Annotated in this window: 53 protein-coding genes (1 of these 53 running past the window's edge); 19 read left to right on the top strand and 34 right to left on the bottom strand. The window is 65.3% G+C overall.

The genetic code is table 11. The features are described 5' to 3' along the window. Together A8950_RS14390 and A8950_RS14385 are read left to right on the top strand one after the other, a co-directional pair. Positions 1-150 carry the 3' end of an ArsR/SmtB family transcription factor gene (locus A8950_RS14390; RefSeq protein WP_243735650.1) on the top strand. 237 nt of this gene lie to the left of the window's left edge, so the window shows 150 of its 387 coding nt (coding positions 238-387); the start codon falls outside the window, past its left edge; the stop codon is at positions 148-150. Continuing rightward, positions 110-604, top strand: coding sequence for an SRPBCC family protein (locus tag A8950_RS14385; protein ID WP_133614368.1), 495 nt, complete (start codon positions 110-112; stop codon positions 602-604). The genes A8950_RS14390 and A8950_RS14385 overlap by 41 nt, the downstream gene beginning before the upstream one ends. 11 nt (positions 605-615) lie before the next feature. Here A8950_RS14385 and A8950_RS14380 read toward each other — a convergent pair whose 3' ends face one another. After that, positions 616-1,029 carry a hypothetical protein gene (locus A8950_RS14380; RefSeq protein WP_133614367.1) on the bottom strand — a complete coding sequence of 138 codons (414 nt, stop codon included), beginning with the start codon at positions 1,027-1,029 and terminating at the stop codon, positions 616-618. A 98-nt stretch (positions 1,030-1,127) separates the two neighbouring features. Continuing rightward, positions 1,128-2,153, bottom strand: a complete 1,026-nt coding sequence (locus A8950_RS14375; RefSeq protein ID WP_133614366.1) for an aldo/keto reductase — start codon at positions 2,151-2,153, stop codon at positions 1,128-1,130. 405 nt (positions 2,154-2,558) lie between these two features. Between A8950_RS14375 and A8950_RS19570 the strand changes: the two genes are divergently transcribed. Beyond that, a complete protein-coding gene (locus tag A8950_RS19570; protein ID WP_166645188.1) occupies positions 2,559-3,002 on the top strand; it encodes a hypothetical protein in 444 nt (147 codons plus the stop codon). 109 nt (positions 3,003-3,111) lie between these two features. Here A8950_RS19570 and A8950_RS14370 read toward each other — a convergent pair whose 3' ends face one another. Next, a complete protein-coding gene (locus tag A8950_RS14370) occupies positions 3,112-4,368 on the bottom strand; it encodes an alpha/beta fold hydrolase (RefSeq protein WP_243735649.1) in 1,257 nt (418 codons plus the stop codon). A 76-nt stretch (positions 4,369-4,444) separates the two neighbouring features. On the opposite strand from A8950_RS14370, the gene A8950_RS14365 reads away from it, so the two are divergent. The 6 genes from A8950_RS14365 (at position 4,445) to A8950_RS14340 (ending at position 9,222) form a co-directional block, all read left to right on the top strand. Further along, a complete protein-coding gene (locus A8950_RS14365) occupies positions 4,445-4,762 on the top strand; it encodes a hypothetical protein (RefSeq protein WP_133614364.1) in 318 nt (105 codons plus the stop codon). Between the two features lie 203 nt (positions 4,763-4,965). Further along, positions 4,966-5,592 (top strand): polyhydroxyalkanoate synthesis repressor PhaR, encoded by a 627-nt coding sequence (phaR, locus tag A8950_RS14360; protein ID WP_133614363.1) that lies wholly within the window; start codon positions 4,966-4,968, stop codon positions 5,590-5,592. A gap of 1 nt (position 5,593) precedes the next feature. Then, positions 5,594-6,397, top strand: coding sequence for an alpha/beta fold hydrolase (locus A8950_RS14355; RefSeq protein WP_133614362.1), 804 nt, complete (start codon positions 5,594-5,596; stop codon positions 6,395-6,397). Beyond that, a complete protein-coding gene (locus A8950_RS14350; protein ID WP_133614361.1) occupies positions 6,390-7,301 on the top strand; it encodes a DMT family transporter in 912 nt (303 codons plus the stop codon). The genes A8950_RS14355 and A8950_RS14350 overlap by 8 nt, the downstream gene beginning before the upstream one ends. Beyond that, on the top strand, positions 7,298-7,870 hold the full coding sequence (locus A8950_RS14345; protein ID WP_133614360.1) for a gamma-glutamylcyclotransferase: 573 nt from the start codon (positions 7,298-7,300) through the stop codon (positions 7,868-7,870). The genes A8950_RS14350 and A8950_RS14345 overlap by 4 nt, the downstream gene beginning before the upstream one ends. A 71-nt stretch (positions 7,871-7,941) precedes the next feature. Further along, positions 7,942-9,222, top strand: coding sequence for an NAD(P)/FAD-dependent oxidoreductase (locus tag A8950_RS14340; protein WP_133614359.1), 1,281 nt, complete (start codon positions 7,942-7,944; stop codon positions 9,220-9,222). On the opposite strand, the gene A8950_RS14335 is transcribed toward A8950_RS14340, so the two are convergent. Next, the gene (locus A8950_RS14335; RefSeq protein ID WP_133614358.1) at positions 9,219-9,476 is read right to left on the bottom strand and encodes a TfoX/Sxy family protein; all 258 of its coding nucleotides are present in this window, start codon (positions 9,474-9,476) and stop codon (positions 9,219-9,221) included. The genes A8950_RS14340 and A8950_RS14335 overlap by 4 nt on opposite strands. A 33-nt stretch (positions 9,477-9,509) precedes the next feature. Between A8950_RS14335 and A8950_RS14330 the strand changes: the two genes are divergently transcribed. Beyond that, complete coding sequence (locus A8950_RS14330) at positions 9,510-10,454, top strand: ketopantoate reductase family protein (protein WP_133614357.1); 945 nt, start codon at positions 9,510-9,512, stop codon at positions 10,452-10,454. A gap of 155 nt (positions 10,455-10,609) precedes the next feature. Here the strand turns inward: A8950_RS14330 and topA are convergent, their stop codons facing one another. The 9 genes from topA to A8950_RS14285 all read right to left on the bottom strand — a co-directional run bounded on the left by topA (position 10,610) and on the right by A8950_RS14285 (position 21,664). Next, positions 10,610-13,348, bottom strand: coding sequence for a type I DNA topoisomerase (gene topA, locus A8950_RS14325; protein WP_133614356.1), 2,739 nt, complete (start codon positions 13,346-13,348; stop codon positions 10,610-10,612). Between the two features lie 64 nt (positions 13,349-13,412). Beyond that, on the bottom strand, positions 13,413-14,558 hold the full coding sequence (dprA, locus tag A8950_RS14320) for a DNA-processing protein DprA (RefSeq protein WP_133614355.1): 1,146 nt from the start codon (positions 14,556-14,558) through the stop codon (positions 13,413-13,415). A 97-nt stretch (positions 14,559-14,655) separates the two neighbouring features. Next, positions 14,656-15,273: a glycerol-3-phosphate 1-O-acyltransferase PlsY gene (gene plsY, locus A8950_RS14315; RefSeq protein ID WP_133614406.1), complete on the bottom strand. Its 618-nt coding sequence runs from the start codon at positions 15,271-15,273 to the stop codon at positions 14,656-14,658. A 5-nt stretch (positions 15,274-15,278) separates the two neighbouring features. Continuing rightward, positions 15,279-16,625 carry a dihydroorotase gene (pyrC, locus tag A8950_RS14310; protein WP_133614354.1) on the bottom strand — a complete coding sequence of 449 codons (1,347 nt, stop codon included), beginning with the start codon at positions 16,623-16,625 and terminating at the stop codon, positions 15,279-15,281. After that, positions 16,625-17,587, bottom strand: a complete 963-nt coding sequence (locus tag A8950_RS14305; RefSeq protein WP_133614353.1) for an aspartate carbamoyltransferase catalytic subunit — start codon at positions 17,585-17,587, stop codon at positions 16,625-16,627. The genes pyrC and A8950_RS14305 overlap by 1 nt, the downstream gene beginning before the upstream one ends. A 184-nt stretch (positions 17,588-17,771) precedes the next feature. Then, positions 17,772-18,989, bottom strand: a complete 1,218-nt coding sequence (locus A8950_RS14300; protein ID WP_133614352.1) for a CaiB/BaiF CoA transferase family protein — start codon at positions 18,987-18,989, stop codon at positions 17,772-17,774. 68 nt (positions 18,990-19,057) lie between these two features. Continuing rightward, complete coding sequence (gene ruvX / locus A8950_RS14295) at positions 19,058-19,465, bottom strand: Holliday junction resolvase RuvX (protein WP_243735656.1); 408 nt, start codon at positions 19,463-19,465, stop codon at positions 19,058-19,060. A gap of 79 nt (positions 19,466-19,544) precedes the next feature. Further along, positions 19,545-20,093 carry a flavin reductase family protein gene (locus A8950_RS14290; RefSeq protein WP_133614351.1) on the bottom strand — a complete coding sequence of 183 codons (549 nt, stop codon included), beginning with the start codon at positions 20,091-20,093 and terminating at the stop codon, positions 19,545-19,547. A 131-nt stretch (positions 20,094-20,224) separates the two neighbouring features. Next, a complete protein-coding gene (locus A8950_RS14285; protein ID WP_166645187.1) occupies positions 20,225-21,664 on the bottom strand; it encodes an MFS transporter in 1,440 nt (479 codons plus the stop codon). 123 nt (positions 21,665-21,787) lie between these two features. Here A8950_RS14285 and A8950_RS14280 point away from each other — a divergent pair, with 123 nt between their 5' ends. Continuing rightward, positions 21,788-22,426, top strand: a complete 639-nt coding sequence (locus A8950_RS14280) for a helix-turn-helix transcriptional regulator (RefSeq protein WP_133614349.1) — start codon at positions 21,788-21,790, stop codon at positions 22,424-22,426. Between the two features lie 46 nt (positions 22,427-22,472). Here the strand turns inward: A8950_RS14280 and A8950_RS14275 are convergent, their stop codons facing one another. From A8950_RS14275 to A8950_RS14260, 4 genes are all read right to left on the bottom strand, one after another. Then, positions 22,473-23,846, bottom strand: coding sequence for an aspartate aminotransferase family protein (locus A8950_RS14275; protein ID WP_133614348.1), 1,374 nt, complete (start codon positions 23,844-23,846; stop codon positions 22,473-22,475). A gap of 182 nt (positions 23,847-24,028) precedes the next feature. Further along, positions 24,029-25,378, bottom strand: a complete 1,350-nt coding sequence (locus A8950_RS14270; protein ID WP_133614347.1) for a glutamine synthetase family protein — start codon at positions 25,376-25,378, stop codon at positions 24,029-24,031. A 261-nt stretch (positions 25,379-25,639) separates the two neighbouring features. Beyond that, on the bottom strand, positions 25,640-26,758 hold the full coding sequence (gene ald / locus A8950_RS14265) for an alanine dehydrogenase (RefSeq protein ID WP_133614346.1): 1,119 nt from the start codon (positions 26,756-26,758) through the stop codon (positions 25,640-25,642). 72 nt (positions 26,759-26,830) lie between these two features. Next, positions 26,831-28,189: an aspartate aminotransferase family protein gene (locus A8950_RS14260; RefSeq protein ID WP_133614345.1), complete on the bottom strand. Its 1,359-nt coding sequence runs from the start codon at positions 28,187-28,189 to the stop codon at positions 26,831-26,833. Positions 28,190-28,366: 177 nt separating this feature from the next. Between A8950_RS14260 and A8950_RS14255 the strand changes: the two genes are divergently transcribed. From A8950_RS14255 to xsc, 7 genes are all read left to right on the top strand, one after another. Then, the gene (locus A8950_RS14255) at positions 28,367-28,930 is read left to right on the top strand and encodes a cupin domain-containing protein (RefSeq protein WP_133614344.1); all 564 of its coding nucleotides are present in this window, start codon (positions 28,367-28,369) and stop codon (positions 28,928-28,930) included. Between the two features lie 472 nt (positions 28,931-29,402). Further along, the gene (locus A8950_RS14250) at positions 29,403-30,569 is read left to right on the top strand and encodes an extracellular solute-binding protein (RefSeq protein WP_133614343.1); all 1,167 of its coding nucleotides are present in this window, start codon (positions 29,403-29,405) and stop codon (positions 30,567-30,569) included. 194 nt (positions 30,570-30,763) lie between these two features. Further along, a complete protein-coding gene (locus A8950_RS14245; RefSeq protein WP_133614342.1) occupies positions 30,764-31,849 on the top strand; it encodes an ABC transporter ATP-binding protein in 1,086 nt (361 codons plus the stop codon). Then, on the top strand, positions 31,842-32,846 hold the full coding sequence (locus A8950_RS14240; protein WP_243735648.1) for an ABC transporter permease: 1,005 nt from the start codon (positions 31,842-31,844) through the stop codon (positions 32,844-32,846). The genes A8950_RS14245 and A8950_RS14240 overlap by 8 nt, the downstream gene beginning before the upstream one ends. Continuing rightward, on the top strand, positions 32,843-33,721 hold the full coding sequence (locus tag A8950_RS14235; protein ID WP_133614341.1) for an ABC transporter permease: 879 nt from the start codon (positions 32,843-32,845) through the stop codon (positions 33,719-33,721). The genes A8950_RS14240 and A8950_RS14235 overlap by 4 nt, the downstream gene beginning before the upstream one ends. A 47-nt stretch (positions 33,722-33,768) precedes the next feature. Then, the gene (gene pdxR, locus A8950_RS14230; protein WP_208109864.1) at positions 33,769-35,313 is read left to right on the top strand and encodes a MocR-like pyridoxine biosynthesis transcription factor PdxR; all 1,545 of its coding nucleotides are present in this window, start codon (positions 33,769-33,771) and stop codon (positions 35,311-35,313) included. Between the two features lie 144 nt (positions 35,314-35,457). Further along, complete coding sequence (gene xsc, locus A8950_RS14225; protein ID WP_133614340.1) at positions 35,458-37,233, top strand: sulfoacetaldehyde acetyltransferase; 1,776 nt, start codon at positions 35,458-35,460, stop codon at positions 37,231-37,233. Between the two features lie 63 nt (positions 37,234-37,296). Here xsc and A8950_RS14220 read toward each other — a convergent pair whose 3' ends face one another. From A8950_RS14220 to A8950_RS14165, 13 genes are all read right to left on the bottom strand, one after another. Beyond that, positions 37,297-38,073 (bottom strand): sulfite exporter TauE/SafE family protein, encoded by a 777-nt coding sequence (locus tag A8950_RS14220; RefSeq protein ID WP_133614339.1) that lies wholly within the window; start codon positions 38,071-38,073, stop codon positions 37,297-37,299. A 73-nt stretch (positions 38,074-38,146) separates the two neighbouring features. After that, on the bottom strand, positions 38,147-39,472 hold the full coding sequence (locus tag A8950_RS14215; protein ID WP_133614338.1) for a S8 family peptidase: 1,326 nt from the start codon (positions 39,470-39,472) through the stop codon (positions 38,147-38,149). A 21-nt stretch (positions 39,473-39,493) separates the two neighbouring features. Continuing rightward, entirely contained in the window at positions 39,494-40,198 is a 705-nt protein-coding gene (locus A8950_RS14210) for a S8 family serine peptidase (RefSeq protein WP_133614337.1), read from the bottom strand. Next, positions 40,195-40,770 (bottom strand): sigma-70 family RNA polymerase sigma factor, encoded by a 576-nt coding sequence (locus tag A8950_RS14205; protein WP_133614336.1) that lies wholly within the window; start codon positions 40,768-40,770, stop codon positions 40,195-40,197. The genes A8950_RS14210 and A8950_RS14205 overlap by 4 nt, the downstream gene beginning before the upstream one ends. A gap of 341 nt (positions 40,771-41,111) precedes the next feature. Further along, positions 41,112-41,447 (bottom strand): DUF1491 family protein, encoded by a 336-nt coding sequence (locus tag A8950_RS14200; protein ID WP_133614335.1) that lies wholly within the window; start codon positions 41,445-41,447, stop codon positions 41,112-41,114. Further along, a complete protein-coding gene (locus tag A8950_RS14195) occupies positions 41,444-43,132 on the bottom strand; it encodes a thiamine pyrophosphate-binding protein (RefSeq protein ID WP_133614334.1) in 1,689 nt (562 codons plus the stop codon). Before A8950_RS14195 ends, A8950_RS14200 begins: the two co-directional genes overlap by 4 nt. Before the next feature lie 98 nt (positions 43,133-43,230). Continuing rightward, positions 43,231-44,643 carry an amidase gene (locus A8950_RS14190; RefSeq protein WP_133614333.1) on the bottom strand — a complete coding sequence of 471 codons (1,413 nt, stop codon included), beginning with the start codon at positions 44,641-44,643 and terminating at the stop codon, positions 43,231-43,233. Then, entirely contained in the window at positions 44,640-45,458 is an 819-nt protein-coding gene (locus tag A8950_RS19565) for an ABC transporter permease subunit (protein WP_166645186.1), read from the bottom strand. The genes A8950_RS14190 and A8950_RS19565 overlap by 4 nt, the downstream gene beginning before the upstream one ends. After that, complete coding sequence (locus A8950_RS19560) at positions 45,455-46,255, bottom strand: hypothetical protein (RefSeq protein WP_166645185.1); 801 nt, start codon at positions 46,253-46,255, stop codon at positions 45,455-45,457. The genes A8950_RS19565 and A8950_RS19560 overlap by 4 nt, the downstream gene beginning before the upstream one ends. After that, entirely contained in the window at positions 46,252-47,397 is a 1,146-nt protein-coding gene (locus A8950_RS14180; RefSeq protein WP_133614331.1) for an ATP-binding cassette domain-containing protein, read from the bottom strand. Before A8950_RS14180 ends, A8950_RS19560 begins: the two co-directional genes overlap by 4 nt. Before the next feature lie 39 nt (positions 47,398-47,436). Next, positions 47,437-47,781, bottom strand: coding sequence for a hypothetical protein (locus tag A8950_RS14175; RefSeq protein WP_133614330.1), 345 nt, complete (start codon positions 47,779-47,781; stop codon positions 47,437-47,439). A 111-nt stretch (positions 47,782-47,892) separates the two neighbouring features. Beyond that, a complete protein-coding gene (locus A8950_RS14170; protein WP_133614329.1) occupies positions 47,893-48,378 on the bottom strand; it encodes a YajQ family cyclic di-GMP-binding protein in 486 nt (161 codons plus the stop codon). A gap of 37 nt (positions 48,379-48,415) precedes the next feature. Continuing rightward, positions 48,416-49,747 carry an MATE family efflux transporter gene (locus tag A8950_RS14165; protein ID WP_166645184.1) on the bottom strand — a complete coding sequence of 444 codons (1,332 nt, stop codon included), beginning with the start codon at positions 49,745-49,747 and terminating at the stop codon, positions 48,416-48,418. A gap of 237 nt (positions 49,748-49,984) precedes the next feature. On the opposite strand from A8950_RS14165, the gene A8950_RS14160 reads away from it, so the two are divergent. Further along, the gene (locus A8950_RS14160; protein ID WP_133614327.1) at positions 49,985-52,051 is read left to right on the top strand and encodes a putative bifunctional diguanylate cyclase/phosphodiesterase; all 2,067 of its coding nucleotides are present in this window, start codon (positions 49,985-49,987) and stop codon (positions 52,049-52,051) included. A 20-nt stretch (positions 52,052-52,071) separates the two neighbouring features. Here the strand turns inward: A8950_RS14160 and A8950_RS14155 are convergent, their stop codons facing one another. The 4 genes from A8950_RS14155 to A8950_RS14140 form a co-directional block, all read right to left on the bottom strand. After that, positions 52,072-52,914 carry an ABC transporter permease subunit gene (locus tag A8950_RS14155; protein ID WP_133614326.1) on the bottom strand — a complete coding sequence of 281 codons (843 nt, stop codon included), beginning with the start codon at positions 52,912-52,914 and terminating at the stop codon, positions 52,072-52,074. Then, entirely contained in the window at positions 52,911-53,858 is a 948-nt protein-coding gene (locus A8950_RS14150) for an ABC transporter permease subunit (protein ID WP_133614325.1), read from the bottom strand. The genes A8950_RS14155 and A8950_RS14150 overlap by 4 nt, the downstream gene beginning before the upstream one ends. A gap of 7 nt (positions 53,859-53,865) precedes the next feature. After that, on the bottom strand, positions 53,866-55,011 hold the full coding sequence (locus A8950_RS14145; RefSeq protein ID WP_133614324.1) for an ABC transporter ATP-binding protein: 1,146 nt from the start codon (positions 55,009-55,011) through the stop codon (positions 53,866-53,868). 140 nt (positions 55,012-55,151) lie between these two features. Continuing rightward, entirely contained in the window at positions 55,152-56,276 is a 1,125-nt protein-coding gene (locus A8950_RS14140) for a polyamine ABC transporter substrate-binding protein (protein ID WP_133614323.1), read from the bottom strand. Positions 56,277-56,507: the final 231 nt, after the last annotated feature.

Raw genomic sequence — 56,507 nt, 5'->3', positions numbered from 1 at the left:
CGCGAGGTCGCCGATTGGCTCGACACCTATCGCCGCTTCTGGGAGGCGAGTTTCGATCGCCTCGACACCTATCTCGAAGATCTGCAAACCGCGACAAGGGAGGCAAAAAATGTCCGCACCAAAAATAAGCGCCGAACCGGAGGCGAGTGACCGCATCCTGACCATTACCCGTGATTTCGCCGCCCCGCGCGAACTGGTCTTCGCGGCGCTGACGGAACGCAGCCATGCCCTCAACTGGATGGGGCCGCGCGATTATCCGGTGACCTATTGGGAAAGCGACGGCCGCCCCGGCGGCAAATGGCGCGCCTGCCTCACCAGCCGTGAAACCGGCGCCGAAATCTGGCAGAACGGCATCAATCACGAGATCGAGCCGCCCGAACGCCTGTCCTTCACCTTCGGCTGGGAAGAGGATGGCACCCGCGACAGGCCCGGCACGCGTGGGCCGGAAACCCTTGTCACCATGGTGCTGGACGATCTCGGCGGCAACCGCACCCGCTTGCATTTCCGCCAGGAAGTCTTTGACACCGTGGCGAACCGCGACGGTCACGAGGCCGGCTGGATGAGCACCTTCGACCGGCTGCAGGATTACTTGAACGGGCTTTAGCGCCCGGCCGTTCACTTAATCAAATGCGCCAGCTGCGGGCAGATGGCGCGCGCCCGCGCCGCCACCTGGTCGTGCCGGGGCTTGTTGACGCTCTCCTCCAGCTCGAACCATTTGGCCAGCGCCGGGTCGCCCGGCGCCTTCCCCTCCACCATGTCGGCCAGCCGTCCGGCATCCGCGTCCGGCATGTCGGCCAGCACCGCCTTCATGCCGCATTCGAACACCGCCTGGCGCTGCCCCGGCTCGATGCGCGAGGTCTGGAACATCGCATCCGGGTCCGCGTTGAACTTCTCCTGCGCCAGCGCCATGAACCGCGCCTTGCCGGGATGCGCCGCCGGATCGATCACGGCCGGGTCCTGTGCGCTAACAATTCCAGTCGAGAAGGAAAGCAAAAGTCCGGCGAAGAAGACTGAACGGCAAATCTGCATGTGATCCTGTACTCCTAGGCCGGCGCGTCGAGCGCGGCTACTCGTGTGCATTCTTACCACGGCTATCTCAGGTTGTACAAAGGATGGCCAACATTAACTCATCCCACCGCCCTTGGATTCCGCTCCTGGAAGTCCCGCTGGTGCCAATAGGGATAGGCTGGGACTTGCTCGCTGGCCGCGTCGAGGCGTTTGATCTGCTCCTCTGTCAGTGACCAGCCCAGCGCGCCGAGGTTCTGCTTCAACTGCTCCTCATTGCGGGCGCCGATGACGATGTTGCAGACGGTGGGGCGGGTCAGCAGCCAGTTGAGGGCGATCTGGGGGATGGTCTTGCCGGTTTCCTCAGCCACCGCATCCAACGCATCCACCACCTGGAAGAGGTAATCGTCGGCGACGATGGGCCCGCCTTCGGCGCCGCCCTGTTTGATGCGGCCGGACTCGTTCCGGCCGCGGCGGATCTTGCCGGTGAGGCGGCCCCAGCCCAGCGGGCTCCAGACCATGGTGCCGACGCCCTGGTCGATGCAGAGCGGCATCAGCTCTTCCTCGTAATCGCGGCCGATGAGGGAATAGTAGCCCTGATAGACCACATAGCGGGCGAGGCCGTATTTCTCGGACGTGGCCAATGCCTTCATCACATGCCAGCCGCTGAAATTCGAGCAGCCGATATAGCCGATCTTGCCGGCGGTGATGAGGTCGTCGAGGGCGCGCAAGGTCTCCTCGACCGGGGTCAGCGCATCGAAGCCGTGCATGAAATAGAGATCGATGTAGTCGGTGCCGAGGCGCTTGAGGCTGGCCTCGCAGGCGCGGATCAGATGATGGCGCGAGGAGCCCTTGTCATTGGGGCCGGGGCCCATCTCGAAAGTCGCCTTGGTGGAGATGAGGGCCTGGTGGCGGCGCCCCTTGAGCGCCTCGCCCAGGATGCGCTCGGCCGCGCCATTGGAATAGACATCGGCCGTGTCGAAGAAGTTGAGGCCGTGATCGAGGCAGAGATCGACCTGCCGCACCGCCGCCTTGGCATCGACCGCGCCCCATTTGTCGAAGAACTCATCGCCGCCGCCAAAGGTGGCGGTGCCGAAGGAGAGAACCGGGACCTTGAGGCCCGAGCGGCCGAGTTGGCGGTGTTCCATGACGGGGGCCTCGCTGGCTGGTGAACTGGCTGGTGAATCGGAGCGTGGCGACGAGTCTTAACGGGCGGCGGCGGGCGCCGCTACCACGCGGGCGTCATGGGTTTGGACCCGGTGGTTTTCGGGCGCGCGGCGGGTACGACGCCGACAAAGATGCAGATCAAAGGCAGCATTGTGTGACGCGGCGCACAGCGCCGGAGCCCTCGAAAAACGGCTGGAATCCGCAATTATCCCTTTTCCTTCAATTGCCTGACTGGGCGGGCGGCAATCCGCCCCGGGCCCTGAACGCGGCGCGGGGGCCGCGGCGACAGAGGCAGTACCCGGGCAACGAGCCTGCAAACGGCGGCCCGCAAACGACCACAGAGTCAGTGACCACGGAGTCACTGGCCACAGATAGGAGGAATGACCATGAGCAAGTTGAGTGTGAAGACTGAGATCGTCCCGTCGGCCACGCCTGCCACTGCCTGGCGCCTGGCCCTGCTGGGTGGCCTCTTCGCCGGCGCCGCCGTCATTGCCCTGGGCTTCGGTCCCGCACCCGCCCAGGCCTATGACGACGATGTCGAGGTGGTGTGCTGGGATCTCGACAGCGGCGAGACCGAATGCATGGAGGTCGACGACCTCGCTGCCGAATGCGCGCTGAGCGATCCGGAATACACCACCGACCAGTGCGGCGGCCTGCTGGAGAACCGGCGTCCCGCCAGCGGCGGCCTGACCACGATCGACATGTTCGACGAGAATTATGACGACGACAAGGATCGCGGCCGCGGCGATCGCGGCAATCGCGGCGGCGGCGATAACGGCGGCGGCGGCGGTTCCGGTGCCGGCGGCGGGCGCGGCAGTCCGCGCAACTGATTGGGGAAGGGCTGTCTCTATCAGGGGATGAAGGGGATGGTTGGGTGAGGAACGGGGCCGCGAGGCCCCGTTTCCATTTTCAGCGCCGCCGCCTTGGTCCGCCCTTCGATCAACCGGCGACGCGGCGCATCCAGGCGGCCATGGGTTGCCAGATCTCGGCGGCGGCGTGGCGGCCGACCATCATGCCGATATGGCCGGCATGGGGCGCCATCTCCTCGACCCTGGCCAGGCGGCGGGTGAGGGCGCGGGAGGAGCCCGGCGGCACGATGCGGTCGGCCGACGGGATGACGTTGAGGACGGGGAGGTCGAGCCCGGCCGGGTCGACCACGCGCCCGCCCACCCGCCAGGCGAGATTGCCGGTGCTGTTGGCGCCGTACCATCCGGTCAGGCATTCGCGCGCCACGGGGGCGGCGAGGGCGATACCGTCATTGAGCCAGTCCTCCAGTGCCACGAAGCGCCGGGCCGAGGCACCTTCCGGGTCGAGCGTGGCGAAATGCTGGAACTTCTTCAGCACCTGGAAGGGGTCGAGGCCGGAAAAGAAGGATTGCAGCAGGTCGACCGGCATTTCGCCGAGGATCTGGAGAATGGGTTCCAGCTGATGGCCGATCTGGCCCACCATGCGGGCGTGGGATGCGTTCTCGGCATGGAAGTCCCAGGGGGTGGCGAGGCAGACCAGGGCGGCGAGATCCTTCTGCCGGCGCAGCGCCAGGGCGAGCGCCAGATCGCCGCCCATGCAATAGCCGATGGCGATGATCGGCCCGCCCTTTTCGCGCCGCACTGCCTGCAGGGCCGCCTGCAGCCGGCCGACGATATAGTCGGAAAGGGAGAAGCCGCGTTCGAGCGGGCCCGGCGCATCCCAATCGACGACGAAGGGATCGAAGCCGTTGGCGCCCAGCCAGCGCAGGAAGCTCGCCTCCGCCTCGAGGTCGAGCACGTGGTACCGATTGACCAGTGACGGGATGACGAGGAGGCGCGGGTTCGCGGGTGAGCGGGTGGTGCCGCGGTAATCGCGCAGCTTTGTCGTGCCTTCGTCCCACACCACCGGCGCTGCGGGCAGGCTGCGCCGGTAATCGTGCCGGCGATAGGCGGTCACACCGTCGAGGAAGCGCCCGAAGCGCCGCCGCCCCTCAGCCTGCAGCGCCGTCGTCAGCTGCGCGGGATCGGCCTTTGCGAGGGCGGGCGCCAGTTCCCGCAGCGCCGCCGCCAGCCGCCTTTGGCTTTCGCCTGGCTGGCTGCCGTTCGGGGGATTGCTGTTGGCCGAGTTCAGCAAGGCGCTGTTCAAGGCCGGCAAGGCGAGCGCGGAGTTGCTCCAGATCGCCGCCGCCAGGCTGAGATGCTGCGGCAGCGGCCGCGGGCCCAGGCGCATGGGGATCGGGCGCTTGGGAATTGGGTGTCGCGGTTGGGGGGCTGCCATCCTTTGGGCCTCCTTCGGGTTGCCCGCCATGCGGGCTGACGGCGGCCATCCAGGCCTGGGCCATCTCGGTCCAGTTGCGGGCGAGATCCGGGCCGAAGGGCGGCATGCCGGGGCCTGCCGCCGCCTGGCCCATTTGCCCCATCTGGCCCATCTGGCCCATCTGGCTGAGCCACATGCCGGGGAGCGGCAGGGCCGCCATCAGCTGCGCGGCCTGGCGGGCGAGGTCGGGGTCGGCAGCGGCGGCGGTGATCTGGTCCTGCCACAGATCGATGAGGCGCCGCGCCAGTTCGTCGAGGCCCGGGGCGGCATTTTCGGCGGCGGTGTCGCCGTGACCGTCTTTCGGTGAATCAGTCATTTATCGACTATAGCCTCGGCCGTTTCGCGGGGAAACCGGGCGCCGTTTGCAGCGCAGCGACCGCATTGCCACATGGCCCCCCGGTAATGCTATGCTCGGGTCCGGCGCCCGAATATGTTCCCGTTGCCAGCTCATTGTGCATCGCATCAGTCCCAAGGTTAATCACACCGGGCGCGAGATGGGGAGAGTGAAGAATGGCCGTGTCAGGTGACCAGACGAAATCCGGCGAAAAGCCGGCGCCGGTCCGCATCAAGAAATACGCCAATCGCCGGCTCTACAACACGGCGACCAGTTCCTATGTGACCCTCGATTACCTCGCCCAGATGGTGCGCGAGGGCCTCGATTTCACGGTCGAGGATGCGAAGACCGGCGAGGATATCACGCGGTCGGTCCTGACCCAGATCATCGTCGAGGAGGAATCGAAGGGGCAGAACATGCTGCCGATCAATTTCCTCCGCCAGCTGATCAGCCTTTATGGCGACAATTTGCAGTTCCTGGTGCCGGGTTACCTGGAAAAGAGCATGGAAAGCTTCGCCACCAACCAGGAGCAGATCCGGCAATACATGAAGGACAATTTCGGCGCCGTCTTCCCGCTCGACCGGCTGGAGGAGATGTCGAAGCAGAACATGGCCTTCTTCCAGCAGGCGATGAGCATGTGGAACCCGTTCAAGGCCACCGGTGGTACCGTTCCCACCCCGCCGGAAAAGGGCGAGGGGCCCCGCGCCGGGAGCGGCGACGAGCTCTCGGACCTGAAGGCGCAGATGCAGGCGCTGCAGAAGCAGCTGGAACTCTTGACCAAGGTCGGCGGCAAGCCGGATTGACATGCGTGTTACAGCCAACGGTTCCGATTTCGAGGTGATGCTGGCCGGCGCGGAAAGCCGGCCGGCGCTGTTCCTCACCCATTCGCTGGCCACCAGCCACGAGATGTGGGCGCTGCAGGTGCCGCTGCTGGCGCGGCACTTCCGTGTCGTCGCCCCGGACATGCGCGGCCATGGGGCGAGTGCGGCGCCGGGCGGCGACTACACGATGGACCAGCTGGCCGATGATGTCGTCGCCATCGCCGACCGGCTCGGCATCGGGCGCTTCCATTTCTGCGGCCTTTCCATCGGTGGCATGATCGGCCAGGCGCTGGGCCTCAACCATGCCGGCCGCCTGGGTGGCCTCATCCTCGCCTCGACCTTCACCGGGCCGATCGGGCCGGAGGCGCGCGCCGGCCTTGACGGGCGCATCGCCGCCGCCACGCGTGATGGCATGCAGAGCCAGATCGAGCCCAGCATGGGGCGCTGGCTGTCGGCGGATTTCCGGGAGGCGGCGCCGCGCCAGGCGCAATGGATCCGCGACCAGATCGCGGCCACCCCGGTCGCCGGCTTCAACGGTTGTGCCGCCGCCATCCGCGAGATGACGCTGGAACCGGCGCGGCTCACATCGATCAAGGCGCCGACGCTGGTGATCGCCGGCGAGAAGGACCCGGGGGCCAGCCCGGAAGCCGGCAGGCGCATCGCCGAAGCGATACCGGGTGCCGCGATGCAGGTCATCGCCGGCGGCTATCACCTCTCGAATGTCGAGTTCCCGCACATCTTCACCGAGATGGTGCTGGACTTCCTGCTGGCGGGAAAAAATGGCTGAAGGGGGTTCGTCCCCACCTGCCGGAAACGCCACCGCCCCGGACCAGACCCTCCTCATCCGCGGTGCGCCGGTGCTGTTCGTCCTCCTCTGGGCGACCGGCTTTCTGATGGCGAAATTCGCCATTCCCTATGCCGAACCCTTTACCATCCTGGTGATCCGCTTCGCGCTTGCCAGTGCGATGATGGCTTGTGTCGCCATTATCTTCGGTGCGCGCTGGCCGCGCTCGCTGGGCGAGGCCGGGCATATCGCCATGACCGGCGTGCTGCTGCAGGCGGTCTATCTCGGCGGCTGCTATGCTGCGATCTATGCGGGCCTCGCGGCGGGTGTCGTGGCGCTGATCGCCGGGCTGCAGCCGGTGGTGACGGCGGCCCTCTCCGGCCCGCTCTTGGGCGAGCATCTGAAACCGCTGCAATGGCTGGGGGCGGTGCTGGGCTTCGTCGGCCTCAGCATGGTGATCTGGCACAAGCTCAGCTTCGATCCAGACCATCTCTGGGCGCTTGCCTTCGCCTTCGTGCAATTGTTCGGCATCACCGCGGCGACCTTCTACCAGAAGCGCTTCTGCCCGCGCGCCGATCTGAAATCCGGTGCCGCCATCCAGTATGCGGCGGCGACCCTTGTGCTGCTGCCGGTGATGCTGTGGCTGGGGGTGGGCGAGATCGACTGGCAGGCGGAATTCATCTTCGCCATGGGCTGGATCGTGATCGTGCTCTCCGGCATTTCGATTGCGCTCCTCACCTGGATGCTGCAGCGGGGGGCGGCGGCCCGGGTCGCCAGCCTGTTCTACCTGACACCGCCGGTAGCGGCATTGGGCGGGTTCCTCCTTTTCGGCGAGACGCTCGATGCGCTCGCCATCGCCGGCATGGGCGTCGTGGCCCTCGGCGTCGCCCTGGTCAACCGCCGATGACGGAAGCGGATCTCATCGAACGGCGTCGCTATCGCCCGCCGGCCGGCGCGGAGCTTCGCATCTTCGCCTATGGCTCGCTGATGTGGCGGCCGGATTTTCCCTTCATCGACATCCGGCCGGCAACGCTTTACGGCTATCATCGCGCCTTCTGCATCACATCGACCCATTATCGCGGCTCGCCCGCACATCCGGGGCTGGTCCTTGGCCTCGATCGCGGCGGGCAATGCGTGGGCAGGCTCTACCGCGTGGCGCCGGAGGATGCCGAGACGGTGGCGGACTACCTGCACCGGCGCGAAATGGTGACCGGCGTCTATATCCCGCGCCTCCTCAGGCTGCGCCTGCCGGAAAGGGACGAGGTGACCGCGCTGTCATTCGTTGCCGACCGGGCGCATCCGCAATATGCCGGCAAGCTGACGCCGGAAGAGGTGGCGGCGCGCATCCGCGATGCGGTGGGCATCGCCGGGCGCAATGTCGACTATCTGCGCAATACCGTGGAACATCTCGACCAGCTCGGCATCGGCGATTGCGCGCTGCACCGCATCCTGCGTCTGCTCGAGGCGCAGGTCTGACCCGTTCCCGGACCGCTTGGCGCGACGGCGCCGAGTTCCTATAAGGGAAACCTGACAAGATCGGGGGGATCATGGGTCCGTTTGAACATCCACAGAATTCCTATTACGCGGCGACGGCCAACCCGTTCGGCGAGCGCCCGGCGCTGGCGGGCGCGGTCACGGCGGATGTCTGCGTGGTGGGTGGCGGATTCACCGGCCTTTCCGCCGCCCTCAACCTGGCCGAGCGCGGCTACAAGGTGGTGCTGCTGGAACAGGCGCGCATCGCCTGGGGTGCCTCGGGGCGCAATGGCGGCCAGGTCAATCTGGGCCTGCGCAAGGGGCCGGAGGATCTCATTGCCGCCTTCGGCCAGGAACGGGCGCGCGCCCTGTTCGGCATGGCCGAGGAATCGCGGCGCATTGTCACCGAGCGCATCGCCAGGCACGGCATCAAATGCGATTTCAAGCCGGGGACTTTGCATGCCGCCAGCAAGGCGCGGGATTGCGGCTGGATGCAGGACGAGATCGACTGCCTGGAGAGGCAGTTCGGCTATCGCGGCGCGCGCTATCTCGACCGCGCCGCGGTGCGGCAGGAACTGGGCTCGGACATCTTCCATGCCGGCGTGCTGGACAGCGGCGGCGGGCATCTGCACCCGCTGAACTATGCGCTGGGCCTGGCGGCGGCCGCCGAGGCCGCGGGCGTGCAGATCTGCGAGCAGTCGCGGGTGACCAGGATCGAGAAGGGTACGCTCAACCGTGTCGAGACTTCCGGCGGCGCCGTCAGCGCCAAATATGTGGTCCTCGCCTGCAATGCCTATCTCGGCGATCTCGAGCCCCGCATTGCCGGCAAAATCATGCCGATCGCCAATTTCATCATCGCCACCGAGCCGCTGTCGGAAGCGGAGGCGCGCGAGGTGATTGCCCGCGACGTCTGCGTCGCCGACACCAAATTCGTGGTCAGCTACTGGCGCCTCTCGGCCGACCGGCGCCTGCTGTTCGGCGGCGGCGAGCGCTACAGCACGCAGCCGCCGGCCGACATCAAGGAGTTCGTGAAGCCCTATATGCTGCGCGTCTATCCGCAGCTGGCGGGGAAGCGCATCGACTTTGGCTGGGGCGGCATGCTGGCAATTACCGTGTCGCGCCTGCCGCATGTCGGGCGCATGGACAATGTCTTCTATGCCCATGGCTATTCCGGCCAGGGTGTCGCCGTCACCGGCATCATCGGCCAGCTGATCGCGGAGGCCGTGGCCGGGACAGCGGAGCGTTTCGACCTGTTCGCGGCGATCCGCCACCAGACTTTCCCGGGCGGCACGCTGCTGCGGCATCCGCTGCTGGTGGCGGCGATGCTGTGGTATGCCATGCGCGACCGGCTCTAGGCGCCCCGGAGTGTCGACCGGATGTACTCGCGCCGCTCCGGCGGCAGCCGGTTCCAGTGACAATCCAGGAGGGCGCCTTCCAGGGCATAGGCCATCGTCAGCGTCACCTGATCGGGAAAGGCGTGTTTCAGCCGGCGGTAGGTGGCGACGGCGCCGAGCGAACGCAGGGCGTCGGCATCAGCAATGCCAACCTCCTGCAGTTGGCGGATTGTTGCCGGGCCGATATTCTTGAGCGAGCCAAGGGGTGTCGACATGATCGATCACTCTAATGGAAGAGGGTGGGGCATATGAAGATTCTGTTTCTGGGGGCGGGCGCCGTCGGGGGGTATTTCGGCGGGCGGCTGATCGAGGCGGGGGGCGATGTCACTTTCCAGGTGCGTGCCGGCAGGGCGCAGCAATTGGCCGCGCGCGGACTGGTCATCAAGAGCCCGCTGGGCGACGCCAATATCCGGGCAAAGACGATCGCGCAGGCCGGTGGCGAGGCGTTCGACCTGGTCGTGGTGGCGTGCAAGGCCTATGACCTAGGCCAGGCAATCGAAGCCGTGGCACCCCATGTCGCGAAGGGGGCCGTGCTGCTGCCGCTGCTCAACGGCATGCGGCACAATGACGATCTCAGGAACCGCTTCGGATCCGACGCGCTGATCGGCGGCATGTGCCAGATCGAGGCGACGCTCTCGCCGGAGGGCGACGTCCTGCACAAGAGCAAGTTCGCGCGCATGGTGTTCGGGCCGTTCGAGGATTTTCCGGCCGATGTGCGCCGCCAGCAGGTGCTGAGCACGCTGGCCGAGCTCGGCGCCAAGGCCAGCTTCACCTCGGTCCTGCAGGACCCGGTCGACCAGGCATTGTGGGACAAATGGGTGATGATTGGCACGCTGGCCGGCATCACCACGCTGATGCGCGGTGCGGTCGGCGACGTGCTGGCCGCGCGCGAGGGGCACGAACTGATCGAGGAAATGCTGCACGAGGCCATCGCCGTCGCCACCGAGAGCGGCTATCCGCCGCGCGCCGATTATCTGGCTTCGGTCCGCCAGCTGCTGCTGTCGCCCGGCTCCACCTTCATGGCCTCGATGCTGCGCGACATCGAGCGCGGCAATCCGGCCGAGGCCGACCACATCATCGGCGACATGTATCGCCGCGCCCATGATTTCGGCCACGATGCCAGCCTGCTGCGCATCGCCTATTGCGCGCTGCAGACCTATGAGGCGCGGCGGGTCAGGGGTGGGTTGAGCTAGGGTATTTCAAGTTCGACCGCGAACACGACCAGCCTTATCGCCAGCCATACTGATTGTCATGGCCCGCGAAGGCGGGCCATCCACGAGCTTGGCGGCAACTGAAAAGGCAACTCGTGGATCCCCCGCCTAAAGCGGGGGATGACGATGGAAACGGCTCAGGCCTTTTTCTTTGCCTTGGAGGCCGCTTTCTTCGCGGCCTTTTTGGCAGCCTTGGGGGCGGCGACCTTCGGCGCGGTTTCCTTGGGCGCGGTCTTCTTGGCGGCAACTTTCTTGGCGGCCGTTTTCTTGGCGGCAGATTTGGGTGCCGCCTTCCTGCCCTTGCCGCCGCCCTTGGCGATGCGTTCGGCGATCAGGGCGAGGGCCTCGGGAAGCGTGATCGCACCGGCTTCCACGGATTTGGGCAGGGTCGCATTGACCGCACCCATCTTCACGTAATGGCCATACTTGCCGTCGTGCAGCGTCACCGTCTCGCCGGTTTCCGGATGCTTGCCGATTTCCTTGCCGGGGGCGGCCTGGCCGCGGCCGCGGCCCTTGCTTTCCTGCGCCAGCAATTCCACGGCACGGTTCATGCCGATGGTCAGCACGTCATCGTCCTTCGGGATCGATTTGAACTTGCCGTCATGGTTGAGATAGGGACCGAAGCGGCCGATGCCGGCTAGGATCGGCTTGGTCGTCTCGGGATGCATGCCAATGGTGCGCGGCAGGCTCAACAGCTTCTGCGCGATCTCCAGCGTCACGTCGTTGGGCTGCATGCCGCGGGGCAGCGAGACGCGCTTCGGCTTGACGCCATTCTCGTCCTCGCCCAATTGCACGTAGAAGCCATAGGGTCCCTTGCGCAGCGTGATGGCGCGGCCCTGGTCATCCTGGCCGAGCTCGGCCGGGCCGGCCGAACCGGCGGCGATCTCTTCCTCGGTCTGCACAGCCAGGGGCTTGGTATAGCGGCATTCGGGATAGTTCGAGCAGCCGATGAAGGCGCCGTTCTTCGCCAGCTTGATGCCAAGCTCGCCGCCGGAGCAGGCGGGGCAGGCGCGGGGCGCCTTGCCGTTGCCGAGATCCGGGAAGAAATGCGGCGCCAGCGCCTCGTTGAGCGCGTCGATCACCACCGAACGCGTGCCGATGCCCTTGTCGAGGAAGGCCACCGCCTCCTGCATCGAGGGCAGCTTGCCGCCCGGCGTGTCTCCCGACTGGTGGAGATGGGCGAAGTCGTTCCAGAATTCGGCCAGCACATCCTTCCAGCGGGCACGGCCGCCGGAAATGTCGTCGAGCTTGGTCTCGAGATCGGCGGTGAAGCCGTACTGGACATAGCGGTCGAAGAAATTGGTTAGGAAGGCCGTCACCAGTCGGCCGCGATCCTCCGGAACCAGGCGCTTCTTGTCGATCCGCACATAGGCGCGGTCCTCCAGCGTCTGCAGGATCGAAGTATAGGTGGACGGCCGGCCGATGCCGAGTTCCTCGAGGCGCTTGATCAGCGACGCCTCGGAATAGCGGGGCGGCGGCTGGGTAAAATGCTGTTCGGGCTTGACGCCCTTGGCGGCGACGCCATCGCCCTGCTTCAGTTTCGGCAGGCGGCGGCCGGCATCGTCATCCTCAACCGGGTCGTCGCGGTCCTCCTGATAGAGTGTCAGGAAGCCGTCGAATGTGACGATGGAGCCGGTGGTGCGCAGCACCTGACGGCCGTCGGCCGAGGCGGTGTCGATGGCGACCTGGTCTAGTTCGGCGCTTTCCATCTGCGAGGCCAGGGTGCGCTTCCAGATGAGGTCGTAGAGGCGGAACTCGTCGTCGCGCAGATAGCGCCGGACATGTTCCGGCCGGCGGAAGAGGTCGGTCGGGCGGATGGCCTCGTGGGCCTCCTGGGCGTTCTTCGCGGCACTCCTATATATACGGGGTGCGGCCGGCAGGTATTTCTGGCCGTATTGCTCGGAAATCAGCTTGCGGCCGGCATTAATGGCATCCTGGCTGAGGGTGACACCATCGGTACGCATATAGGTGATGAGGCCGACCGTCTCGCCATCGAGATCGACGCCCTCATAGAGGCGCTGGGCGACCTTCATGGTCTGGGCGGCGCCGAAGCCCAGCTTGCGCGAGGCCTCCTGCTGCAGGGTCGAGGTGATGAAGGGCGGGAACGGGTTGCGCCGTACCGATTTGCGCTCGACCGAGCTGACCTTGAAGGGCGCGCCGGCGCTGACCCTGGCAACGGCGGCCTCGGCCGCGGCTTGGTCCTTAAGGTCGAACTTGTCGAGCTTCTTGCCGTCGAGATGCGTCAGGCGCGCAGTGAATTCCTGGCCGTCCGGCGCCGTGAAGACCGCCTCGATGGTCCAGTATTCCTGGGGCCGGAAGGCTTCGATCTCGGCCTCGCGCTCGCAAATGATGCGCAGGGCAACCGATTGCACGCGGCCGGCCGAGCGGCTGCCCGGCATCTTGCGCCAGAGGATCGGCGACAGGGTGAAGCCGACGAGGTAGTCGAGGGCGCGGCGGGCGAGATAGGCATCGACCAGTTCCTGGTCGATCTGGCGCGGATTGGCGATGGCTTCCAGCACCGCGCGCTTGGTGATCTCGTTGAAGGCAACCCGGGCCATGGGCAGCTTGGCCAGGTTCTTCTTGGCCTTCAATTCCTGTTCCAGATGCCAAGAGATTGCCTCGCCCTCGCGATCGGGGTCGGTCGCCAGCAGCAGCATGTCGGCCTTGGCGGCGGCGGCTGCGATTTCCCGGATCTGCTTGGCGCCGCGCCCCTCAGCGTCCCAGGTCATGGCGAAGTCTTCGTCCGGACGGACCGAGCCGTCCTTGGCGGGCAGATCGCGTACATGGCCGAAGGAGGCCAGCACGTGATAGTCGCTACCCAGATACTTGTTGATGGTCTTGGCCTTGGCGGGGGATTCGACGACAACGACCTTCATGGACCCGCTTTCGGGATAATTAATCAATCAACATGCGCGGGTACAGAGCCGGAACGATGACCCTTCAGGACGCCGGCGCCAACAGGGAAATCCGGTTGCCGGGGTGGCGTTCCAGGCGGCCCGCCAGATCCAATTCCAGCAGCACCATACCCATAACGGGAGCGGAGCAATGACACTGACGGAGCAATTCGTCAACCTCAACCGGGCTGGGGCCCAGCAGAGACAGGATCATGTCGCGCGTCTGCCCGGCCGATATTTCTATTTCTGAATCAGGATGTTGAGCGTCATTTTGAAGGTCGGGTGGCAAGGGTGTTTCTAAGAATTTGATCCCACTCAGGGCCTCCAGCACCTGTGCGGCATCTTCGACCAGCAGTGCCCCCTGGCGGATGAGATGGTTGGAACCGCGGCAGCGCGGATCGAGCGGCGAGCCGGGTACGGCCAGGATCTCGCGCCCCTGCTCGTTGGCGAAGCGGGCGGTGATGAGGGAGCCGGATTTCAGCGCCGCCTCAACCACCACCACGGCGCCGGAGAGGCCGGCGATGATCCGGTTGCGGCGTGGGAAATAGCGGGCCATGGGCTCGGTTCCCGGCGGCATCTCGGCGACGATCAGCCCCTCCTGGCCGAGGCGCTCGAACAGGGCGGCATTTTCCGGCGGGTAGAGCACGTCGATGCCGCCAGCAACCACGGCAATGGTGCCGCCGCCTTTCGCCTGGAAAGCGCCCTGATGCGCCGCCGTGTCGATGCCGCGCGCCATGCCGGAGACCACCACGGCGCCTGCCGTGGCGAGGTCGCGGGCCATGTCCTGCGCGATGCGGCGGCCATTGGCCGAGGCATTGCGGGCACCGACGATGGCAATTCTGACCGGTTCGGCGAGGAGGTCGCTCCGTCCCTTCACCGTGACGACGGGCGGGGCGCCATCGGTCGCGCGCAGGGCCGGTGGATAATCCGGCTCGCACCAGGCGAGTGCCCGGGCACCGAGCGAGGCCAGGCGCTCCAACTCGGCCAGCGCGGCCTCGGCCGGGTAGGGGCGGTAGATCAGCTTGCGCCCGCCGCGGCGGGCAAGATCCGGCAGGCGCTCCAATGCCTTGCCTGCCCTGCCGAAGCGCTCGAGCAGGCGGCGGAAGGTGCTGGGACCGACATTCTCACTGCGCGCAAGGCGCAGCCAGTCGAGGCGTTCCTGGTCGGTGAGCGGACGGGGCGGGGCGGACATGGCGGCCAGCCTAGGGGGCTGCCAAATCGGAATCAATCGTGAACGGGGATTGGCGTCGTTGCATTGCGACAATCAATGCCGGCAATACGACGCGTCGTCAGGCGCTCTTCTTCTTCTTGCCGATCCGGGGTTCCTCGCCCTTGAGCAGGCGACGGATATTCTCGTGGTGGCGCAGCCAGACGAGGGCGGTGGCGAGGAGGGTGAAGGCCATTTCCGCCGGCGTGCCGAGATACCAGGCGTAAAGGATCGAAAGCGCCACGGCGACCAGCGCCGAGAGCGAGGAGATGCGGAAGAGAAGGGCGACGACCAGCCAGGTGAGGCAGGCACCAACACCCACCATCCAGTTGACCGCGAGCAGCGTGCCCAGCGTCGTGGCCACACCCTTGCCGCCCTTGAAGCCGAGCCAGACAGGATAGAGGTGGCCGAGCAGCGCGGCGGCACCGGCGATGACGCCCAGGCTCGGCGACCATTGCGCGGCGATGAGGGCAGCGGCCGCCCCCTTGCCGCTGTCGAGCAGCAGTGTCGCCAGCGCAACCGGCTTGTTGCCGGTGCGCAGCACATTGGTGGCGCCGATATTGCCGGAGCCGATCTTGCGGATGTCGCCGAGGCCGAAGGCGCGGGTCAGCACCAAGCCGAAGGGAATCGAGCCGAGGAGATAACCGAAAAGCGCGGCAACGGCGATCTGCCACGCGGGAATGCCGGCGAGGCCGAACATCTCCATCAGTTGCGTCCCTGCTGGGCGAAGACCTGTTGACCGAACACCTGGCGGCCGTCGACGAAGGTGCGAAGCACCATGCCCTGCACCGGCCGGCCGTCATAGGGCGAGTTCTTCGACTTGCTCCTGAATCCCGCCACATCGACGCGGTGCGGGCGGTCGAGGTCGATCAGCACCAGGTCGGCGGGCGCGCCCTTGGCGATGCGGCCCTGGGGCAGGCCAAGGATCTCCGCCGGCCGGCTGGTCAGGCATTTCAGCAGATGCAGCAGCGAGACCGAACCCTTGTGATAGAGCTCGAGGCTGACGGGAAGCAGTGTCTCCAGCCCGACGATGCCGGCGGCGGCCTGGACGAAGGGCACGCGCTTGCTCTCGACATCGTGGGGCGCGTGGTCGCTGGCGATGCAGTCGATGACGCCTTCGGCGATGGCGGCGGCGATGGCCCGCCGGTCGCTCTCGCCACGCAGCGGCGGCGACAATCTGGCGAAGGTGCGGTAGTCGCCGATCTCGTTCTCGTTCAGCGAGAAATAGGGCGGGGCGGTGTCGCAGGTGACGCGCAGCCCCTCCTGCTTGGCGCGCCGGATCGCCTCCACCGCGGCGGCGGTGGAGACATGGGCGACGTGATAGCGCGCCCCCGACATGCGCACCAGATGCAGGTCGCGTTCGATCATCATCACCTCGGCGCAGGCGGGAATGCCGGGAAGGCCCAGCCTGGTTGCCAGTTCGCCATTATTCATGGCGCCGCCGGCGGCCAGGCGCGGCTCCTCCGGATGCTGCACGATGAGAAGATCGAAGTTGCGCGCATAGGTGAGGGCGCGACGCATGACCATTACGTCGGCGACGGCCTGGAGAGCATCGGTAAAGCCGAGCGCGCCGCACTCGGCCAGCAGGCCCATTTCGACCAGATCCTTGCCCTCGAGCCCCTGGGTGAGGGCGCCGTAGCAATAGATCTTGGCGCGCTTGGTCTCGCGCGCGCGCCTTGCGATGTATTCGACCCCGGCCACGTCGTCGATGATGGGATTGGTATTGGGCAGGCAGACCATGGAGGTGACGCCGCCGGCGGAGGCCGCCAGGCTGCCGGTATCGATGGTCTCCTGATGCTCGTCGCCGGGCTCGCGCAATTGTACGCGCATGTCGACGAGGCCGGGTGCGAGCACATTCCCGCCGCAATCGATCACCTCGGCCTCGGTGGGCGCATTGTCGCGCGTGACCTCGGGGCCGATGGCGGCAATCTTCTCGTCCAGCACCAGGATGCCGCCGCGTTCGTCGTGGTTGCCGGCCGGGTCGACGATCCGCGCGTTCAGCAGAACCAGCGGCCGGGCGGGCTTTTTCGGTGTTTTCGGCGCGGCGCTCATCAATTGCCTCCGCGCAAATTGCGGGTCAGCGCGTCGAGGCAGGCCATGCGCACGGCGACACCCATCTCGACCTGCTCGCGGATGACCGAGCGGTTGATGTCGTCGGCCACCTCGGAATCGATCTCGACGCCGCGATTCATCGGACCCGGATGCATGATGAGCGCATTGGGCTTGGCCAGCGAGAGCTTGTCGTAATCGAGGCCGAAGAAATGGAAGTATTCGCGGATCGACGGCACGTAGGCGCCCTGCATGCGCTCCAGTTGCAGGCGCAGCATCATGACGATGTCGACATCCTTGAGGCCCTTCCTCATATCGGTGAAGACCTCGACCCCCATGCGCTCGATGCCGGAGGAGAGCAGCGTGGTGGGGGCGATCACGCGCACGCGCACCCCCATCTTGGTGAGGAGGTGGATGTTGGAGCGCGCCACCCGGCTGTGCAGGATGTCGCCGCAGATGGCGACCAGCAGGCCCTGCAGGCGACCCAGGCGACGGCGGATGGTGAGGGCGTCGAGCAGCGCCTGGGTCGGATGCTCGTGGCGGCCGTCGCCGGCATTGATGACGGCGCCGTCCACCTTTTGCGACAGCAGATTGACGGCACCGGAATCGCCGTGCCGCACGACCATCACGTCGGGGCGCATGGCGTTGAGCGTCATGGCGGTATCGAGCAGCGTCTCGCCCTTCTTGATCGAGGAGGTGCTGACCGACATGTTGGTGACATCGGCGCCGAGGCGCTTGGCCGCCAGTTCGAAACTGGTCTGGGTGCGGGTCGAGGCCTCGAAGAAGACGTTCATCACCGTGCGGCCGCGCAACAGGGCGCGGGCGGTGGTGTCGTCCTTCGGCAGATCGGCGTAATGATTGGCGAGGTCCAGCAACCGTTCGATTTCCGCGGGGGAAAGCCCCTCGATTCCCAGCAAATGCTTGTGGGGGAAGAAGGCGGTCGGCGTGCGGGGTTCGGCGCTCATATCGAGCGCGCATCATAGGGCCCCGGCGGCGCCCGTCAATGATTCTGGGTGCGGAGCTACACCGGTCGACATCGTTTCCCTGCGTCATCCCCTGCGAAGGCGAGGGATCCACGCGTTCAGCCATGTTTCGGGAAACCTGTGGATGGCCCGCCTGAAGCGGGCCATGACAATGGCGTAGGGACGCCTAGATGATCTTCTTCTCCCGCAATGTCCGGATCTCGTCGTCGGGCATGGAGAGAAGCTCGCGCAGCACCTCGTCCGTGTGCTGGCCGCAGGTGGGCGGGGCGAGGCGGTAGTCGACCGGGGTTTCGGAGAGCTTGACCGGGCTGCCGATGAGGTCGACATGGCCGGAGCCGGCGGCCGGATGCGGCATCGAGATCTTCATCTCGCGGGCCAGCACCTGGGGATCATTGAACACCTGGTCGATATTGTTGACCGGCCCCACGGGGACGCCCAGCGCCCCCAGCCCGTCGATCCAGTATTTCTGCGGCTGCTTCTCGGTGAGTTCATTGATCATCTGGTAGATGAGGCGCCGGTTGCGCACGCGCGCCGGGTTGGTCGAAAAGCGCTCGTCCTTGGCCCATTGAGGGACGCCGGCGAAGTCGCAGAATTTCTCGAACTGGCTGTCATTGCCGACGGCGAGGATGAAGAAGCCATCGGCACAGCGCACCACGGAATAGGGGACGATGTTGGGATGCTCGTTGCCGAGGCGCTTCGGCACCTCGCCCGAAGTGAGGTAGTGAAGGCCGATATTGGCAAGATAGCCGACCTGGGAATCCAAGAGGCTCATGTCGCAGAACTGGCCGCGGCCCGAGACCTGGCGATGATGCAGGGCAGCAAGGATCGCCACCGTGGAATAGATGCCGCAGACGATATCGGTGATGGCGACGCCGACCTTGGTCGGCTGGCCGTCGGGATCGCCGGTGACGCTCATGATGCCGCCCATGCCCTGGGCGAGGAAGTCGTAGCCAGCCAGTTTGGCATAGGGGCCGGTCTGGCCGAATCCGGTGATCGAACAGTAGATCAGGCGCGGATAGTCGTATTTGATCTGGTCATAGGCGAGGCCGTAGCGCGCCATGTCGCCGACCTTGAAATTCTCGACGAAGATGTCGCAGCGGGCGATCAGGCGCTTGGCGATCTCCTGCCCCTCGGGCTTGCCGACGTCGAGCGTCACCGAGCGCTTGTTGCGGTTGATCGAAAGGTAATAGCCGCTTTCGCTGGTATCATGGCCGGCGGCGTCCTTGACGAAGGGCGGGCCCCATTTGCGGGTATCGTCGCCGGCCCCCGGCCGCTCGATCTTGATGATATCGGCGCCAAGGTCGCCCAGGATCTGCGTCGCGGTGGGGCCGGCAAGGATGCGGCTGAGATCGAAGACGCGGATGCCCGCGAGCGGTCCTGACATGATGTGCCTCGAGAATGCGAGTTTGAGGTCAATGTCGAGGCTGGGGCGGGCAAAAGCAAGTTGGATTTCTAGGCGCGCTGCAGCCGGTCGAGGGCGCCCTGGAGAATGAAGGCGGCGGCGGATTGGTCGACCACGCGCGCGCGCTTGGCGCGGCTGAGATCGGCCGCCAGCATGTCCCGGGTGACGGCGACGGTCGAGAGGCGCTCGTCCCAGAAGAGGACGGGCAGGTCGCGGATCTTGGCGATATTGTTGGCGAACTGCCGCACCGACTGGCAGCGCGGTCCCTCGCTGCCGTCCATGTTGAGCGGCAGGCCGATGACGAGCCCGCCCACCTGGCGGTCGTCGACCAGTTTCAGCAGGTCGCGCGCATCCTCGGCGAATTTCCGGCGCCGGATCGTGGTGACCGGCGTTGCGATGTGGTGGCCGGGATCGCCCACCGCGACGCCGATGGTCTTCTCGCCGAGATCGAGGCCCATCAGGCGCTGGCCCTGTTGCAGCCGCGCCCGCAGTTCGGTGGGGGTGGTGACGATCACGCGCCGGTCACTCACGCGCCGGTCATTCGCCGAGCGGGCCGGGGGCGCCGTAGCTGCGGTCGCAATAGATCAGCGGCTTCACGTTGCGATGCTGCGCCGCCAGCACGAGGCCGATGAAGATGGTGTGGGAGCCCGCCTCGACGATTTCGTGGATGGTGCAATCGAGATTGGCGACCGCATCGACCAGCACCGGCGCACCGGTTTCCAGGCTGGTCCAGCCCGCGGCCTCGAAATCGAAGGGAACGCCGTTGCTGGGGCGACCGGCAAAGGTGTCGGCGAGATGGCTCTGCTCCACCGACAAGGCGTTGATGCAGAAGACGCCGTTGCGCCGGATGGTGGCGACACAGGGGCTGCGGCGGTTGACGCAGGCGAGGATGAGCGGCGGCTCCGCCGAGACCGAGGACATGGCGCTCACCGTCACGCCGACGCGGCCGGCCGGCCCGTCCGAGGTCACCACATTGACGGCAGTTGCCTGGACCCGCATCGCGCTGACGAAGGCTTCGGGGCTGACGGGGAGGGCCTCGTTCAACCGCTGGCCCAGCCCGGTGTTTTCGGCTGCGGCATCAGTCATCAAGGCGGTCCCTTCCAAGGCGATTCCCTCGCAAAAACATCATGCGGGACAGTCTGTCGCAGCGGGAGCCATTTAGAAAGTCGAATTCTGCGGGCATCTGGTTCGTCAAACTCTATGCAATTCGCTGGCCCTCAAGCGAGGACGGCCGCCTCCGCCGGCTGCCGCGAGCGGAGAAAGCCGATCGCCATCAGCACCGCCAGGAGCGAGAACAGCGCACCACCCCCGAATACCAGCAGCGATCCCTCGGCCACAACCCCCGTATCGAGCGGCCCGGCGAGCCCGGCGGCATTGCCGGCGAGCCCGGCGAGGGCGGCGCCAATGGCGGCACCGAGGCATTCCAGGGTCGGAATGGCGGTCGCGGTGGCGTCGCCCTGGCCATCGGGTGCTGCCGCCATCAGGCGCTGGTTGATGAAGGAATGCGATATGCCGAAGCCGATACCAATGAGGGCGAGGCCGATCCCGACCAGGATCAGCGGCTGGCTCGCCATGGTCACCGCGACGATGGCAAGGCCAAGTGCCAGCAGGGCCGGGCCCGCCAGGATGAAGCGGCCATGCCAGGTATCGCGGGCCTGGGCGACGGCGACGGCCGCGAGCGACCAGGTGACCGCATGAATGGCGCCGAAATATCCGGCCCAGGTGGGGGTGAGGCCGCGTTCAAGCTGCAGGATATAGGGCGTGTAGACGAAGACGCCGGCTTCGGCGAGCGGCATCAGGGTGAGGATCCAGAGGCCCCAGGAGACGCGGTGGCGCAGACCCGGGAACACGGTGGTGATGAGGTGCGTCGCCGACCGGCGGTCGAGTTTGAGCGCAAACGCCACCGCCAGGATACCGGCAGCGACCGCCAGAACGCCCGCCACGGCACTGCCCAGCCGGTCGGCGGCGGCGATGGCGATGACGCCCGCCGCCAGCAGCCCGACCCTGAGCAAGGGCGGGCGGCCGTGGAAGCTGCGCTGCGGTCGCTCGCGCAGGATCGCCCAGGCCAGCGCCATCATCGGCAGCGGCAGCAGCGCCGAACCGACAAAGGCGATGCGCCAGGAGAACAACTCGGTCAGGACTCCGCCGATGAGGGGGCCGAGAAAGACTGCCCCGCCCCAGGTTGCCGCCAGCGTGCCGAAGACGCGCGGTACCAGCCGGTTGTCGAACAATTCCCGCGTCAGCACATAGGAAAGGGCGATGAGGACGCCCTCGCCGAGGCCCTGTATCGCGCGGCCCACCAGGATGAGGGCGATGCCCGGTGCCACGGCCTGCACCGCGCCGCCGATGACCACCACAATGCCGGCGCCGAGCATGGCGTCGCGGGCGCCATAGCGGCCCTTGAGGATCGCCGTCACGGCGCCGCCCAGGATGGTGGTCACGAGATAGAGGCTGCCGGTCCAGCTGAGATACTCGGCCCCGCCGACATCGCCGATCGCGGTCGGCATGGCGGTCGAGGCCAGATACCAGATGACGGCATGCAGTCCGACGCCGAGATTGACCAGGGCCAGGGGGGCAAAATTGGCGCGGGTGAGCAGGCGGGGCAACGGCCGGGTCGCTTCTGCGGTGGTCGTTTCCCCAGTTTTTTCGGTCGACATGCTGGCCCCTGATTCGCGCATTGGCTTGCGCAATTGTCTTGTGGCGACTGGCTTGACGGGAAGCTAGGGCCGATAATAAAAAAAGTAAATGCTTACTAAAATTCGATCCAGCATAGTGGGGCCATGAACGATTTCGGACCGACCCGGGTGTTGCACGTGCTGAAAGCCGAGGGGCCGCTGACCGCGGCCCGGGTCGGCCAGCGCCTCGAAATGACGGCGGTGGGGGCCCGGCAACATCTCAACCGCCTCTGCGCCGCGGGCCTCGTCACCTTCGAGGACCGGCGCCAGGGCATCGGCCGGCCGCAGCGCCTGTGGTCGCTGAGCGCGCAGGGCGAGGCGCATTTCGATGACCGCCATCGCGATCTGGCGTCGGAACTGCTCAACGCCATTGTCGTCGCCCATGGCGAAGCCGGCCTTGATGCCATCCTGGCGGCGCGGGAGGCGCAGCAAGTGCGGCGCTATCGCGAAAGTCTCAGCGGTGCACGAAATGTGGCCGAGCGGGTGCAGCGCCTGACCGATCTCCGGCGCATCGACGGCTATATGGCGGAGTGCCGCGCCGGTGATGATGGCGGCTGGCTGATGACCGAGCATCACTGCCCGATCGCCCAGGCGGCGAGGGCCTGTACCGGCCTGTGCGGCGCCGAGTTGCACCTTTTCCAGCAGGTGCTGGGCGAGGATGTCACGGTCACGCGCACCCAGCACATGCTGGGTGGCGACCGGTGCTGTGCCTATCTGGTCGAGGAGCGCGCGAACGCGAATTAGTCCCCCTCACCCTCTCCCGCGCGGGGAGAAGGTGAGGGGGCTTCCCTTACTTCACGCCGAGATCCTTGGCGGTCGAATCGAGTGCTGCGCGGAACAGCTTGATGCATTCGTCGACGTGATCCCTGGTCCAGGTCAGCGGCGGCGAGAGCAGCATGGTGTCGCGGGTGGCGCGCATGATGAGGTTGTTCTTGACGCAGTGGTCGCGGCAGATCGTGCCGGTCTTCCCCAGCGGCTCGAAGGTCTTGTGGGTCTTCTTGTCCTGGACCAGCTCGATCGCGGCCATCAGGCCCAGCGAGCGCACTTCGCCCACCAGCGGGTGGTCCTGCAACTCGGCGAGGCGCTGGGCGAGATAGGGGCCAGTCACGTCGCGCACGTTCTCGACCAGCTTCTCCTCGCGGATGATGCGGATGTTCTCGATCGCCACGGCGCAGGAGACCGGGTGGCCGGAATAGGTGAAGCCGTGGTTGAAATCGCCGAACGAGTTGAGCACCTCGGCGACGCGGTCGGCCACCATGATGGCGGACAAGGGCATGTAGCCGGAGGTAAGGCCCTTGGCCAGCGTCATGAAATCGGCCTCGATGTTGTAGTATTCCGAGGCGAACATGTAGCCGGTGCGGCCGAAGCCGCAGATCACCTCGTCGGCGATCAGCAGCAGGTCGTATTTCCGGCAGATCTTCTGGATCTCCGGCCAGTAGGTCGCGGGCGGGATGATGACGCCGCCGGCGCCCTGGATCGGCTCGCCGATGAAGGCGGCGACATTCTCGGCACCCAGTTCAAGGATGCGGTCCTCGAGCGCCTTGGCCGCGGCCTTGCCGAAATCTTCCGGGCTCATATCCTTGCCCTCGCCATACCAGTAGGGCTGGCGGATATGGCTGTGGCCCGGCAGCGGCAAATCGGCCAGTTCGTGCATATAGTTCATGCCGCCGAGGCTGGCTGCGACCATGGTCGAGCCGTGATAGCCGTTCCAGCGGCTGATGATGGTCTTCTTCTTCGGCTGCTTCTTCAGGTTCCAGTAGGTGCGCACCATGCGCACGATGGTGTCGTTCGCATCCGAGCCGGAGAGGCCGTAGAAGACGTGGTTGAACTGCTTCGGCGTCATCTCGACCAGCAGTTTGGAGAGTTCCGCCACCGGCGGATGCGTGGTCTTGAAGAACGTGTTGTAGTAGGGCAGCTCGAGGAGCTGCTCGCGCGCCACTTCGGCAATCGACTTGCGGCCATAGCCGATATTGACGCACCACAGGCCGGCGAAGGCGTCGAGTATCTTGTTGCCGTCGGAATCGTAGAGATAGGTGCCTTCCGCCCGGGTGATCACCTTGGCGCCGACGCGACCCAACTCGGCGTGGTCGGTGAAGGGATGCAGGTGCTGGCGGTCCTGGGCCTGCCATTCGGCGGTGCTGTTGCGTTTGGTCTGGGTGGTCATGGTGAATTCCTTCCGGTGAAAACGAGTGATCGATCGGCAATGATGCGGTCACCCCTTCACGGGTTGAAATTCACCCGTGCGGTCAGGATCAGAATTTCCCGGCGCCGCGAAAACCGGCTCATCGCCGCCTCGATCGAGGCGGCGATGCTCACCAGCTTTTTTCCGGTCCGGCTCGTCATCGCTCAGACATTGAGCAGCAGATGCTCGCGTTCCCACGAGCTGATGACGTTCTGATAGGCCTCAAGCTCGGCCATCTTCACGATCCACAGCGCCTTGATGAACTTCTCGCCAAGGAGCGGGCGGATCGGCTTGCAGCCCATGAATCGGTGCAGGGCCTCCTGCGCCGTCTTCGGCAGCGTATGCGCCATGCGATAGGCGCTGCCCTCGATCTGGTTGGTCGGCTTCAGCCGCTCGGTCATGCCGAGATAGCCGGCCACCAGCGAGGCGGCAATGGCGAGATACGGGTTGGCGTCGGCACCGGCCAGCCGGTTCTCGATGCGCCGGCCGCCGCCACTGGAGACCGGGACGCGCAGGCCGCAGGAACGATTGTCGACACCCCATTGCACGTTGATGGGGGCGTCGAACTGCGGCCGCAGGCGGCGATACGAATTGACGTTCGGCGCCAGCATCGGGATGAGGTAGGGCAGATAGCGCTGTAGGCCGGCCACATGGGCGCGGAACAGGGCGGTATCGCGACCCTTGGAATCGGCGAACAGGTTCTTGCCGGTCCGTTTCTCGACCACCGATTGGTGGATATGCATCGAGGAGCCGGGCTGGTTGGCCAGCGGCTTCGACATGAAGGTGGCATAGACGCCATGCTTCATCGCGGCATGCCGCACCGTGCGCTTAAACAGGAAGGCCTGGTCGGCCAGTTCCAGCGGGCTACCGTGGTTGAAGTTGATCTCCATCTGCGCCGAGCCTGATTCATGCACCAGCGTGTCGACATCGATCTCGGAGCGTTCGCAGTAGTCGTAGACGTCCTCGAAGATATGGTCGAACTCGTTGACCGCATCGATGCCGTAGGCCTGGCTGCCGGTCTCGGCGCGGCCCGACTTGCCGACCGGCGGCACCAGCGGCAGGTCGGGATCGGTGTTGACCTGGACCAGATAGAATTCCAGTTCAGGCGCGACGATCGGCTTCCAGCCCTTGTCGTCATATAGTTCCAGCACGCGCTTCAGGACATAGCGCGACGCGTGCTCGACCGGCCGGTCCTCGCTGTCAAAGCAGTCGTGGATCACCTGCGCCGTCGGGTCCTGGTACCAGGGCACGATGCGGATGGTGTCGGGGTCGGGGCGCAGATAGACGTCCGGGTCCTGGTAGGAGCCGATATCGTCCTCGTCGATGTCCGGATATTCGCCGGTGACGGTCTGCAGGAAGACCGAGGAAGGCAGGCGCAGGCCGTCGTCGCGCACACCCTTCATGAACTTGGTGGCGGGCAGGATCTTGCCGCGCGGGATGCCGTTCATGTCGGGGATGAGGCACTCGACCTCATCCACTTTTCGTTCCGTGATCCAATCGTCCAAATACTTCATGATGAAGAACCGTTTTTCTCAAATTTGATGGTCGCATATGACCTTGGTCGCCGGACCGGAAAAAGGGCCGGCAATGCCCGCAAAACCTAGCCGATGGCCGTGATTTTGTCCAAGGAGGCCCGCCATGCAGCCCACGCCGGGGCCGCCATGCGTGGCAAGCACGGCATCATATGAATTAACGAATCGACCAAGAAAAACGGCGGAGATCCAGGGATCTCCGCCGTTACATGCGCCAGTGGCGTTGTCGCCTCAGAGGCCGAGTCAGAGGCCGAGGGCTTCGGCCGCCGGGACGTATTTCTTCTTCAGGTCGTCCGCAACCGCCTTGTAGGTGATCTTGCCCTCGTGGACATTGAGGCCGTTCATCAGATGCGGGTCGTCGGCCAGCGCCTTCTTGGCGCCCTTGTCGGCCAATGCCAGCGCGAAGGGCAGGGTGGCGTTGTTGAGGGCGAAGGTCGAGGTGCGGCTCAAGCCCCCCGGCATGTTGGCGACGCAATAGTGGATGACCCCGTCAACCACATAGACCGGATCGGCATGGGTGGTTGCCTTCGAGGTTTCGAAGCAGCCACCCTGGTCGATGGCAATGTCGACCACGACCGAACCGGGGCGCATCTGCTTGATCATCTTGCGGGTGACCAGCTTGGGGGCCGCGGCACCCGGCACCAGCACGGCGCCGATGACGAGATCCGCGTTCACCACATGCTCCTCGATCGCGTCGAGGGTCGAGTAGCAGGTATAGACCTTGGAGCCGAACATCTCGTCCAGCTGGCGCAGGCGGTCGACCGAGCGGTCGATCACCGTCACATTGGCTTCCATGCCCATGGCCATGCGCACCGCATTGGTGCCCGAGACGCCGCCGCCGATGACGACAACCTTGGCGGGTGCCACGCCCGGCACGCCGCCCAGCAGGATGCCGGCGCCGCCCTGGGCCTTTTCGAGGTAATGCGCGCCGACCTGGACCGACATGCGCCCGGCCACTTCCGACATCGGCGCCAGCAGCGGCAGGCCGCCGCGCGGGGATGTGATGGTCTCGTAGGCGATGGCGGTGCAGCCCGACTTGATGAGGCCTTCGGTCTGCACGGGGTCCGGCGCCAGGTGCAGATAGGTGTAGAGGATCTGGCCCTTGCGCAGCATCTTGGTTTCGCGCGGCTGCGGCTCCTTCACCTTCACGATCATGTCGGCCTTGGCGAAAACGTCCTCGGCCGATTTGGCGATGCTGGCGCCGGCCGCCTTGTAGGCGCGGTCGTCGAGGCCGATGCCCTCGCCGGCACCGGTCTGCACCACGACCTTGTGGCCGTGATGGATGAGTTCGCGGACACTCGAAGGAATGAGGCCGACGCGATACTCGTGATTCTTGATTTCCTTAGGAACGCCGATAAGCATGGGTCTTCTCCAATAATCGACGGACCGGCCGGGCATTCTTGCGTCCCGGCCGGTCCGTACCTTGCAGCAAAATCAGTCGATCGACTTCAGCACGTCCGCCAGGATCGAGACGGCCTGGTCGACATGGCTCTTTTCCACGATGAAGGGCGGCGACATGGCGATGATGTCGCCGGTAACGCGGATCAGCATGCCCTTCTCGTAAGCCTTGAGGAACGCATCCATGGCGCGCGCACCCGGCTTGCCGGGACGCGATTCAAGCTCGATGGCGCCGATCAGGCCGATGTTCCTGAGATCGATGACATGCCGTGTGCCCTTGAGGCTGTGGATCGCGTTTTCCCAATAGGGGGTGATTTCCTTCACCCGGTCGAACAGGCCCTCATTCTTGTAGATGTCGAGGACGGCGAGGCCGGCGGCGCAGGCGACCGGATGCGCGGAATAGGTATAGCCGTGGAACAGCTCGATCGCGTTCTCGGCCGAGGTCTCCATGAAAGTATCGTAGATCTGCTTGGAGACGATGACGCCGCCCATCGGGATAGCGCCGTTGGTGAGGCCCTTGGCGCAGGTGATGAGGTCGGGCGTGACGCCGAAATAGTCGGCGCCGAAATTGGTGCCCAGACGGCCGAAGCCGCAGATGACCTCGTCGAAAATCAGCAGGATGCCGTGCTTGGTGCAGATCTCGCGCAGCTTCTCGAGATAGCCCTTGGGCGGAATGAGGACGCCGGTCGAACCAGCCACCGGCTCGACGATGACGGCGGCGATGGAGCTGGCGTCATGCAACGCCACCAAGCGCTCGAGGTCGTCGGCGAGATGCGCGCCCCAGGCGGGCTGACCCTTGGAATAGGCCATTTCCTTGGCGTTGTAGGTGTGCGGCAGGTGATCGATTCCGCCCAGCGCCGTGCCGAACCACTTGCGGTTGTTGACCATGCCGCCGACCGAAATGCCGCCGAAGCCGACGCCGTGATAGCCGCGCTCGCGGCCGATCAGGCGCGTCCGGGTGCCTTGGCCCTTGGCGCGCTGATAGGCGAGCGCGATCTTGAGGGCGGTGTCGACCGATTCGGAACCGGAATTAGTGAAGAAGACGTGGTCGAGGCCGGTCGGCGCCAGGGCCGCCACGCGCGAGGCGAGTTCGAAGGCGGCCGGGTGGCCCATCTGGAAGGGGGGCGAATAGTCGAGTTCCTGGATCTGGTGCGAGACCGCCTCAGAAATCTCGCGGCGACCGTGACCCGCATTCACGCACCAGAGGCCGGCGGTGGCGTCGAGCACCTGCTTGCCGTCGATATTGGTGAAATGCATGCCCTCCGCCTTCACGAAGAGCCGCGGATTGGCCTTGAAATGCCGGTTCGACGTGAACGGCATGAAGAAGGCCTCGAGATTGTTCGGGGTCGGCTTGAACTGGGTCGCCTCGAAGGATTTCGGGGAAATGCTGGACATGGGCTGAGCCTCGGGCTGGTTGGATGCGCGGACCTTATCACGCTTAACAAAATAAACAAGCGGCAGTCTTCGAGATTGGATTGGTGCAAGAATACCGGACAAAACCATTGAAACAGGAAATAATGTGATTAATATATTTATCGACACCCCTCAAGTGTTAAGCAAAGACATGCAGTCATGAACGATCTCTCCGATGGTTTCGATCTGGGCGCGCGCCTGAAGGCGCTGCGCGATTCCCATGGCATGTCTCAGCGGGAACTCGCCAAACGTGCCGGCGTCTCCAATGCCATCATCTCGATGATCGAGCAGAACCGCTCCTCGCCCTCGGTCGGCATGCTGAAGAAGCTGCTGGACGGGTTTCCCATGAGCCTCGCCGAATTCTTTGCCGACGATCTGAAGCCGCGGCCGCAGATTTTCTTCGCCGCCAGCGAGTTGGTGGAGCTGGCCGGCGGGGCGGTTTCCTATCGCCAGGTCGGCAAGGACATGACCGGCAAGGCGATCCAGTTGATGCATGAGCGCTACCAGCCCGGGGCCGATACCGGTGGCCAGATGCTGAGCCACGAGGCGGAGGAGGGCGGGGTCATCATCCGCGGCCGCCTGGAGGTCACCGTGGGTGACCAGGTCCGGGTGCTTGGGCCCGGCGATGCCTATTATTTCGACAGCCGCATTCCGCACCGCTTCCGCAATGTCGGGACCGAGGAATGCGAGGTGGTGACGGCCAATTCCCCGCCCAGTTTCTGAGCCGGCGGCCCACCTGGCTCCAACTTAACGGCGCGACTGGCCCGGCGCGGGCCCGGCGGGCGCGAGCCTCCTGTCCTGGTACAGTGTCCGGAAAGGGCGCGCCGCGGGCCGTCACAATTGCGTCATCGATTGCGCCTCATGATCGCCCGTCCGAATCCCGTCAGGATCGGGCTGAAACCGGGGCCGCCCGGCGCCTTTTCGGGGAAAAAGCTGCGGCCAGTGGCGTCCATCCGGCCGCAATCGGCACGGCCCGGTGATTCCGCCTAGGGTGGCATTTGGCGAGATTTTTGACCGCAATGGTGTAGTATGCCGGCGGCTGGGGGGGGACAGGCTCATAAACATTTGCTTTTACAATTTGAAATACGGAAATAGGATTCGGACCGTTTAACGGACCGAGTTGAGTTCCGGGCCAACCAAGATCAAAACCTCGCGGCCGGCATGGCGCCAGCCGCTTTCAGGGAGCACAACCAAGATGACCAAGAAGGTTATGACATCCGCGCAACAGACGATGCGGGCGGCACTCCTCAACCGCCGCACCGTTCTCAAATCGGCTGCCGCCATCGGCGCCGTGGGCCTTGCCGCCCCGATGTTCTCGAGGAACGCCTTCTCCTCCTCGGGCGAGCTCAACCTGCTCATGTGGTCGGACGAATTCCCCGATCCGGTGATCCCGAACTTCGAGGCGGCGACCGGCATCAAGGTGAACCAGACCCCGTTCTCGCAGAACGAGGAGCAGATCAACAAGCTGCAGGCGACCGGCGGCGAAGGCTTCGACCTCTGCCAGCCGACCCGCAACCGTGCGCCGCAGTACAAGGATCTCGGTGTCCTCGCGCCGTTCGACATGAACAAGATCACCAATACCGGCAACCTGATCCCGTCGTTCCTGAAGAGCGCCGAGGAGCTGTGGACCTGGGAAGACGGCATGTACTACGTCCCCCATGTCTGGGGCACGGAAGCGCTGTCCTATCGCACCGACCTCTATCCTGGCGACGTCAACAACCTCAGCTTCGGCTCGCTGTGGGACGAGGCGGTCAAGGGCCATACCCAGGGCCGCGGCCATTCCTTCCTGCTCGGCATCGGCCTGTGGTGGGACGGCTCGGGCAAGATGCCGACCAACCGCATGCTCGACGGCTACAAGGACGAGGACAGCTTCAAGAAGGTGTGGGATCCGATCCTCGCCTTTGCGATCGAGAACAAGTCCTTCGTCAAGCAGTTCTGGGATTCGGCCGATAACACCAAGTCGGGCCTGATGGAGAACGATGTCTGGATCGGCCAGACCTGGGACGGCCCGGTCCTCTCGCTCAAAAAGGAAGGCAAGCCGGTCAACTACACGGCCCCCAAGGAAGGCGCCATCGCCTGGCTCGACGGCCTCTCCCGGCTCTCGGCCTCCAAGAACGACGAGCAGATCTACGCCTTCATCAACTACCTGCTGACCCCGGAAGTCTCCGGCCAGCTGGCGGAAGGCTCCGGCTACAACCCGGTGATCACCGGCGCCGACGCCTTCACCTCGGATGTCTACAAGAAGAACTTCCAGGATGCCTTCCCGGGCGATGCCCTCGCGAAGGTCTGGCACTGGCCGGCGGAACCCAGCTGGTACGCGGAAATCCGCAGCCAGTACGTGCAGCAGTTCCAGGCGGCCTAAGCCGAATTGGCAAGCAGAAGGTCAGCCCCGGTTCGCCGGGGCTGACTTTTCTTTTTGTGGCCACAATCCGATTTTTCGTGGCGGCAGATTTGTGCAAAGCGTCAATCCCGCTTGATCTCGCCGGATCAAGAGGGGAAACTCGGCGCTCATTCCAAAACAAGAAGAAACAATCAAGAACAGGGTAGGGCAGATATATGAGTGCGGGCGTCGAGCTTGACCACATTACGGTCCGCTTCGGTGATTTCACGGCAGTCGACAACGCAACCCTCGACATCAAGGGCGGCGAGTTTTTCTCGTTCCTCGGCCCGTCCGGCTGCGGCAAGACGACGATCCTGCGCACGGTCTCGGGCTTCCTGGAGCCGTCCGAGGGACGCGTGCGGATCGGCGGCCAGGACATGGCCGGGATCGGTCCCAACAAGCGCCCGACGGCCCTCATCTTCCAGAACCTGGCGCTGTTTCCGTTGATGAGCGTTGCCGAGAACATCAGCTATGGACTGCGCGTGCGTGGTGCCGGCAAGGCCGAGCGGCGCAGGAAGGCCGACGAATTGCTGGACCTGATCGCCCTGCCGGGCCAGGGCGACAAGCTGGTGAGCGAGTTGTCCGGTGGCCAGAAGCAGCGCGTCGCCATCGCCCGCGCACTCGCAGTCGAGCCCAAGGTGCTGCTGCTGGACGAGCCCCTGTCGGCGCTCGACCTGAAATTGCGCCAGCACATGCGCGCCGAACTGCGCGCCATTCAGCAGAAGGTCGGCATCACCTTCATCTACATCACCCACGACCAGGGCGAGGCGCTGACCATGTCGGACCGCATCGCGGTCATGAGCGACGGCGTCATCCAGCAGGTCGGCGACGGCAAGGCGGTGTACGACCAGCCGCAGACGGCCTTCGTCGCGTCCTTCGTCGGCGAGAACAATCCCTTTCCCGGGACGATCACCCGCGCCGAGAACGGCTATGCCGTGATCGAAACCGCCTTCGGGCCGTTGCGCGGGCGCAACCCCCAGGGGCTAGCCGCCGGGTCGCGCGGCATCCTGTTCGTGCGGCCGGAATCGCTGCAGCTGGGGCAGGGAAGCGCCGACGCCACGCTGTCATCGACGGTGACCAATGTCGCCTTCGAGGGCCACATGACCCATGTCTATCTGAACGGCCAGGCGAAGAAGGAGATCATCGTCACGGTCGGCCGCCTGGGGGGCGCCGCCATCCCCGCACCGCACACCACCACGCCGATCAGTTACGATGCCGAACTGGGGCTGATCCTGCCGGAAGGGATGCTTGCCCGTGAGTAGCCGCGCAATCGTCTTCATCATCCCGGTCATCGTCATCGCCATCTTCTGGCTGATGGCGCGCCGCGAGGCGCGCCGCAACCCGGATCCCACCCGCAAGAGCTTCTTCGAGCGCAACGGCAAGGCGCTGGGCATCGTCTTCATCGCCCTGGTCGCGTTCTGGACCCTGTTCCTGGTGGCGCTGCCCTATCTCTACATGGTGGTGGAAAGCTTCCACCCGGCCCTGCCGCCGACCAAGCGCGGCGGTCCGGACGACGTGTTGACCGTCGCGCAATACTCGTCCTTCGTGATCAACCCGATCGGCGACCAGGTGAACTGGCTGCACATGAAGGCGCTGGTCTTTTCGATCCTCGTCTCGATGGCGGTCACCTTCCTCAATTTCTGCATCTGCTATCCGCTGGCCTTCTATATGGCGCAGGCCGGCACGGCGCAGAAGGTCCGCCTCCTAATGCTTGGCCTCATCGTGCCCTACTGGGTGAACGAGATTCTGCGCGCCTTCTCGCTGCGCCTCCTGCTGGCCTCGAAGGGCCTCATCAACCAGGCGCTGATGGGTATCGGCATCACCGACGCGCCGATCGACTTCCTCGGCAACAATACCGGCCTCTATGTGGGCCTCTCCTACGCCTATCTGCTGGTGATGATGTTCCCGCTCTACAACGCGATCGAGAGCCTGGACAAGAACCAGATCGAGGCGGCGCGCGACCTCGGCGCGCCCTGGTGGCGCATCCACTGGGACGTCGTCATTCCCTATGCCAAGCCCGGCATCGCTTCCGGCTGCACCATGGTCTTCATGCTTTCGGTGGGTTCGCTGGCGGCACCCCAGTTCCTGGGCGGGCCGCGCGTGCTGTGGTTCACCGCCATCATCTATGACTTCTTCTTCCAGAGCTTCAACTGGCCGCGCGGCGCCGCCTATGCCTTCATCATGCTGGTGGTGTGCATCGCGCTGGTGATGGGGATGCTGCGACTATTCAAGGTCTCTCTCGGGGAGGCCATAAAATGAGCTCGCGCATGATCATGCGGGGGATGATCGGCTTCTACATCCTCCTCTTCTTCGGCTATCTGTTCGGCCCGCTCGTGGTCATGAGCATCACGGCCTTCAACACCCCGAGCTATCCGGCCGCGTATCCGTTCGAGGCCTTCACCCTCGACTGGTTCGTCAAGCTGTGGAACCACCGCAACATGATGGACGGCCTCAAGAACTCGATCATCATCGGCATCGGCGTTGTCGCCATTTCGGTGCCGGTGGGCCTTGCTGCCTCGATCATCATGAGCCAGATCTACCACCGGGCGCGCAGCCTCTATTACCTCATCACCATCTCGCCGCTGCTGACCCCCGGCGTCATCATCGGCATCTCGACGGTGATCTTCTGGCGCGACGTGCTGAGCGTCACCGACGTCACCCGCTCCATGTTCTACAATGGCATGGTGCTGACCGTACTCGGCCAGGCCAGCTTCATCTCGGCCTATTGCCTGCTGATCTTCATGGCCCGGCTGACCCGCTTCGACCGCGCGCAGGAGGAGGCGGCGCTCGACCTCGGCGCCTCCTATCCGCAGGTGTTCTGGCACATCCTGCTGCCGTTCCTCAAACCCGCCGTGGTCTCGGCTATCGTCATCGCCTTCCTGACCTCGTTCGAGAACTACAACACCACCACCTTCGCGATCCTGGCCGACAAGACCCTGGTGACGGTCCTGGCCGGTGAAGTGCGGCAGGGGACGACGCCCGCCCTCTCGGCGCTCGCCGTCATCATCATCGCCATATCGGTAGTCGGCGCGGTACTCTACGAAGTGGTGAAGCGGCGCGAGCAGATGCAGGCCGAGCGCGCCCAGCGTCAGGCCATCCTGGCCGAGCGCGGCGAGGTGGCGGCCGTCGCCTGATGCGTACCTGAAGTCCCGAAAGGGGCTTGCGGCAGGGGGGCAGGAGGGTGGCGCCGCGGCAAATCCGGCAGCGAAAGGGGCCCGACGGGCCGCGACAGCAATTGGGTCACGACAGCAAATCGATACTGTTCCACCTGGAACCGGACCGCACGACGACGCTGCAGGCGCAGTTGCGGCGCATGCTGGTCTCGGCGATCCTCGATGGCCAGATTCCGCCCGGCAGCCCCTTGCCCTCCTGTCGGGCGCTGGCGCAATCGCTCAAGATCGCCCGCAATACGGTGGTGCTGGCCTATCAGGACCTCACCGAGGAAGGCTTTCTGATAGCGCGCGAGCGCAGCGGCTTCTTCGTCAACCCGGAGATCGTCAGCGTCCGGCCCAAGGAGGCTGCGGCCGGTGCGGCGGCAGCCGACGGCGCCGAGCCGGATTGGGTGACGCGCTTCAAGCGCCGCCCGACACAGCAGCGCAACATCGTCAAGCCGGCCAATTGGCAGGACTTTCCCTATCCCTTCATCTACGGCCAGGTGGACCAGAGCTTGTTTCCGCTGGCCGCCTGGCGCGAATGCAGCCGCCAGGCCTTGAGCGTCAATGCGGTCCGGGAATGGGTCAGGGACCGTTTCGCCGAGGATGACCCGCAGTTGATCGAGCAGATCCGCACCCGTGTCCTGCCGCGACGCGGTGTGCGCGTGGCGGCCGACGAAATCCTGGTGACGGTGGGGGCGCAGCAGGCGCTCTACCTGCTCTCCACCCTGCTGTTCGACCACAAGACCCGCTTCGGGATCGAGGATCCGGGCTATACCGACGCGCGCAACATCGCCGCCCTGCGCGCTGGGCATCTGGTACCGCTGCCGGTCGACGATCACGGCCTGGTGCATGGGCCGGAGCTCAACGCCTGCGACTATGTCTATGTGACGCCGAGCCATCAGTTCCCGACCACCGTCACCATGTCGCTGGAGCGCCGCAACGGCCTTCTCGACCTGGCGCAGCGGCGCGATTTCGTGGTCATCGAGGACGATTACGAGAGCGAACTCACCCATCAGGGCAGCCCGCAGCCGGCGCTGAAATCCCTCGACCGGCATGGCCGCGTGATCTTCGTTTCCAGCCTGTCGAAGACTCTGGCGCCGGGGCTGCGCATGGGCTTCGTGGTGGGGCCGCGACCGCTGATCGCGGAATTGCGCGCGCTGCGGCGCCTGATGATCCGCCACCCGGCCGCCAACAACCAGCGCACGGTGGCGCTGTTCCTGGCCGACGGCCATCACGACACGCTGCTGCGGAAGCTGTGCAATGTCTATCGCGAGCGCCTGGCGGCGGCGGTGACGGCGCTGGCGCGGCATCTGCCTGAATTCACGGTCAACCTGACGGCGGGCGGCACCGCCCTCTGGATCCGCGGTCCCGAGGGCCTCGACATGAGCCAGATCGCGACCGAGGCTGCATCGCGCGGTGTCGTGATCGAGCCAGGTGCCGTGCATTTCATGGAGCAGCCGGGACCGGCCAATTTCTGCCGCCTCGGCGTCTCCTCGATACCGACCGACCGCATCGAGCCCGGCATCCGCCTGCTGGCCGAGGCGGTCCGGGCGCATCGCAGCCGGGCCTAGGGCTGCGGCCCCGGAAAAGGGGGCGTCTGGCCCAAAGCGGCCCCGGCCGCTGGACCTATGACAGGGCCAGTTGCCCCCCTATCGTGCGGCAATGGATCAGGCCGGGCGGACCAGCCGGCAATCAGGAAAGATGGATCAAGACCCATGAAAATGACCACGGAAGAGGCCTTCGTGAAGGTCATGCAGTTGCATGGCATCGAGCATGTCTTCGGCATCATCGGCTCGGCCTTCATGCCGATCTCGGATTTGTTCCCGAAGGCCGGCATCACCTTCTGGGACGTGGCGCATGAATGCAATGGCGGCTACATCGCCGACGGCTATACCCGCGCCAGCGGCAAGATGGCGATGTGCATCGCCCAGAACGGGCCGGGCATCACCAATTTCGTCACCTGCATCAAGACCGCCTATTGGAACCACACGCCGATGCTGCTGGTGACGCCGCAGGCGGCCAACAAGACCATCGGCCAGGGCGGCTTCCAGGAAGTCGAGCAGATGGCCCTCTTCAAGGACATGGTCTGCTATCAGGAAGAGGTGCGCGACGCCAGCCGCATGGCGGAGGTGCTGAATCGCGTCATCACCAAGGCGAAGCGCAACTCGGCCCCGGCGCAGATCAACGTGCCGCGCGATCTCTTCTGCCAGATCGTCGATATCGAACTGCCGCAGATCGTCGAGTTCGAGCGCCCGGCCGGCGGCGCGGAGGCCATTGCCAGGGCGGCCAAGGTGCTGTCGGAGGCGAAGTTTCCGGTGATCCTGTCGGGCGCCGGTGTTGTCATCGGCGGCGCCATTCCGGAAGCCCAGGCGCTGGCCGAGCGCCTCGACGCGCCGGTCTGCTCGTCCTACCAGCACAATGACAGTTTCCCCGGCTCGCATCCGTTGCACGCCGGGCCGCTCGGCTATAACGGCTCGAAGGCGGCGATGGAGCTGATCGCCAAGGCTGACGTGGTGCTGGCGCTCGGCACCCGTCTCAACCCGTTCTCGACGCTGCCCGGCTATGGCATCGATTACTGGCCGAAGAACGCCACCATCATCCAGGTCGATATCAACCCGGACCGCATCGGCCTGACCAAGAAGGTGACGGTCGGCATCGTCGGTGACGCGAAGCAGGTGGCGAAATCGATCCTGGCCCAACTGACACCCGAGGCCGGCAATGTGGGCCGTGCCGAGCGCAAGGCACTCATCCATCAGACCAAGTCCGCCTGGCTGCAGACGCTCGCCAGCATGGATCACGAGGATGACGATCCCGGCACCAGCTGGAACAAGGATGCGCGCACCCGCGACGCCGACCGCATGTCGCCGCGCATGGCCTGGCGCGCGATCCAGGACGGCCTCCCGAAAAATGCCATCATCTCCAGCGACATCGGCAACAATTGCGCCATCGGCAATGCCTATCCGACCTTCGAGCAGGGCCGCAAATATCTGGCCCCGGGCCTGTTCGGTCCCTGCGGCTATGGCTTCCCGGCGATCATCGGCGCCAAGATCGGCTGCCCGGACGTGCCCGTCGTGGGCTTTGCCGGCGACGGCGCCTTCGGCATTTCCATGAACGAGATGACCTCGATCGGGCGCAAGGAATGGCCGGGCATCACCATGGTCGTGTTCCGCAACTACCAATGGGGTGCGGAGAAGCGCAACACGACTCTCTGGTACGACAACAATTTCGTCGGCACCGAGCTTGACCCCGAACTCTCCTATGCCCGCATCGCCGAGGCCTGCGGCCTCAAGGGGGTGCAGGTACGCACGCAGAAGGATTTGACCGCCGCCCTGCAGGAAGCCTGCAAGGCGCAGGAAAAGGGTGTGACCACCTTCATCGAGGTGATCCTCAACCAGGAACTCGGCGAACCCTTCCGCCGCGATGCGATGAAGAAGCCGGTGGTCGTCGCCGGCATCGACAAGAAGGATATGCGGCCGCAGCAGGGGGCTTGATCCGCGGCCGATCGGGAGAAGGGCGGGCTGGGGGAGAGCCCGCCCTTTTCCATGGCCGCCCTTTCAGGACTGGGCGAGGTCGAACAGTGCCTTGGCGAGGCTGATGACGGCCAGCAGCATCAGCAGCACGAGGACGGCACGCCGGAATGTCGCCTGGTCGATGCGCTTGAAGCCTCGGGCGCCGACCCAGACGCCCAGCAGCAGGGCCGGCAGCCAAGCGAGGAACTGGACGAAACTCTGCGTCGTGATGAGACCCTCATACCAGTGGCCGGCAAGGCCCAGCACATCGGTCGAGAGGAAGAAGGCGATGACCGAGGCGCGGCTGACGGCGGCCGCGGCCGGGGTCGAGAAATAGAACAGCACCACCGGCGGTCCGCCGATGCCGAAGGCGCCATTGAAAATCCCCGAAGCACCGCCAGTTACGGCGGTTGCGGTCGCCCCCGGCGTCCGCTCCAGCCGGAAACCGCGCAGCATCATGATCGCGGTCGCCAGCACGAACAACGCCATGGCCAGCTGCATCGGCGCCTCGGGAAAGCGGGCGAGCGCGAAAATGCCGAAGGGCAGCGCGATGACATAGCCGAGGAGCAGCCAGCCGATCGAGCGCCAGTCGATGTCGCGCCAGATCGACGGGATCATGTTGAGCGAGGCTGCGACCTCGAGCAGGAAGATCGTCGGCACGATCTCGCGCGCCGGCAGGATCAGCGAGAGGGCGGTTATGCTGAGCAGCGAGAAACCGAAACCGGAGAAGCCGCGCACGATCGCCGCCAGGAAGATCGCGCTGCTGGATAGAGCCAGGGTCTGCCAATTGTCGGTGGTGTAGGCGAGGAGGGCGTCAAACATGGGTTCGCCACTCTAGCCGAGGCGGCTGGCGCCAGACCAGCGGCGAAGTTGGGGGCAGTTGTCAGCGAATCTGTCAGGGCAGGCGTTCGAGGGCGGCGAGGGCGTCGATACGCCCGGCCCCGAATTCGGGATCGCGTTGCGGCGCGCCCAGATCGATGGCGGATTCTTCCATGGCGCGGCGCAGCTTGACGACACCCAGCGCCGGCTGGTGCGACAACAGGAGGGCGGCCAGGCCGCTGGCATAGCCGGTAGCCATCGAGGTGCCGCTGAAGAAATCGTAGCCGCCGCCGGGCCGCGCCCCCAGGATATCGACCCCTGGCGCCGCAACCGAGATATAGTCGCCGCGATTGGCGTCCTTGAACAGGCGGTCCTTCATGTCCGTGGCCGTCACGGCGATGACGCCGTCCTGGGCGGCAGGATAGGCGGGCGCCGCCTTGGGGCCGGCATTTCCGGCGGCGGCGACGACGCTGACCTTGTTGAGCAGCGCCTCGCCGACGAGTTGCGAGACGAGGCGATCCTGCGGCCCCGTGAGGCTGAGATTGGCGATGCGGGCCTGCTGCCGGATCGCCGTCTCGATCCCGAGCGACAGCAGGAAGGACGAACTCTCGGCCAGACCCTGTTTTGCCTCCACCTCACGGAAGGCACGAATGGCGATCAACTCCGCCCGGGGGGCGATGCCGTGCAGCGGCCCCTGGCCGACCATGATGCTGGCCAGCACGGTGCCGTGCACCTCCGCGGCGACGGAACCGTCATCGACCAGGTCGAACGCGCTGATGGTAGCGCCAGCCAACGATTCATGGGCCGTGTCCACGCCACTGTCGATCAGGGCGATGCGGATGCCCTCTCCCCCGCCGGCCTGCGGTGCGGCGATATCGGCGCGCATCTGGCGAAGGGCATATTGCTGGTCGCCGGTGGCGCCCGCGGGATCCTGCGTGGTGCGATAGATGAAATTGGGCTGCACCCAGACAGGTCGCTGGTCGGCCGCTGCCGCCTCGAACACCTGGTCGGGTTCGGCGCCGTCGCCAAGGCGCATCAGATAAACCCGCAGACCCAGACCCTGCATGGTGAAATCGCGCACGATCTCAAGATCGATGTCGTCGGCGAAAGTCTGGGCCGCTTCCGAGGCCGCGTTGGGGGGGAAGATGACGCAGAGCTCGTTGGGGACGGCCGGCGGGCGATTGCCCGGCGTGGCCTCGCCGTCGCTGCCTGCGCCATCGGCGGCGTCGAAGAGGTCGGGGATCGATGGTGTCGGGCCCATGTCGCCGCGGCTGCCGGGCAGGTCAGGCTGGGTCGGAATCCGCGGCGGTGTCGCCGGCAGCGTCGACTGCGCCAGGGCGGGCGGCGACATCGTCGCCACGACGAGGGCAAGCAGGCCGGCGAAGATCAGGAACGGGCGCATATCAGGAAAGGGCGCATGGTGTCAGCGCCGCTGCGCAGTCGCGATCAGGTCGGGGCGTGACTGCAGGCGGGCGATGGCCTCGTTGACATCGACCCCGGTGGCGAGGCGCAACACGAAGGTGAGGCCCGGCTTCGGCCCGTCGATCACGCTGGCATCCAGCTCGGTCAGGATCTGGGTGATCTGGGCGGCGGTCACTTCCGGACGGAAGGCGACCAGCAACTCGGCCCCCAGCGCCTCGGCCATCTCCGGCACCTCGCCGGTCGCCGCCGCCGTGGCATAAGTCGCCTGCCCGGCTGGTTCGCCCTCCGGCGTCGACACAAAGGGCAGGGCGCCAGACCGATAGAGCAAGGCCCCCTGCGCCACCACGAGAAGGCAAGCGCAGGCGAGGGCGAATTTCATCAATGGCCTGGGGCCGAACAGGCGGGCAAAGAAGCCCGGTTCCTCGACCGCGGCGAAGCGGCGCTGCCGGGTGGTCTCGATCTGCTGCAGCAATCTGGTGAGCGTGGCGTCGGAGGGCTCGCCGGTTGCGGCGCCGCCGTCGATGACGGCTTGGCGCTGTTGCTTGGCGGCGTCAAGCTGGTTCCGCAACTCGGCGGATTCCTTCAGCAGGCCCTCGATCGCCGCGGCTTCGGCGCGGCTGGCGCGGCCGGTGAGATACCAGGGCAGGATTTCCTGCGCCTCGTCCAGGCTGATCCGGTTCTGGTCCTGCCCCTGTTCAGCGTTCATACCGAGGCTCCCTTGACACCCGCCGCTTCGAGCATGCCCTTCAGCTTCTGCCGGGCATAGAACATGCGCGTCTTGACGGTATTCTCCGGCAAATCGAGCGTGTCCGCGATCTCCTGCACCGAAAACTCCTGGAAATAGGCCAGATGCAGGATTTCGCGATGATCCAGCGACAGCTTCTCCATCAAGCCCTGCAGCAGCCGGGACATGCCCTGGCCGGCGGCGATGCTGTCCGGTCCCGGTGCCTGGTCCTCGATTGCGGCGGCCACGTCGTCGTCAAGGGCCACTTCGCGCTTCTTCCTGAGGCGGCTCACCGCCTTGTGGTGTCCGATCGAGAACAGCCAGGTGGTGACCGAGGACTTGCCTTCGAAGCGGCCCGCTTGGCGCCAGACTTCCAACATGGTCTCGCTCAGCACCTCCTCGGCCAGCTCGCGCTCGCGCACCAGCTTTACCAGGAACGCGAACAGCGCGCGGTTGTGGCGCTGGTAGAACGCGGTAAAGGCGTCTCTGTCACCCTTTGCGATACCGTCCAGCAGCTTGCCATCCGGCGTACCTCCGCCTGAACCCAGTTTCATCCCGCTACTGCCATCGTCATTGTTCCGTCGTCCGATCCCACCACCCGGTTCAAGGCAAAGTGACGAACCAGTGCCGCCTTCGGTCTTATGACACATTTCCGGGTGGCCGGCCGCCAGCAATACAACCAGCGGCGGCAGGCATGCCTCTGGCCGGAGACCTTTCCCGTCCGGGCGTTTCCTTTCCGCGGCTGCCCCCGCCGCAGCAGGGGCTGGGTTGGGATAAGCGAGGCGCGGGCTTCTGTCCAGTCCCTACGGAATTCAGTCCTGCAGGCACAAGCCTGTTGGGGCCCGAATTCCCCGTTCTCGGCGAGACGAAAGAGAAGGGTCCCTTGCTGACGCGCCTAAAGCAACTTGCCCGGGAACGGATTCCGGCCGGCCTTGTCCTCGATCTCGACCACCCAAAGATCTGGATCGCGCGCGACCTGGCGGGCGATATAGGCATCGGCATCCGCCTCGCTCATCATGTCGCCCTTCTGCACCTGCAGCCAGGCGATTTCGCCCGCCTCGTCACGGGTCTGGCTGAGGAGCCGGCAGCCGGGGCCGAGCAGGTTGAGCTTGACCAGGACGGCGCCACCCCAGGCGTCGCCCTTGTGGGCGACAATGGCAGTGAGGCCGCGCGCAAAACATTGGCGGAGATGGCCCTGGACAAAGAGCTCGGTGGAGAGGCGCTCACTCACGCGCGCTGCGCCTTCAGGGCCGCCTCGCGCAGCTGGCTGAGCGAGGCCTTGGGCGTGATGGCCTCGGGATCGATGCGTAGTTCGAGCAGGGCCGGGCGGCCGGCGGCGAGCGCCCGCTCGAAGGCGGGGGCGAAATCCGCCGTCTTCTCGACCAGTTCGCCATGGGCGCCATAGGCCCTGGCGAGGGCCACGAAATCGGGGTTGCGGAGCTCGGTGCCCGAGACGCGGCCGGGATAGGTCTTTTCCTGGTGCATGCGGATGGTGCCGTACATGCCGTTATTGATCACCAGGAAGACGACATTGGCGCCGTATTGCACGGCCGTCGCCAGTTCCTGGCCGTTCATCATGAAGCAGCCGTCGCCGTTGAAGGAAACGACGATGCGTTCGGGTGCTGCCAGCTTGGCGGCCACGCCGGCGGGAACGCCGTAGCCCATCGAACCGTTGGTGGGGCCGAGCTGGGTGCGGAATTTGCGATATCGATAGAAGCGGTGGCTCCAGGTCGCATAATTGCCGGCGCCGTTGGTGAGGATCGCATCGGCCGGCAGGCGCTCGCGCAGCCAGGCCATGATCTCGCCCATCTGCAAGGCGCCGGGTATCGACGCCAGCTGGATGCTCTCGAGGTAATCGGCGCGCGCCGCCCGGGTCCAGGCATCCCAGGGGCGATTGGCGATGGCGGGCAGCTTGCCGAGCGCCTGCACGAAGGCGCCCATGCCGCTGTTGATCGGCAGGCTGGCCTGATAGACGCGGCCCAGTTCCTCGGCGCTGGCATGGACATGCACCAGCTTCTGCGCCGGCACGGGGATATCGATCAATGTATAGCCCGAGGTCGTCATCTCGCCGAGGCGGGCGCCGATGGCGATCAGCAGGTCGCTGTCCTTGATGCGCTGGGCGAGCTTCGGATTGATGCCGATGCCGACATCACCGGCATAGTTCTCGCTGGTGTTGTCGAACAGATCCTGGCAGCGGAAGGCACAGCCGACCGGCAGGTTGTTGGCTTCCGCGAAACGGCGGAAACCGGCGACGGCATCGGCATCCCAGCCGCCGCCGCCCAGGATGACGAGGGGGCGTTCAGCCTTGGCGAGAAGGTTGCGGAAGGCCGCCATCTCCTCCCCGCCGGGATGCGGGCGACTTACCTTATAGTGCATGGCGTCGCCCACCTTGACGATGTCGGTCAACATGTCCTCTGGCAGGGCCAGTACGACCGGGCCGGGGCGACCGTTCATGGCGCGGTGGAAGGCCTGGCTGACCAGTTCCGGGATGCGTGCGGCGTCGTCGATCTCGGCCACCCATTTCACCATCGGGCCGAACATGCGGCGGAAATCGATCTCCTGGAACGCTTCGCGCTCGACCTGGTCGCGGGCGACCTGGCCGATGAAGAGGATCATCGGCGTCGAATCCTGGAAGGCGGTGTGGACGCCGATCGAGGCATTGGTGGCGCCGGGGCCGCGCGTCACGAAGCAGATACCGGGTTTCCCGGTCAGTTTGCCATAGGCCTCCGCCATATAGGCGGCGCCACCTTCCTGGCGGCAGACCACCAGCCTGATGCGGTCCTGCGCATCATGCAGCGCGTCGAGGGCGGCGAGATAGCTTTCGCCCGGTACGCAGAAGGCGAGGTCGACGCCGTGCTGGATGAGGGCGTCGATCAGGATGCGGCCGCCATTGCGGGGGGTGATGTTCTGGCTCATTCGTCTGTCCGGAGGGTAATGGTGTCTGGCAAAGGGCCTAACGCCTTTCGGCGCGGTTTGGCAAGGGCGTCGCCCGCAGGGCTAGGCAGGTGCGGATATCAAAGGGGCGGTCGCAGATGCGCCCAGGGCTGCATTTTCTCGATCACGGCGCCGAGGCCGAGGACAGCCCGGTCGTCGTGGCGGCGGCCGATCAACTGCAATCCGATGGGCAGGCCGTCGCTGGTGAAACCGGCCGGCACCGAGAGTGCCGGGCAGGGGCTGACGAAGTTCCAGACCGCGGTGAAGTCGAGCGAGGCATAACGTCCGTCGGGCCGCAGATGCCAGTATTCGTGGTCGGCACGGCCGATCTCGGCCGCCGGCTGGCACATGGTGCCGGAGACGATCGCCTCGTTGCGGGCGAGGATGGGTTGCAACTGGCCCCACATCCGCGTCCGCTCGATCTCGATCCTCTTGAAGTCGACCGCATTCATGGCAAGGCCGGCATCGATCAGCGCGACGACGTTGGGGTCCATCTTGTCCCGATATTGCGGCAGGACATGGCCGAAGAAGGTGGCGAGATAGACGCCCCAATGCTTGACCCAAAGGTCATCCTCGAGCTTGCCCCAGCCCAGGGTGACTTCCTCGATCTCGGCGCCGGCTTCAGCCATCCGCCGGGCCATTTCGCGAATGGCGGCCTCGACCTCCGGGTGCCAGACCCGGGTGGCGCTATCGATCAGCAGCGCCAGGCGGCGACCCTTGAGGTTCGTGTCGAGCGGCGCCAGAAAATCCTGCGGCGTGGTCAGGGACTGGATGTCGCGCTCGTCCGGCCCCTGCGTCACCTGCATGAAGAGGCAGGCATCGGCGATGGTCCGGGCGAGCGGGCCGAAATGCGACAACTGGTCGAACTGGCTGGGCAGGATGGTGAAGGGGATGCGGCCGAAGCTGGGTTTCAGCCCGACGACGCCGGAAAAGCTGGCCGGGATGCGTACCGAGCCGCCCATGTCGGACCCCTCGGCAATCGGCACACAGCCGCTGGCAACGGCGGCACCCGATCCGCCGGAGGACCCGCCCGGTGTACGTCCCAAATTCCACGGGTTGCGCGTGACGCCCCAGAGCGGGCTTTCGGTGAAGGAGGAATAGGCGAATTCCGGCGTGGTCGTCTTGCCGACGAGGATGCCGCCGGCACCGGTCAGCGCCTCGGCGATCGGGGCGTCATGGTCCGGCACCCAATGCTCGTAGGCAAAGGAGCCGAGCGTCGTGCGCTTGCCCTTGGTCGGGGTGAGGTCCTTGAGCGCAAAGGGCACGCCGTGCAGCGGCCCGCGGAATTTACCAGCCCTGGCTTCGGATTCCAGCAACCTCGCCTGGGCCAGGGCCTCGTCCGGAAAGACGAAACAGAAACAGTTCAGCTTCGGATTTACCTCGGCGATGCGGGCGAGGCTGTTCTCGACCAGGGTGACGGGCGAAAGACTGCCGGCACGGATGCGGGCGGCGAGGTCGGTGGCCGGGGTGAAGCAGAGGTCGAGATCGATCACGAAACCAGATCCTTTTGCAAGGGAAGCAGCGGGCGCAGAAGGCGGGCAAGCAGCACGACCAGGACAATGTCGAGCAACAGGACAAGGGCGAGCAAGGCGAAATAGAGTGGCGAGGCGCTGCGTGCAATGCCGGAGAAAAGCGTCGCCGACAGCAGCGGCATCTCGCCCGACAGGGCATTGGCGAGATAAAAATCGTCGAACGACAGAAAAAAGGTCAGCAGCGCGCCAAGCGCCAGATAGGGACGCAGGATCGGCCAGGCAAGCCGGCGAAAGATGGTGGCCTCGTCAGCCCCGGCTTCCTGGGCGGCGCGGTACCAGCCCGGGTCGACGCGGCGCCAGCCCAGTGCCAGCAAACCGGCAACGACCGGCGCCGCCACCGCCGCCTGCGCGGTGATCACCAGGCCGCCGCCGAGAATATTGCCGCCCCATTGCGCAACCTGCAGTCCCGCCAGCAGGAACAGGGCGCCCAGCACGAAGCGAGGGAGGATCAGTGGCAGCGCCGTCAGCAGCAGCGGCGATAGGCGCCCGGCCGCCAGCCAGTCGCGCCAGAGCAGCGACAGGGCAAGCCCCCAGATGCCGGCCAGCAGGGTCACACAAAGGGCTATCAGCGGCGTCGCGAGGAGCGCCGGCGCGATGTCGGTTTCCTGCGCAACCGCCGCAAGCACCTGCGACAGGTCCGCGACCAGGGCGATGCCGAAGACATAATAGAGGCCGAGGCCAAGCAGGACAGCCGGCGGCAGCAGCAGGAAGATGGCGGTTCCGCCGCAGGCCAGCGCCATGGCGAGGGTACCCCAGAAGCGGCGGGCCGATATCATCGCCGCCATCCCGAGGCCAGCAACAACCCCAGCGGCAGCAGGGCAAGCACCAGCAGCAGCAGCAGCATGGCCGCCGCATAGGGCCAGCCGATTTCGCTCTCCATCGCCCGCTGCAGCCATTCGGTTGCCTGTTCGAAACTGCCGCTGCCAAGCAGGCGCGGCTCCAGGAAGCCGCCGCTGGCGCCGGCAAAAACGACCGCGCCGGCCAGCAGGATGCGGTGGCGGCAGGCCGGCCAGATCAGCTGCCGGAAGATGCGCAGGGCGCCGGCACCGCATTCCCGCGCTGCCATCAATTGCCGCGCCGGTGCCGCCCGCAGTGCAATCGCCTGCAGCACGATACCGAAGGGCAGCCAGGCATGCAGCCTGGCCAGGAATTCGGCGGCGGCGCTGCCGCGGATGGCGTCGGGCAGCAGGTCGAACAGGACGCCTCGCTTCAGCGCCTCGGTCCAGGCCAGTACGCGGATGCCGGGATCGAGCAGCCAGAGGAACAGGGCAAGGGCCAGGATCCATCGGCCAAGCCCGCCGCCGCGGACGGCAATGACATAGGCAAGGGGGAGGCCGACCGCACCGCCCAGCAGCGCCACGGCCCCTCCCATGAAGAGGGAAAGGGCAAGGGCGCGAAGCGCTTCGGTCGAGGTGGCAACAACCGGCCAGGCGGCGCCTGTCAACTCGGTACCGGCGGGGTCACGGAGACTGAGCCAGATGGTGAGGGCGAGCGGCAGAAGCATGACCAGGATGACCAGCAACAGCGCCGTCAGCCCGAAATCGTTCTTGGCGCCGGAATGTCGCTGACTCATGCCGGGTCCGCTGGTCGCTGGCCGTCGGTCATGCCGTCCGGCGGAAGGAGGTGGAAGTCGGCGCGGTTCCAGCCCAGGGTCGCGCGTCGGCCGATTTCGAGCGGCATCGGCGCCGGCAACGTCACGTCAGCCAGCATGCCGCGCGGAAAATGATCGAGGGCAACGCGGATCTGCGCGCCGGTGCCGTGCGGCATCACGTCGGCAATGACCCCTTCGGCCAGCACGTCGAAGCGGCGGATGCCGAGGAAAAGGCGCACCGCCTCGGGCCGCACCAGCATCAGGGCAGGGCCGGTGGCGATCGCCCGGGCATTACGGTCGCGTGGCAGGTTGACGCCGCCGCCCTGCAGCATTGTGCCCGCGATCCGCAGGGTGCCGTCGCTCTCGGCATTCGTCGGCGAAACTGTGACCGGCAGCAGGTTGCTGGCGCCGCCAAGCCGGGCGATGGTGGCATTTGCCGGGCGGCGGAAGACTTCATCCGGGCGATCACGCTGTACTTCCCGCCCGTCCATGACGACCGAGATCGCGTCGGCGCCGATCAAGGCCTCGCCGAGATCGTCGCTGACCAGCAGGGTGGTGACACGGAACTGTCGCAGTAACCGCCGCATTTCCGGCAGAAAGGCGGTGCGGGCCGGCGCCGGCAGCGATTGCAGCGGCCGCTCCAGCAGCAGCAGGGCGGGCTCGGCCGCGAGGGCGCGCGCCAGGGCGATGCAAATGCGCGTCTCCGGCAGCAGGTCGCCCGGCCGGGACGCCAAAGCCTCCGGCGTCAGGCCGATCTCGGCGGCCAGCATCTCGACACGGCGGCGGATCTCGCTGGCGCCATGGCGCTGCTGCTCCAGCGGAAAGGCGATGTTAGCGAAGCCGGTGAGTCCAGGAAACAGGGCTGGATCCGCCCGCACCGACATGATGCCGCGGCGGCCGGGGCCGCGCAGCGCGAGGTCGCGCCCGTCGATCTCGATCCGTCCCCGCGCCGGGCGCTGAAACCCGGCAATGGTGTCGGCGAGGTGGCGGCAGAGTTCGGGGTCGGGTGTCACGATGGCGTGGATGGTGCCCTTGAGGACGGTCGTGCCGTAACCCTCGAGCAGCCGGCGGCCCGGCGCGCCGATCGTCAGATCGTGAAGCGCAAGCTGCGGCTGCGTACTCATGGCGTCAAGGTCATCGGCAGGGGCCCGGCCGGAACGCGGTCAATGATGACCGGCCTGCAGCAGGCGGTCCTTGAGGCCGGTATCATAGGCGATCCCGGCCGGTGTCAGCACGCAGCCGCGCGGAAAGGCCGAGCGGATCAGCCCCTTGCGCTCCAGCGCCTTCCAGGCGGCCTCATTGGCGAGCCCACTGGCATCGCGCGCCGCAAGCACCCAGGGGCCGAGATGGAAATGGTCGCCATGGGCGTGCGGCAGGCGCTGGATCAGCATGTGTCCTTCTTCCTCGGCCGGACTGGCATAGCCCTCGAGCTCGCACAGGGCCTGGAACAACGTCAGGGTTTTCAACTGCAGCGCATTGAGATTGAGCGGGTTCTTCTTGCTTGCCATGATGTGGTCCGGTCTCCGGTTGCGGTCAGGTTGGGGTCTTTTCCATGAAGATGGAAAGTGGATCGGGCTGGTTCGCGCGTTCGGCGCGGATGGTGACGGGCATCGCGGGCGTCAGTCGCGGAAGTTCACGAATTGCAGCGGCTGCTCGATCTTGAGGCCCTTCACGAAGGCGATCGCCTCCTGCAATTCGTCGCGCTTCTTGCCGGTGACGCGCAGTTCATCACCCTGGATCGAGACCTGGACCTTCAGCTTGCTGTCCTTGATGTCCTTGACGATGCGCTTGGCCAGGGTCTGGTCGATACCCTGCTTGACCACCACCTCCTGGCGGCGCGAATTGCCGCTGGCTTTCTGCTCGTCCTTGAACTCGAGGCAACCGGCGTCGAGCTTGCGGCGCGTGATATAGACCTTCAGCAGATCCTGAACCTGGCGCAGCTTCTGGTCGTCATCGGCATTGATGGTGATGAGCGCCTCCTTGCGCTCGACCGTGCAATGCGAGCCCTTGAAGTCGAAGCGCGTGCCGATCTCGCGCGTGACGCCCTGGACCGCGTTCTCGACCTCGGCGAGATCGGTCTTGGAAACGATGTCGAATGACGGCATGGAAACCTCCTTTGCAGCGTTGACCGCGACGGCGCGGCTATTCGCGCATGGCACGCGGGATGCGCGGATACCAGGCATAGAGTGTGGCGCCGCGCAGGACGAAGAACAGCATCAGGGCGGCCCACAGGCCGTGATTACCGAAGGCCGGGATCAGGAAATACTGCGCGACAATGGCGCCGAGTGCCGCGACCAGCATGCCATTGCGCATTTCCCGGCTCCGCGTAGCGCCGATGAAGACCCCGTCCAGCACATAGCACCAGACGGCAACGAGCGGGCTGAATACCAGCCATGGCAGGAAATCCGCCGCCCGCGCGATCACGGCCGCATCGGCCGAGAACAGGGCCAGGATGTCGGTGCCGCCCCAGAGCAGGCCCAAGGCAAGGAGGGCCGCACCGCCGCCACCCCAGATCAGCGCATGGGCGACGGCCTGCCGCAGCGCCGCGCGATTGCGGGCACCGACGGCATGCCCCGCCAGCGTCTCGGCGGATTGCGCGAAGCCGTCCAGGATCTGGGCCATGGTGGCCAGCAGCGCGAACAGCAGGTGATTGGCGGCCAATGTCGTGTCGTTCATGCGCGCGCCGAGGCCGACGAAGTACGACATCACGAACATGACGCAGAGCGTGCGCAGGAAGATATCGAAATTGACGGTGATCAGTTCGAACAGGCGGTCGAGGTCGACCAGCGAGGTGCCGCCGGATTCGGCCCGGAACCGGCGCAGTTCCAGGCGCACCAGATAGAGCCCGACGAGCGCGGTGGCACTCTGGGCGACGGCCGTGCCGATGGCCGCGCCGTCAACGCCCAGCTGCATATGATAGATGAGCAGGTAGGAGAGCAGGGCATTGAGCCCGTTCAGGAAGAGTTGCAGGGCAAGGACGAGACCGATGCGCTGCAGGCCTAGTAGCCAGCCGAGGATGACATAATTGGTAAGTTCGAAGGGCGCGCCGAACATGCGGTAGTGGAAATAGCGCGCGGCCAGGTCGGCGACGATGTCGCTGGCACCGAACAGCGGGATCGTGACGATGGCCAGGGGCACCATGATCAGCAGCAGGATGAAGCCGAACAGCCAGGCCAGCACCAGGGCGCGGCCGACCGTGGCGCGGATCTCGCCGGCATCGCCGGCGCCCAGGGCCTGCGCAGTGAATCCAGCCGTCCCCAGGCGAAGAAAGGCAAAGACCCACAGCACGAAGCCGGCCAGGGTGGTGCCGATGGCGATGCCGCCCAGCGGCACGGCGTCGCCGGACTGGCCGATCAGCGCGGTATCGACGAGGCTGGGCAGGACGGTCGACAGGTTGGCGACAATCGCCGGCACGGCCAGGGCGGGAACACGATAGCGCTGGGCGAGGGCGGGATTTGCCGTAAGATCGGTCATGTTCATTGCTGCGGCTGGGAGGCCGCACTATAGGCAGCGGCTTCCCCCCGGTGCAAGGCATGGGGTGCGAGGCATAGGGTGCAAGGCACGGATTGATTCCCACCCGCTGGTTTGCTGAGATTTTTCTTGCTAAATCAACCTGATATGCATTCAGTAAGATGTCGTTAAGGTTTTGTCCTTAGTTGTTGGTCAAGTTTCTATCGGGTGGGGCCGGAAACGAGCGATGCGGATGGCCGGATGAGCGACAGCCATATCCTTTGCCTGCTCGATGACGATGCCGAAAGGGTGGCGATAGCGGCTGCCCTGGCCGGGGCAGGTTTTCGCCTGGATTACGCCGCCCTCGATGCGGCTGCACTTGTCCTGCCGCTGGATCCGCTGCCCTCCATACTCCTGTTGCGTGTACACGCCGAGGCCCCTGCGGTCGCGGCGGTCAGGCAATTGCGCCATCACCATGCCAGCGCCGAACTGCCGATCGTGCTTCTGGTCGATGCCGGGCAGGATGCCGTCAGCGAAGCCTGCCTCGCCGCCGGCGCGGATGACCTCGCGACCATGCCGGTGCGGGGGGTTGAACTGTCGGCGCGGCTACGCAGCCAACTGGCCCGCGTCACGGCGATCGCCGCCGGCCGGGCCGAACGCGACCGTTTCGTACTGGCGGTTGCCGGTTCCAGCGACGGCATCTGGGATTTGCAGGTCGAGGACGATGCCCTGTTCATGTCGCCGCGCTGCCAGGAACTGCTTGGCCGGGGCCCGGATGACGGCCTGAAGCGCCTCGACGACTGGCTCGCCGTGATCCATCCGGACGATGTCGACCAGTTCCACGTCGAGTTGCGCAACCATCTGGAGGGTGTCACCCTGTCGCTGCAGATGGAATGCCGCATGCTGCACAAGAACCAGACCTATCGCTGGTTCCTGATCCGCGGCACGGGCCAGAGGCGTCCCAACGGCAAGGCCTTCCGCGTGGCCGGGTCGCTGACCGATATCAGCGAGCGCAAGCTGACCGACGCGATGACCGGCCTGCCCAACCGCATCGTGCTCTATGACCGCCTCAACCAGACGATCGTCAAGAACCGGCGCAAGAGTTCGGCAAATTTCGGCATCATCCTGCTGCAGATCGACCGGTTCGAGACCATGCGCGAGGCCTATGGGCAGGTGTTCTGCGACGCTGTGCAGAAGGTCGTGGCGCAGCGCCTGGTCGGTACGCTGCGCACCACCGATACGCTCACCATCATGGGCGAGAACACGATGTGCATCCTCCTCGACGTGATGCGCGACGACACCGACCTGGTGCGCGTCTCGAACCGCGTCCGCGCGGCGGCGGAGGAGCCGATAACGCTGGGTGACGAAAGCGTCATGCTGAGCCTTTCCATCGGCATGGCACAGGCGCAGGCGCACCACCAGAGCGCCGAGGACCTGATCCGCGACGCGACGGCGGCGCTCAACAAGGCGCGCGCCGAAGGTGGCGGGCAGGAGGTCGTGTTCGACCCCGACATGCAGCGGCGCGCGCGCGACCGCCTGCGCATCGAGGCGGAACTGCACCTCGCCCTGAAGCGCCGGGAGTTGCTGCTGCTCTACCAGCCGATTGTCGATCTGAGGACCGGCCGGACCGCCGGCTTCGAGGGCCTGGTTCGCTGGCAGCATCCGCAGCGCGGCATGGTCCCGCCGATGGATTTCATCCCGATCGCCGAGGAAACCGGCCTCATCATCCCGATGGGGACCTGGGTGATCGAGGAGGCCGCGCGGCAGATGCGGGAATGGCTGGATGCCGGCATCAATCCGAACCTGTTCGTCAGCGTCAATGTTTCCTCGCGCCAGCTGGACGGACCAGCCCTGCCCGAGATCGTGCGCCAGGCCCTGCGCGAGAGCCGCCTCGATCCCGTGCAGATGAAGCTGGAGATCACCGAAAGCGCCGTGATGCGCGATTTCGACGTGGTCATGAAGCTGCTGAAGCGGATGCGGGAAATCGGCGTCGGCCTGTCGCTGGACGATTTCGGCACCGGCTATTCCAGCTTGAGCCTGCTCCGGCGCCTGCCAGTCGACACGCTGAAGGTCGACCAGTCCTTCGTATCCGCCATGCGCGGCGATGTCAGCGGCGTCAGGATGGTCGAGGCCATCATCCAGCTGGCGCGCCTGTTCGACCTCAAGGTCGTGGCCGAGGGCATCGAACATGCCGAGGAGCAGGATCTGCTGAAGGAGCGCGCCTGCGATTTCGGCCAGGGCTGGTTCTATGGCAAGCCGCTGCCGGCGGCGACCTGCCTGGAGCGGCTCCTCGGCGAACAGGCCGGGAAGGCGCGGGCGGCCCGCTAGGCGCCGCCCGCGGCAATTGACTATTTGTTGGACTGCAGGGCGAGCTGGATGTCCCGCTGCCGCCGTCTCTCCGCGCGCGTCATCAGGATATGCGATGTGATGACACCGGTCGACACCACGGCGATGATGATGGTGGCAAGTGCGTTGATGGTCGGATCGACGCCGCGCCGCACCTTGGAGAAGATCAGCTGCGGCAGTGTGCCGGAACCGGGTCCGTTGGTGAAGAGCGTGATCACCAGATCGTCCAGAGAGATGGTGAAGGCCAGCAGCCAGCCGGAAATGACCGCCGGCGCCACGATCGGCAGCGTGATCACCAGGAAGGTCTTCAGCGGCCGGGCGCCCAGGTCCTGTGCCGCCTCCTCGAGCGAGATGTCGAAGGTCGAGAAGCGCGACTGCATCACCACCGTCACGTAGGCCATGCAGAAGGTGATATGCGCCAGGATCACCGTGGTGAAGCCCATGCTGCGCGGCCAGCCGAACCAGGTGTCGAGCTGCTTGAAGAGCAGCAGCAGGGAAAGACCGGTGATCACCTCCGGCATGACCAGGGGTGCCGTCACCATGCCGCTGAACGGCAGGCGGCCGCGGAATTTGCGATAGCGCGCCAGGACATAGCCGGCCATGGTGCCGAGCACGGTGGCAAAGGTCGCGCTGACGGATGCCACGACGAAGCTGTTCTTGGCGGCGTTGAGGACCTGCGAATCCGTCAGCAATTCCGGATACCAGCGCACCGAAAAGCCGCCCCAAAGGGTCATCAGCTTGTTGGCGTTGAAGGAGTAGGTGATGAGGACCAGCATCGGTCCATAGAGGAAGGCAAAGCCGAGGACCAGGATCAGCAGGATGAACCAGGAAAGGCGCGAGCTCATTTCGGCGCCTCCTGGGCCTTGTTCTGGAAGTACTGGAACAGCATGATCGGAATGACCAGCAGCAGCAGAATGGCGACCGCGACTGCGGCCGACATCGGCCAGTCGCGATTCTGGGCGAACTCGTTATAGACGACGCGGCCGATCATCAGCGCGTTGGGGCCGCCCAGCAGTTCCGGGATCACGTATTCGCCGACCGCGGGAATGAACACCAGCAGCGAGCCGGCGATGATGCCCGGAAAGGAAAGCGGGATGGTGATGACGCAGAACGCCTTCCAGGGCCGGCAGCCGAGGTCCTGCGCCGCTTCCAGCAGGGAGAGGTCCATCTTTTCCAGATTGGCATAGAGCGGCAGGATCATGAAGGGCAGGTAGGTGTAGACGATGCCGATATACATCGCCACCGGTGTATAGAGGATGTTGAGCGGCGCATCGATGATGCCAAGGGCCTGCAGCGTGTTGTTGAGCACGCCTTCCTTGCCGAGAATTCCCATCCAGGCATAGACGCGGATCAGGAACGAGGTCCAGAACGGCAGGATGATGGCGAGCAACAGGAGGGCGCGCGTGGTCGGCGCGCAGCGCGCGATGCCATAGGCCATGGGATAGCCGATCAGCAGGCAGATCACGGTCGAGGTGAAGGCCAGCTGCAGCGAGCTCCAATAGGCGTTGATATAGAGCAGGTCGTCGAACAGGCGGTTGTAATTGAGCAGCAGATCCTCATGCGGCACCGAACCCGGGCCGAACATCGGCGTATAGGGCGGCTGCGCGATGATGGTCTGCGCGAACGAGATCTTGAGGACGATCAGGAAGGGGGCGACGAAGAACAGCATGAGCCACAGATAAGGCACCAGGATGACCGCGGTACGCGGCCTGAGGCCAAGTTTCATGGCGATGTGGTGCAACTGCCGGCCAAGCGGCAGGGAGCCCTGATAGGTCGTGTCGGTGGCCATGATGCCCTCAGCTCAGCAGGGCGACGGGAGAGTTGGCGTGCCAGGTGACAAAGACCCGATCGTCCCAGTCGATGGCATGCTCGGCAGCACGCCGCTGGTTGGACATCGTCACCTTCACTTCCTTGCCGCTGTCGAGGCGGATGAGATAGATGGAGAGGTTCCCCATATAGGCGACGCCCTTGACGATTCCCGGGCTGCAATTCGACTTGGAGCCGGGATCGGTCTTGAGGAGTTCCATTTTTTCCGGCCGGATCGCGACCCAGCAATAGGCGCCGGGCGCGGTCGAGATGCCGTGGTCGATATAGATCGGCCGGCCGGTCTCCTCGCAGGCGATCACGACATGGCCGGGCTCGTCCTCGACGATCTGGCCTTCGAACAGGTTGACCGAGCCGATGAAGTCGGCGACGAACTTGGTGTTCGGGTATTCGTAGATTTCCTTGGGTGTGCCGACCTGGGCGATCTGGCCGTGGTTCATGACGCCTATGCGGGAAGCCAGGGTCATCGCCTCTTCCTGGTCGTGGGTCACCACGATGAAGGTGATGCCGAGGCGATCCTGGATGTTCATGATCTCGAACTGGGTCGCCTCGCGCAGCTTCTTGTCGAGCGCACCCAGGGGCTCGTCAAGGAGCAGCAGCTTCGGTTCCTTGACCAGCGAGCGGGCGAGGGCGACGCGCTGGCGCTGGCCGCCGGAAAGCTGGTGCGGCTTCCTGTGGGCGAACTGGCGCATCTGCACCATGTCGAGGATGTTGCCGACGCGCTCCTTGATCTCGGCCGCCGGCACCTTGTCCTGCTTGAGGCCGAAGGCGATGTTCTGCTCGACGCTCATATGCGGGAACAGCGCATAGGACTGGAACATCATGTTGGTCGGGCGCTCATAGGGCGGGATGTCGGCCATGTCGACGCCGTCGATATAGATCCTGCCGCTGGTCGGCTGCTCGAAGCCGGCCAGCATGCGCAGCAAGGTGGTCTTGCCGCAGCCGGAGCCGCCAAGGAGCGCGAACAACTCGCCGCGATAGATGTCGAGCGACACGTCGTTGACGGCGACGAAATCGCCGAATTTCTTGGTCACATTCTCGATGCGGATGTAGGGCACTGCATCGGGGTCGTTCCAGGGTTGCCCGCTAGCTTCTGCCTTCGCGCGTTCTGCCGCCATGATATTCCCTGTCTGCTCGCGGGCTGGCCGGAGAGAACCGGTCGGCCCCGCTTATGATTTTGACAGATTATTACTTGTTCCCGGGCGGGAATGGTACAGGAAAACGGGCGGCACGGTGATCGACCGTGCCGCCCGAAGGACTATTGCCCCGTCTTGATCCGGGTCCATTCGCGGGTGATGACCCGGCTCAATGCCTGGTCCCGCACCACCGAGGGGAAACCCCGCTTCAGCGTCTCCTCGTCCGGGTAGATCGCGGGATCTTCCAGGATCTCCGGCAGGACATATTGTTTCGCCGGCACATTGGCATTGGCGTAGTAGGTATAGTTCGTCGCCGCGGCGATGACCTCCGGCCGCATCATATAGTCGAGGAACAGATGCGCATTGCCGGGATGCGGCGCGTCGGCCGGGATCAGCATGCCGTCGAACCAGATATTGGTGCCCTCCTTGGGGATGGTATAAGCCAGTTCGATGTCGATCCCCGCTTCGGCGGCGCGGCCGGCTGCCGTCGCATAGTCGCCGGACCAGCTCATCGAGATGCAGTTTTCCCCGTTGGGCAGCGCATTCAGGTATTGCTGCGAATCGAACTGGCGGATGAAGGGACGCACCTTCATCACCATGTCGGCGGCAGCGATGATATCCTCTTCCTTCTGCGAGGTCGGGTCCTTGCCCATATAGGCCAGCGCCAGCGGAATCACGTCCTCGGGCGAATCCAGGAAGGTGATGCCGCAATCGGCGAATTTCGATGCGATTTCCGGATCGAAGATCATGGCCAGGCTGTCGACCGGCGCATCGGGCATGCGCTCCTCGATCATCTTCACATTGTAGGTGAAGCCGTTGGTGCCCCACATATAGGGAATGGCATGCTCATTCCCTGGATCGGCTTCCTTGCTCAGAATCGCCATGATCCCCGGGTCGAGATTTTTCAGGTTCGGCAGCTTCGATTTGTCGAGCTTCTGGTAGAGGCCGATCTGAATCTGGCGCGCAAAAAAGGAGGAAGAGGGGAAGACGACGTCGTAGCCGGTGCCACCAATGACCAGCTTGGCTTCGAGATCCTCGTTGCCGGTATACATGTCATAGGTGACCTTGATCCCGGTTTCCTTCTCGAAATCCTCGATGGTGGTCTCGCCGATATAGTCCGACCAGTTATAGACGTTGAGTTCCTTGGGTTCCTCGGCTGCGGCGCTGCCGGCGAGAGCCCAGGCACCTGCCAGCAAACAGGTGCCGAGCAGGAGCGTGGATCGACGGTTGATAGGTGTCTTGGACATCATGCCTCCCTGGTTTTGAAGCCTCGACCCGCCCCGGAGCGAAGAACCGGCGCGAGCAGTTTTTGAATCCCTGTTCAGTATCTTTCTTAATATTTTGAAGTATTTGATCCCTTCTGGCGCCGCCATGTCAACCCTTGGCATGCCAGTTTTCGAGACTGCCGGTTAAGTTGCGGCGAAAAAAAAGAAAAAGCCCCGCGGCAACAATCCGCGGGGCTGATTCGCTCGACCCAT

This window comes from Dongia mobilis (assembly GCF_004363235.1).
In the GTDB taxonomy this organism is placed as follows: Bacteria; Pseudomonadota; Alphaproteobacteria; order Dongiales; family Dongiaceae; genus Dongia; species Dongia mobilis.
The sequence above is the reverse complement of the archived record's forward strand: the minus strand, read 5'-3'. Positions and strand labels throughout refer to the sequence as shown.

Bases quoted from the DNA above. Each gene is read 5' to 3' on its own strand.
- A8950_RS14385 (WP_133614368.1), top strand. From the start codon at position 110: ATGTCCGCACCAAAAATAAGCGCCGAACCGGAGGCGAGTGACCGCATC.
- A8950_RS14380 (WP_133614367.1), bottom strand. From the start codon at position 1,029: ATGCAGATTTGCCGTTCAGTCTTCTTCGCCGGACTTTTGCTTTCCTTC.
- A8950_RS14375 (WP_133614366.1), bottom strand. From the start codon at position 2,153: ATGGAACACCGCCAACTCGGCCGCTCGGGCCTCAAGGTCCCGGTTCTC.
- A8950_RS19570 (WP_166645188.1), top strand. From the start codon at position 2,559: ATGAGCAAGTTGAGTGTGAAGACTGAGATCGTCCCGTCGGCCACGCCT.
- A8950_RS14370 (WP_243735649.1), bottom strand. From the start codon at position 4,368: ATGCGCCTGGGCCCGCGGCCGCTGCCGCAGCATCTCAGCCTGGCGGCG.
- A8950_RS14365 (WP_133614364.1), top strand. From the start codon at position 4,445: ATGCGGGCTGACGGCGGCCATCCAGGCCTGGGCCATCTCGGTCCAGTT.
- phaR (WP_133614363.1), top strand. From the start codon at position 4,966: ATGGCCGTGTCAGGTGACCAGACGAAATCCGGCGAAAAGCCGGCGCCG.
- A8950_RS14355 (WP_133614362.1), top strand. From the start codon at position 5,594: ATGCGTGTTACAGCCAACGGTTCCGATTTCGAGGTGATGCTGGCCGGC.
- A8950_RS14350 (WP_133614361.1), top strand. From the start codon at position 6,390: ATGGCTGAAGGGGGTTCGTCCCCACCTGCCGGAAACGCCACCGCCCCG.
- A8950_RS14345 (WP_133614360.1), top strand. From the start codon at position 7,298: ATGACGGAAGCGGATCTCATCGAACGGCGTCGCTATCGCCCGCCGGCC.
- A8950_RS14340 (WP_133614359.1), top strand. From the start codon at position 7,942: ATGGGTCCGTTTGAACATCCACAGAATTCCTATTACGCGGCGACGGCC.
- A8950_RS14335 (WP_133614358.1), bottom strand. From the start codon at position 9,476: ATGTCGACACCCCTTGGCTCGCTCAAGAATATCGGCCCGGCAACAATC.
- A8950_RS14330 (WP_133614357.1), top strand. From the start codon at position 9,510: ATGAAGATTCTGTTTCTGGGGGCGGGCGCCGTCGGGGGGTATTTCGGC.
- topA (WP_133614356.1), bottom strand. From the start codon at position 13,348: ATGAAGGTCGTTGTCGTCGAATCCCCCGCCAAGGCCAAGACCATCAAC.
- dprA (WP_133614355.1), bottom strand. From the start codon at position 14,558: ATGTCCGCCCCGCCCCGTCCGCTCACCGACCAGGAACGCCTCGACTGG.
- plsY (WP_133614406.1), bottom strand. From the start codon at position 15,273: ATGTTCGGCCTCGCCGGCATTCCCGCGTGGCAGATCGCCGTTGCCGCG.
- pyrC (WP_133614354.1), bottom strand. From the start codon at position 16,625: ATGAGCGCCGCGCCGAAAACACCGAAAAAGCCCGCCCGGCCGCTGGTT.
- A8950_RS14305 (WP_133614353.1), bottom strand. From the start codon at position 17,587: ATGAGCGCCGAACCCCGCACGCCGACCGCCTTCTTCCCCCACAAGCAT.
- A8950_RS14300 (WP_133614352.1), bottom strand. From the start codon at position 18,989: ATGTCAGGACCGCTCGCGGGCATCCGCGTCTTCGATCTCAGCCGCATC.
- ruvX (WP_243735656.1), bottom strand. From the start codon at position 19,465: ATGGGCCTCGATCTCGGCGAGAAGACCATCGGCGTCGCGGTGGGCGAT.
- A8950_RS14290 (WP_133614351.1), bottom strand. From the start codon at position 20,093: ATGACTGATGCCGCAGCCGAAAACACCGGGCTGGGCCAGCGGTTGAAC.
- A8950_RS14285 (WP_166645187.1), bottom strand. From the start codon at position 21,664: ATGTCGACCGAAAAAACTGGGGAAACGACCACCGCAGAAGCGACCCGG.
- A8950_RS14280 (WP_133614349.1), top strand. From the start codon at position 21,788: ATGAACGATTTCGGACCGACCCGGGTGTTGCACGTGCTGAAAGCCGAG.
- A8950_RS14275 (WP_133614348.1), bottom strand. From the start codon at position 23,846: ATGACCACCCAGACCAAACGCAACAGCACCGCCGAATGGCAGGCCCAG.
- A8950_RS14270 (WP_133614347.1), bottom strand. From the start codon at position 25,378: ATGAAGTATTTGGACGATTGGATCACGGAACGAAAAGTGGATGAGGTC.
- ald (WP_133614346.1), bottom strand. From the start codon at position 26,758: ATGCTTATCGGCGTTCCTAAGGAAATCAAGAATCACGAGTATCGCGTC.
- A8950_RS14260 (WP_133614345.1), bottom strand. From the start codon at position 28,189: ATGTCCAGCATTTCCCCGAAATCCTTCGAGGCGACCCAGTTCAAGCCG.
- A8950_RS14255 (WP_133614344.1), top strand. From the start codon at position 28,367: ATGAACGATCTCTCCGATGGTTTCGATCTGGGCGCGCGCCTGAAGGCG.
- A8950_RS14250 (WP_133614343.1), top strand. From the start codon at position 29,403: ATGACCAAGAAGGTTATGACATCCGCGCAACAGACGATGCGGGCGGCA.
- A8950_RS14245 (WP_133614342.1), top strand. From the start codon at position 30,764: ATGAGTGCGGGCGTCGAGCTTGACCACATTACGGTCCGCTTCGGTGAT.
- A8950_RS14235 (WP_133614341.1), top strand. From the start codon at position 32,843: ATGAGCTCGCGCATGATCATGCGGGGGATGATCGGCTTCTACATCCTC.
- xsc (WP_133614340.1), top strand. From the start codon at position 35,458: ATGAAAATGACCACGGAAGAGGCCTTCGTGAAGGTCATGCAGTTGCAT.
- A8950_RS14220 (WP_133614339.1), bottom strand. From the start codon at position 38,073: ATGTTTGACGCCCTCCTCGCCTACACCACCGACAATTGGCAGACCCTG.
- A8950_RS14215 (WP_133614338.1), bottom strand. From the start codon at position 39,472: ATGCGCCCGTTCCTGATCTTCGCCGGCCTGCTTGCCCTCGTCGTGGCG.
- A8950_RS14210 (WP_133614337.1), bottom strand. From the start codon at position 40,198: ATGAACGCTGAACAGGGGCAGGACCAGAACCGGATCAGCCTGGACGAG.
- A8950_RS14205 (WP_133614336.1), bottom strand. From the start codon at position 40,770: ATGAAACTGGGTTCAGGCGGAGGTACGCCGGATGGCAAGCTGCTGGAC.
- A8950_RS14195 (WP_133614334.1), bottom strand. From the start codon at position 43,132: ATGAGCCAGAACATCACCCCCCGCAATGGCGGCCGCATCCTGATCGAC.
- A8950_RS19565 (WP_166645186.1), bottom strand. From the start codon at position 45,458: ATGATATCGGCCCGCCGCTTCTGGGGTACCCTCGCCATGGCGCTGGCC.
- A8950_RS19560 (WP_166645185.1), bottom strand. From the start codon at position 46,255: ATGAGTCAGCGACATTCCGGCGCCAAGAACGATTTCGGGCTGACGGCG.
- A8950_RS14180 (WP_133614331.1), bottom strand. From the start codon at position 47,397: ATGAGTACGCAGCCGCAGCTTGCGCTTCACGATCTGACGATCGGCGCG.
- A8950_RS14175 (WP_133614330.1), bottom strand. From the start codon at position 47,781: ATGGCAAGCAAGAAGAACCCGCTCAATCTCAATGCGCTGCAGTTGAAA.
- A8950_RS14170 (WP_133614329.1), bottom strand. From the start codon at position 48,378: ATGCCGTCATTCGACATCGTTTCCAAGACCGATCTCGCCGAGGTCGAG.
- A8950_RS14165 (WP_166645184.1), bottom strand. From the start codon at position 49,747: ATGACCGATCTTACGGCAAATCCCGCCCTCGCCCAGCGCTATCGTGTT.
- A8950_RS14160 (WP_133614327.1), top strand. From the start codon at position 49,985: ATGAGCGACAGCCATATCCTTTGCCTGCTCGATGACGATGCCGAAAGG.
- A8950_RS14155 (WP_133614326.1), bottom strand. From the start codon at position 52,914: ATGAGCTCGCGCCTTTCCTGGTTCATCCTGCTGATCCTGGTCCTCGGC.
- A8950_RS14150 (WP_133614325.1), bottom strand. From the start codon at position 53,858: ATGGCCACCGACACGACCTATCAGGGCTCCCTGCCGCTTGGCCGGCAG.
- A8950_RS14145 (WP_133614324.1), bottom strand. From the start codon at position 55,011: ATGGCGGCAGAACGCGCGAAGGCAGAAGCTAGCGGGCAACCCTGGAAC.
- A8950_RS14140 (WP_133614323.1), bottom strand. From the start codon at position 56,276: ATGTCCAAGACACCTATCAACCGTCGATCCACGCTCCTGCTCGGCACC.